The sequence below is a fragment of the Desulfosporosinus sp. BICA1-9 genome, assembly GCF_000802135.1.
The window spans coordinates 1-41,411 of the sequence record NZ_JUEE01000188.1 but is presented as its reverse complement, the minus strand read 5'-3'; the positions used below and the strand labels follow the sequence as shown (position 1 = coordinate 41,411).

The window sequence follows — 41,411 nt, the reverse complement described above, 5'->3', positions numbered from 1 at the left end:
CGTGGAGTCTACTCTGTTCCCCGCTTAGGGGGGACATTCAAAGGAGCCGCAGTGGGTACCTCGCCAGCTTATAGCTATTGTGCTCAGATTAGCGAGGTTCAAATCGACGAGGAAACGGGTGAAATCGATGTTCGAGAAGTGTGGGATGTCCATGATTGTGGGAAGGTGATCAACCCTATGCTTCTGCACGGGCAGGTACACGGAGCCCTGTATATGGGCATGGGAGAGTCGATCTGGGAACAGGTTTTGTTTGATGATCAGGGACGAATTCTTAACCCCAATCTCGGCGAATATAGATTACCTACCGCCCTCGACATGCCTCAGATTCATTCCGAATTAGTCGACAGCTATGAGCCGGCTGGACCATGGGGGGTAAAGGAAGTCGGTGAAGGAGCAACCAATCCGACCATGGGTTGTTTCTCGAACGCCATCTTTGATGCCATGGGTGTGAGAATCAATAGTTTGCCACTCACTTATGAAAAAGTCTGGCGCGCTATGAAAGAAAAGTTCACTGAATAAAATCGGAACGAAGAAATTGAACACCTCTCTGGCCATTATACAAGGGAGGTGTTCAATTTCTTCTTGTTTAAATTATATAAAACTATTTACCCATAATAGGTAAAAACAATTGTAAGCCTATGTCTAATATGGTAATTGATTCTAGTTAAAATTCGTGATAGATTAATTATAATATTCAAAATATTCAGTATACAAAGGAGTAGTTGTTCGAATGAAAATCGAATTGCTGGATATGCAGGATATCATAATGGATCCCAGTGAGGGAGAAATATCTTTTCGCGGCAATAGACTGCTTTTGTTTCACGCAGACGCATTGAGTCAACTTAAGGATGAGTTAATTAAAACACTAGGGTTAGATCTAGCAAGAGGAGTATTGGTCCGTTTAGGTTATCGGTGTGGATATAGCGATGCCCACGGTGTAAAACCCTTCTTTAATTCGGAAAATGACTCTGATTGGATGTTAGCCGGACCAAAAATCCATACTCGCGAAGGTTTGGTTCGTGTTACTAATAAGGTGTTGGAATATGATCGTGAGGCCAACCATTTTTATATGTGCGGAAAATGGGAGAATTCCTTTGAGGCCAAACAGTACATTAAAACCTACGGTCATTCAGCAGAGGCAGTTTGTTGGACACTGGTTGGTTATGCTAGTGGCTATAGCAGCAGATTTTTTGGGCAAGAGGCGGTGTGTGTAGAGACAAAATGTATAGCTAAAGGGGATCCGTACTGTCAATACGAAATTAGGGCCAAATCCGAGTGGGAAGGTAAAGCTGACCAAAATATCAGCGATTTGCAACCTAATACAGTGGTTAAAAGCCTGCAACTTATGTTGAGAGAGGGTAAAGAATGGGTTAGTCAATGGAAATTATTGAATGAGATTGCCCTTCAACTCTCCGATGGCTTGAATTTTAATGAAATGGCAAAGGATTTTTATAAGCAAGTTTGTCAATTTGTGTCGTGTGAAAAGGTGTATCTGATTATCAAGAAACCTAATTCCAAGGGTTGTAACGTTTTTGGTTATGTTTTGGGTTCGAATCAAGTTGTAGCCAAACAGGTTGAAAGATTTACTGGTGAGTTAGCCAATCTTTTAGCCAATGGAACCGAGATAATTGCCAATGGCAAAAATCTGCCGAAGGATTTAATGTTTGCTGGCAAAATCCAGGATTTTATAGGTGTTCCACTGATTTCAAACGGTCGTCAGTTAGGTTCTCTGTTGGTGGCAAATAAGTTAACCTCCCACGGCTTTAACGAATATGACAAAAACATTTTGGCATTATTGGGTATTCAATTGGCGATGGTTATAGAAAACACAAAATTATATCACTTAACTGATCAAGAATTGCAAATAACGAATTCCGAATTGAAGCGTGTTAATGAATTTTTACTAGTTCAACAACAATCCTTACAAAAATCCATCAATCTGCATAACCAGCTAGCGGGCTTAGTTCTTGAAAACTCCGGATTGCAAAAGATTATTAGCACCATCGGGCAGGCCATTGGTCTACCGGTTTCGATTGAAGATAAAGAATTTCGGGTTTTGGCCAAAACAAGAGTGACTGGCAAGAATCAGCAGATTTCATCACGGGAGCTGTTAGGGGAACACTCCAACAAAGGGCTAATGGAGAGTTTCTATAGTAGGAGAGAAACCGCTGTATATCAAACAGTTGGCAAAAATGGGCAACCTGTCAGACGTTGCCTGACGCCGATCATAGCGGGGAAAGAGATATTGGGTTTTTTAGCGGTTGACTTAAATCAAACATGTTTATCACAAGGGCAGGAGCTGATTTTACGTGATGCCAGTGTTGTAATCGCTTTAGTCCTCCTAAAACAAAAGGTTTCAGTGGATAACAAGAAACAACTTATGAAGCATCTTTTGGATGAATGGTTATTTAGCAACACGATGAATGAAGAACAAGTATTGGAATGGACTATAAAACTTGGCATAACGCTAGATTATCCATTAAGCCTGATAGTTCTTGAATTCGAGGGTGGTCGAATAGGGCCCATTAATAAATGTGTCAATGAGTTAAGAAACGCCATGCCACCGAATGGAGTTATCGGGTTACATGAGAACAAGCTGGTGATCATTCTGGGTAATGGGGAGGATGGTCAGGCGGAAAAGATGAAGAATTTACTCGTAACTCTGTTAGGGCAATCTCCCTCTTCGAAATGGTGGCTTACTTTGGGGGTTAAAAGTAATTCGATCATCGAAACAAGACAGAATTATAATAACGCTAGTGCAGCCAATCAAATAATGAAGCATCTAAATAAAGAGAATACATGCTTTGATTATGAGAACCTTGGAGCATACGGCATGCTGGGAATAGAACCCAAAAGATTTATCTGGTTCGCCAAAAAGGTACTGGGAGAAGTTATTGAATATGACAAAAAACATAAATCCGAACTTATTTCAACGTTAAAACTGTATTTTAAATGCAATCAGAATATCCAAGCGGCTTCAAGACAGGGTTTTGTTAATGATGGAACCTTAAAATATCGTTTGAAACGCATTCAGGAAATTGCGGAGCTCGACTTAACAAATCCTGAGGTTACTTTACAAGTTCAATTAGCTTTGAAGTTTCTATGAGGTAAGGGAGTTGTATTTTGAGAGGAGGCCGTTGTTATGAATAAAAAAGTGAAGATTGCAGTAGGGATTTCAGGGGCTTCAGGGGCAATTTACGGTGTGCGTTTATTAGAGAGTTTGGCGGCAAATGGAGTAGAATCTCACTTAGTAGTTTCTCCAGATGCTGAAAGAACTATCTTAATAGAAACAAAATACACGTTAAATCAATTAAGGTCCCTGGCAAGTAAAAATTATCATTATAATGATGTTGGCGGGGCGATCGCAAGCGGTTCGTTTCTAATTGATGGAATGGTTATCGCGCCTTGTTCTATCAAAACCTTATCAGCGGTGGCCAATTCCTTTAACGAAAATTTGTTGATTAGGGCAGCAGACGTTTGCCTAAAAGAAAAGAGAAAATTGATATTAGTCGTTCGAGAGACTCCATTACATTTGGGTCATTTGCGCTTGATGACTAATGTGGCAGAAATAGGTGCCACACTATTGCCGCCTTTACCGGCCTTCTACCATCTTCCCAAGACAATTGATGATATTGTTGATCAAACGGTGGGGAAAATACTTGATCAGTTCGGGGTAGAACATAATTTGTTTGAACGTTGGACGGGCGAATATGAAAATGGTCAATTATTGAACTTCCGAAATTGATCACCAGATAGGAGATTGTGAAGATGAATATAATTGATCGTATTTATCTGCTTGCCTTACCATATCTTGAAACAAGAAGCAATCAAATTCACATAGCGGTATCTAAAAGGTTTGGGGAGAGGTTGCTTTTAATGGAAAAAGGGGATCCGGAAGTTGTGATTCCAGCAATATTGCTTCACGATGTAGGGTGGAGTAAACTAACATTTGAAATGCAGAATAAAGCTTTTGGACCAGGCTGTGATCAATCCTTGAATCGAATTCATGAAGTTGAAGGGGTTAGAATTGCCGCGGGGATTTTGGCTGAAGTTAATTATAACAAAACTAAAGCAGAAGAAATTATTAATATTATTGATGGGCATGATTCAAGGCTCACAACTATCTCGGATAACGACATGATAGTCAAAGATTCGGATAAGTTATTTCGCTTTACTTCAGAAGGATTGATATTTTTTCTCAATATATTTAAGGTAACAATTGAGGAAAGGTTAAGTTGGTTGAATTCGAAGGTCGATAGCTGGTTTTTCACTCAAGCGGCTAAAATAATGGCTGAAGATGAATATAATAGCCGAAATAATTATTTAAAAAACTCGTAATATAACTCTAAGCTGCAAGGTCAAATACCCTTGCGCTTTATCCAATCATAAGACTCTTACTTCAATAAGTGGGAGTTTTGTCCAAAAGAATTAACTGTAGTAATTTAGTAGGACACAGAATGTTGAACTATAAAAAAGTGCGCAACTAGGGTAATTGTTGCGCACTTTTTTTACATCTATATTGGCCAATATAGACAATTTCTTAAGTTTTTTTTACTTAGAAGAGTAATAGTTTAGTAATTCTTTGCCTGTTATTATAGTCTCATAATTCAGAATAATTAAAAAATAATAAGGGGGTGAGAAACAGTTTGACTACAACAAAAACTAAAGACATTGCTAAAACAATCGTCATTCTATGCACATTAGATACAAAAGCCGTCGAAACAGCATATTTAAAGAATCAAATTGAAGCAAGGGATTGTAATACTTTAGTCTTCGATTTAGGTACGAGGGGAAACCCAGGTATGGTGTCTGATATCACCCGAGAAGAAATCTATAAGCTAGGTAATCCGGGCGAAACACTTATTACAACAGAAAATCGAGTTAAGTTAGGAGAAATAATGACAACTGGGGCAGCAACTAAGCTTAAGGCCCTCTACAAAGAGGGGAAAATTAAGGGCGTTATAGGGATTGGCGGCGCTACAAACAGTCTAATGGAAACAAATATTATGAGGACTTTACCCTTCGGAGTTCCAAAGTTGATGGTTTGTAGTGTTGCAGCATCCCAGGGCCTAGCTAGTCGGTATTTTGGGACATCCGACATAGCCATCCTCCATTCCGTGATTGATTTTACTGGGTCGAATGAGCTAATTAGAGACATCTTGGATCGAGCAGCTGGGTCAATTGTGGGTATGGTTGAAAAGTTAAATGGAATTGGTCCTGATAAGAATTTTGGGGCTGGAGGCTATGTCGCAATGACCCAACTTAGTATGTGTGAACGGACTGCAAATTTTGTTCGGACACGTCTTGAGGAGGAAGGTCATCAAATTATAGGTTTTTCAGCCACAGGGGTCGCTGATAAAGCAATGGAAGAGTTGATTATTGAAGAAGGCATGTTTAAGGCTGTCATTGACTTAGCGCCTGGTGGTGTAGGGGAAGAACTCTTTGGCGGTACTAGGGCCGCAGGAAAAGAGCGCTTAGAAGCTGCCGGTATAAAGGGCATTCCTCAAATAATTGCCCCTTGTGCTGTTAACCTTATGACACCGGCGCGTAGCAAATATAAACCGGATTATTATGAGCGAAAGAGGTATGATTTGGATTCTCTCCGCACCTTCTTAAGGCTAAACTCTCAGGAATTAGGGGTTGTAGCAAGGGTAATGGCCGAAAAACTAAATGCCTCGAAGGGACCGGTGAAGTTTCTGATGCCCATGAAAGGCTGGGCATCCTTTGATACCGAAGGAATGGCAATTTACGAACCGGAAGCAGATAAGATTTTTGTAGAGGAATTTAAGAGGTTGGCGGGTAAGCACATCGAGGTAATTGAGGTGAATGCTAATATTGACGAACCAGAGTTTGGAGAGGCTATAATCAAAGCTTTTAAGGAGTTAATAAATTCAGCGGAATCAGCGTTAGTAGGAGGAGGATGCGGATGATACCGGTAAAGTATAACCAACAAGATGCTGAAGATTATTTGGCTAAAGGTTATTGGACTGACCAAGTATTCTCAGATTTTTGGGAAAAAAACGCCAAGAATTATCCAGATAAGGAGGCTTTAATTGATTCAAATGGCTCTCGTCTAACTTGGCTTCAGGCTAAATTGCAAGCAGATCGTCTCGCCCTGAAATTTATTGAATTGGCTGTTCCAAAAGATGCAAGGGTAGTTGTTCACTTGCCAAATTGTGTGGAAGGCTTTATAGCCAGGGTAGCATGTGAAAAAGCGGGAATTATTTCAATGACTCTGATGCATACGTTACGTCATAAAGAACTGCAGGAAATCATCTCTCTAATTGAAGCAACAACTGTTATAATCCCCGGAAACTACCGAAACTTCGATTATTACGAAATGTATCAAGAATTAAAAGGTTCATTACCTTTACTCGAAAATATTATCGTGATTGGTTCGGATGTTCCGGAAGGTACCCTTTCCTTTAAAGAGATTGTTCAAGCCCCGTTGGAAGAAAAATATCCTCAAGATTATCTTGCCAACAGGCGTATGGATCCGACTCATGTAGGCTTTTTAACGACCACAACCGGTACTACAGGTATTCCTAAGGTTGTTGAGCAAAGTCTTGCAGCACGTCTATGGAGTACGAAAACCCACGTCAAGAATTGGAAATTAAGCCCTGATGATGTAGTCTGTGCTGTTGCACCAGCTGCTGGAGCTGCCGGTGGTACACCCACTTATTTTGCTGCTCCGCAAGTCGCTGCCAAAATCGCTCTCTTATATGATTATAGTGTCACCAATGCCCTGGAGTTTTTTGAGAAGGAAAAGGTCACTATCCCCTGTGTTGTACCGGCCCAACTAGCTATGATGATGCAAGAAAACGTCGAAGGATATGACTTGTCTTCAATACGTGCCATACGATGCTCAGGTGGTTACCTCTCACCGACACTTGCTGAGGAAGTGGAACGGCGCTTTCATGGACCAATCATTAGTACCTATGGTTCCCAAGATACAGGTTCGGTTTCGGGGATCTCGATTGAAGATTCGGCGGAAAAACGGCGTTCAACTGTTGGAAAACCCTTGCCCGGGAATCTAATCAAAATCATTGACGACCATGGGAATATTGTACCCCAAGGGGAAGTAGGACAATTATATTTCCGAGGTCCCCAAAATTCGTGTGGTTACTACCGTGACCCGATAAAAACGTTTTCAGAAGCCTTTGACAGTGAGGGGTGGGCCACTCCGGGCGACTTAGCTAAGATTGACGATTACGGCTATGTCATGATCGCTGGTCGGAAGAAAGATATCATCATTCGGGGCGGACAGAATATTTATCCTGGAGAAATTGAAAACGCTTTGATGGGGCATTCCAAGGTATCAAACGTCGCAATAGTAGCTATGCCTGACAGAATAATGGGAGAAAAGGCCTGTGCTTTCGTTATTCCTAACAAAGATGAGGGTGTGCTGATGTTTGAAGAAATGATAGGCTACCTAAATACCAAAAAACTGGCTAAGTATAAACTTCCCGAACGTTTGGAGATCGTCGATACTTTCCCGCTTGCTTCAGAGTCTAAGGTTAATAAAAATGGTTTGCGTGAAATCATCACTGCCAAGTTAAAGGAAGAAGGAACCCTGGTAAGTATTTGAGTAAATTTTAAGGAGGATGACATGTTGGCGAACGAAGATATGAGATTGGAAGATCATCAAGTCGAATGGGTACCCATGAAAATGTATCGGCAGGAAGATAGTGCTAGACTGTGGTTTCATGATAGCGTGCACAATAATCCTCCAAGTAGTCCAATGGGTGCGTCTGTTTACCATTGGCCCCGGGGGACAAGGTATGCCGCTGAGTGGTTTACCTTTCCGTATTCGGAGGGATTTGATTATGTACTCTATGATGGTCGGATTTTCCCCGGACCCATGCCGATAACTGACCCTGAGGTAATAAAAGCTAAAGAGCCAATCTTTCAGCAAAAGTTAATGGATATGTTAGAAAACTGGCCACAGCGTTACGCGGATATTGTGGAAGAGTGGACCGCTTCCTTGGATTACCTGAAAGGAATTAACAAAAAGACCCTTCCCTTAGACCGGTTGATTAATGTGCTGAAGGACGCTGTCAAAATCTCCAAACGCAGTTGGGAGTTGCATTTTGTGTGTATGTATCCAGCACACTTTGCCTATATGACCTTTGAAGCAATCTGTGCCAAATATAATATTGAAGAACGACAAATGCGCACCTTTCTGCAGGGGTTTGAAACTAAAATGTTTGAAATCGACCGTGCACTTTGGAAACTGGCTGACGTGGCTAATGAACTGGACTTAGCGGAGGAGTTTAATGAAATCAGCACTCAAGAAGAGCTTAATGAGCGCTTAATAAAGAGCACTAAGGGTAAGCTTTGGTTGGGTAAGTTTACGCAGTTTTTAGAGAAATACGGACGTAGATCTACAGCAGCCTTGTTTGATTGTGCATATAGAACCTGGATTGAGGATCCAATGCCAGCATTTACCACCATCCAGACCTATATCCTAAAAGGTAGTTTTGATTTTGAAAAACACACCAAGAAAATAATTGCGGAGCGGGATGAGTATATCGCTCGTACTGTAGCCGACATTCCTGAAGAAGATCGGGGAGAATTTCTGCAAGCTTTGAAATTGGCCCAATACTCTTACCCTTTCAACGAAGACCATAATTTTTACGTCGAGCAGTGGACTTATTCGGAATTGAGGTATGCCATCCAAGAGTGTGGACGGCGATTAGTCCATTGGGGATTTATTGATGAAATTGATGATGTATTTTTCATGACAATCGATGAACTCGAAGGAGTCTTAGAAGATATTTTAATCAATAAAAAGATTGGGATTGAAGAGCACCATACAAGGGTCCACAGTATGGTCTATCGGCGCAAGGATGTGTGGACGAAGTTGCACAAGGTCAAAGTAAATCCTTTCATTGGAACTGTTCCTGAAGGGAAAATTGATGATCCGGTGTTCATCAAGATCTGGGGCATGACGGATGAGGTGATTAGGGGACAGGCCAAACCGGAGATTGATGTTGAAAATCGTTGGGAGGGTTTTCCAGGGGCCCCGGGCGTTGTCGAAGGTATAGCACGCGTGATTTTTGATTATGAAGGATTTTCGGAGGTGCAACCTGATGAGATCTTGATCGCACCGTTTACAACGCCGGCTTGGACACCGTTGTTTTCAAAAATCAGAGGAGTAGCCACGGATAGTGGAGGTATGTTAGCCCATGCGGCCATTTGTGCCAGGGAATATGATATTCCTGCTGTGGTCGGTACGATTACCCGAGGTAAAAGAGTGACTGATGGGATCGTGACCGGTCAGAAGGTTCGGATAGACGGGACAAAAGGAGTTGTCGAACTCCTAGAGGAGTAGGGGGAGAGTTAGGGGGAATCTGGGATGATCATGTGGTTGGACCAAATAAGTAAGAAAGATGTACCATTAGTCGGTGGTAAAGGGGCTAGCCTAGGAGAATTAAGCCAAGCTGGGAAACAAGTTCCACCAGGATTTTCGATCACAGTCAATGCTTACCGCAGCTTTGCAACCTCTTCGGGAATTAGTGAAAGGCTCAATGAATTGATCGTCGGAGGAGTGGAAATCTCTGAAGAAATGATCAAGCATATCATTGGGCCGTACATTCAAAAATCCAGGTTGCCTTCAGTCGTCGAAAAAGCGGTGCGTGATGCCTATTTGTTGCTTTGTTCTCAAGTCGGTAACGAGGTATTAGTTGCGGTTCGTTCCAGTGCAACCATGGAGGACGGCGCTAGTACAAGTTTTGCCGGACAACATGAAACCTTTCTTAATGTCTCGGGTATAGAGGCTGTGTTGGCCAAAACCTTGTTATGCTGGGGTAGTATGTTTTCTCCGCATGCTCTTCATTACCGTAATGCCAATGATATCAGTCTTGAACAAGATGCCATGGCAGTTGTTGTACAAAAAATGGTTAACGCTAAGTCTGCAGGAGTAGCTTTTACGGTTGATCCGGTAACGGGTGAACGAGATAAAGTTGTGATTGACTCTGCCTGGGGACTTGGTGAAGGGGTAGTGGGAGGCTTTGTAACACCAGATCATTTTGTAGTTGACAAAAAAACGTTAGACATCAAAGAACGCTGGATATCTCCTAAAACAACCGAGTTCACTCGGGATTCTGTCACAGGGGAGACAGTACAAAGAGAAGTGCTGAAGGAAAAGCAAATGTCCCCGAGCCTTACGATCATGGAGGTCAAGGCTATCGCGCAAAATGCCATATCAATCGAACAGCATTATGGCCAACCCCAGGATATAGAGTGGGCATTTGACAGAGAGCTTTCGTTTCCTAAGAATCTGTTAATTTTACAGAGCAGACCAGTCACTGTATGGGGAAATCAAAAGTCCGGTTGCTAACAATAGTTGGTCTATGTTAAGGCTAAACAAAAAAAGGGGGATATGAAAAATGGCGATTAATGATTTAAGGGATTTTCTCAAGAACTTGGAGGAAAATGAGGAGCTAATGCGGATTAAAGCAGAAGTGGACTGGAATCTCGAATTATCTCATATTGCTAAAGTTAATGAAGAGAAGAACGGACCTGCTTTACTTTTTGAAAATGTAAAAGGTTACAAAAATCCGGTGTTTGTTAGTGCTCTATCGAGTACCCAGCGTTTAGCGATCGCTATGAATATGCCGGTCAAGACTACTATGACCCAAATGGCTAGAGAATGGGTAGATAGAACTAAAGAACTAATACCCCCTGTGTTTGTTGAAAGTGGACCGATTAAAGAAAATATCGATATAGGTGACGACATTAATTTGTTCAAATTCCCAGTTCCGAAATTTTACGAAATGGACGGCGGTCGATACATTGGAACCTTTGTTTGTGTTTTAACTAAAGATCCGGATAACGGGTGGATAAATATCGGTACCTACAGGATGCAAATTCTTGATGAAAAAACCTGTGGAATCATGCTGATCAAAGGAAAACATGGTGACTTGCACCGGATGAAATATGCTAAACTTAATAAACCAATGCAAGTAGCCGCAGTCATCGGATATGATCCGCTGATGTTCTTAGCTTCCAGTACGCTCATTGGTGCCGGGGAAGATGAGTACAACTACATTGGCTCTTTGCGTGGCCGTCCTGTGGAAGTGGTTAAAGGGGAATTCGTCGACTTACCTATTCCGGCAGCAGCAGAAATGGTGATTGAAGGGGAATTATGGCCCGAGGAATTACGTGCAGAAGGACCGTTTGGTGAATATACCGGTTACTATTCGGGAAAAGGCACTGTTCCCAGACACTATATTAATGTTAAGGCTGTTACTTATCGTAACGATATGGTTTTCCACGCCACGACTGTGGGAAGGCCGGTAACTGATACCCACATGATTCAGTCAATGAACCGAACTTCAACATTATGGTCTGATCTCGAAGCGATGAAAATTCCCGGCATTCAATCAGTTTATATTCCACCTGAGTCTTCGGGAAGATTTATGGCGATCGTCTCAGTAAAACAAATGTATCCCGGTCATTCCAACCATGTTGGAAATGCGGTAATTGCTACTTCTACGGGGTCGTATGGACTAAAAGTCGTAATTGTTGTCGATGATGATATACCGGCTGATGATATGGGCCGTGTTATTTGGGCCATGAGTACAAGAATGGCTCCAGAACGTGGAGTTCAGATCATATCACGCGGCCGTTCGACGCCTTTGGACCCATCTTTACCCATTGGAAACAGGGATATAACCTCCAGAATTATCATGGACTGCTGTATTCCCTATGAATGGGAGGAAAAACCTATTAATATCAAATTGAGTGATACCGTCTTAGATATGGTAAAGTCAAAATGGCTTGATTATGGCTTTAAGGAGTAACTATACCCCAAAAATAGAGTTCACTACTATTTTCCCTCAGAAGATACTTAATGTATAATATTAAAGAATGCTTACTTCAGAGGGGTATTTAAACCCTACCTTAAAATTAAGTTAAGTTATCCGGGAGCTAACCGCTACTTAAGAGGTGGGACTCTTAATGGCGGTTGGCCTCTAATAAGCTGGAGATTTAAACTTATAGTAATCGAGTGAATGATATATATATAGTATTTTGCGTGTTTGCTAACAGTATTATGGCCGTGGGGTTGTAAAGAGGTAGATAAAGATGGATAACGACGATAAAGAGAGTAAACTATCCAGGCAGGTTCGCAAAAAGGAACATATTGAATTTGCGATGAAGGCTGCTGTAGAATCAAATGGAAGCAACGGTTTTTCCGATGTTCATTTGCTTTATGAGGCCTTGCCAGAATTAAATCTTGAGGAGATTGACACTACCCTTTACTTTTTAGGCAAGAGGCTAAATGCTCCACTATTAATAAATGCTATAACGGGAGGGCATCCAGACGTTAAACACATCAACCGAAGTTTGGCAAAGGTGGCTGCTCGGACAGGAATCGCAATGGCTGTTGGCTCTCAGATGGCTGGGTTGGAAAATTCGGATGTTCAAGATACGTATAAAGTTGCCCGCGATGAAAACCCAGATGGAGTTTTATTGGCTAATGTAAGTGCACTCACTTCGTGGATAATGGTAAAAGAAGCTATCGAAATGATCAATGCGGACGGGGTTCAATTACATTTAAATGTGGCTCAGGAACTGGCTATGACTGAGGGAGACAGGAATTTCAGGGGTACATTAGCTAATATCGAAAGAATAGTAGCGTTATCAAATGTACCTGTTATTGTCAAAGAGGTTGGATTTGGTTTGTCCCGTGAGACGATTAAGAAAATCCATGATACTGGGGTGCGGTACATCGATACTGCCGGAAAAGGGGGAACGGATTTTATTCAGATTGAAACTATGCGTTCGGGTCAGGACTACCTAGGGCACTACCAGAATATCGGTATATCTACAGCTGCAAGCCTTATAGAAGCCCAAAGCTTAAATTTACCGCTTAGTATTTTGGCTTCCGGCGGTTTTAAAGGTGGGAGTGATGTAGCGGGAGCACTTGCTTTAGGGGCACAATTGGTAGGGTTTGCAGGGCATTTCTTGCAGGTTCTATTCGAAAGTACTGAGCAAGGTCTTAACGAACGAGTCGATAGAATCATAGATCAGTTAAGACGAACGATGTTAATGGTCGGGGCCTCTAATTTGAAAGAATTGGCTGGGAAACCCGTGGTTATTACGGGAAGTACTGCAGAATGGCTAACCTGGAGGGGTATAAAAAGATGAGCGAAAAGGCCCAAAGGTTGCTTAATTACCTAGAAAAACATAACACAATGATCCTTTCTACATATGGGGAAAACGGACCGTGGGCAACCCCCGTTTTTTTTATTAATCACGGATTTCGTATCTATTTCTTATCGGAACTTACGTCTATACACAGCACTAACTTGCGCGAGAAATCTCTATCTGCCGCGGTGATTACCGAAGACTATGAGGATTGGAAGAAAATACAAGGCATTCAATTGCAAGGGAATGCTTACTTAATTACTAACTTAAAGAAGGCGGCGCTGCTCTTAGCTTCATATTGTAAAAAATATCCTGCAGCTCTGCACATTTTTCAGACTCCAGGCGCCTTTAAGGGAGTTCCCAATGCTCGTTGGCACTGTCTAGTCCCTCATTATTTGAAATTCACGGATAACACAGAAAAGTTCGGTCATCGTTTAGAGTTAGAATTAAAAGTTATTAAGCGCGATAATGAGTTTGATTATGAAGAGGATAGTGCCATGGGAGGACTTGTATGATAAATATTATTTATGCTGTTCCGGAAAATCATGGCACAGTTGATCGAATTGTTAGAACTAAAGCAAACAAGGATGTTAAATTTGAATTAGTTAAGAAAGTGGATATTGAGGACTTGATTGATTCTTTCGTTTTGTCTACGAATAATCAAATAACCGTGCTGGAAGTCAAAGAAATATTTGATAGTCCGATCCAAACCATGACAGTAGAGTCTGATCAGGGAGACGAGATGGTCGAAAAGAAAAAAAGACTAACGCGCCAGGAGACCGCAGAAATGCTTGGTATAAGTCGCACCACCTTGTGGAGAAAGTCCAAACAAAACCAGTGATGGAGTGAAATAGCGCCACTGAAAAAACGTGTTAAGATCAGGGAAAAGCCTTAGCTATTCCCTGATCTTAACACGTTTTATTCTTAAATTCTTAAGTTTTACAAGCGGTTGGAAACGGAAACACCTACAAAATCTACAAAATTTCTGACGAAAGGAATTTTGTAGGAATCACTGTTGCAAATCATCCACGTATTACGCGTAAAGGGCGTATTATCTTTAGTGTACATACGTTGTTTATATAATCCAACAGTACTTTCAATGAATTCGGGTACAAGAAAAATACCGTAGCCCAGCCCATTAGCAATCATTGGCTTTTTTAGAACTGTGAAATTTGGTTCTGTTTAGAGCAGATTACCTTTCTGGAATAATACTGTATAATGCGTGGTTATGGTTTGTTCGCTACTAGCCCATGTGGTATATTATAGGAGTGTTTTTAGCCATGACAATATTATCAGTTGTGTTAGAAAACTGTTTAATTTTAAAAAGCACATAATTGTTTAAAGCATTAAGGAGTGTATCGTATGCCAGTATCTGTAAAAAATATTTTTTGTGTAGGTCGAAATTATGTTCAACACGCTCAAGAACTTAACAATGCGGTTCCACAATCCCCATTGTTGTTTACTAAGCCAACCCATTCTTTAGCTGAGGCTAATGGCCGTGAGATAATCTTTCCGGGAGATCGAGGCCAAATTCAATATGAAGTAGAACTCGTATTCCATATTGCAAGACAATATGAGCCTGGAATTAAGCTAGATGACCTAGTGGACCAAATGGCTATAGGTATCGACTTTACCTTGCGTGATGTTCAGATAGAGTTAAAAGGGAAAGGCTATCCCTGGGTACTAGCCAAAGGGTTTATCAACTCGGCCGTAATCACCCCTTGGCAGCCTTTTGCTGGACTTAAAGCTATGCTGGATGTAGTTTTTTCTTTAGACAAAAATGGACAAGAGGTTCAACGGGGTACTATGAAAAATATGATTTTTGACTTACCGACAGTCATTGAATATACTGCACTACACCTTGGACTTGGGCAAGGGGATATCATTTTTACGGGTACTCCAGCGGGAGTGGGGCCGGTACTTGACGGGGATCGTTTTGCTTGTAAATTGGCTGATCAAGAATTGGGGAACTGCATCATAAAGCTCTCGAAATAAGAATATGGACTTTAATCATTTAAACGATAGTATAGGGTTGTAACAAACTTCTGTTTTGAAGTAGGTTACAACCCTATTTTTGCAGCGCAATGCAACTAAGGCGATAGCCTTCGCTAAAGGCTAGGTTCCTTTTCCTTTTTACTTGACTGATTCTCTTAATTCCGGGACTAGATTTGGTGGTTCTTTTCCCATAAGCGCTCTGACGAGATTTTCGGCTGCTAGCATCGCCATATCAAAACGCGTTTGGGCCGTGGCCGATCCAATGTGAGGGATAGTTACAACATTTTGCATCCCTAAGAGTGGATTATGGGGTTCAATGGGTTCCTTACTATATACGTCAAGTCCAGCTCCAGAAATTTTTCCCTCCGCAAGTGCTTTTATGAGGGCATTTTCATTAACTGTCTCTCCACGTGAAGCATTAATAAAAATTGCTGACCGTTTCATGAGGTTAAATTCTCTATCGCTCATTATATTTACCGTTTTAGGGGTAAGGGGGGTCATAAGGACAACAAAATCCGACTCCTGAAGTAACTGTTCCATGGAACAGTGCTCAACACCCATTCTATTTTCGACATCAACTTTTCGCGTACGGTTACAATAGAGGATACGCATTTTAAAGCCGAATTTTGCCCTTTCTGCTATGCATTCTCCAATTCTACCCATACCTATGATCCCGATTGTCCTATGATGAACATCAGTGCCAAACAGTTCTTCTCCAACGACCCCTCGCCACTGACCTGCCTTTACAAATCGATCTAGTTCGGGAATCCGGCGGGCTGTTGCTATCATCAAGCCTAATACCAAATCTGCCACAGTGTCGTCAAGGACAGTGGGAGTATTTGTTCCAATTATCCCTCTAGACTTCATGGCTCCCAAATCAAAGTTGTTATATCCAACAGAGATATTACTTACAACTCTTAATCTTGGAGCAGAATCCAGTAATTCTTGATTTATGTATTCTCTGTTTGTCAAAAGTCCATCCGAGTTCCCAATAACTTTTAGGAGTTCATTACGAGGAATAAGTCCTGACCCATTCCATGTGTCGTAGTCACAATATTGATCGATATAGTCTTCCACTTCCTTAGGAACTTTCTTAGCAATAAAAACTTTTGGCCTCATCTTATTCTCCCTTACTTATAGTTTATATTATTATAAAGTAGAAACATACTGGGATACAAGGAGTTGATTTCTAAAAACAAAAGAGCTGCCTTCAGACTGAAGTAGCTCCTTTGTTTAGGACTAGCGGGTTTTAACCATGGTTAGTGACGATTGTGTACGGGTTAAAATTTCTTTAAGCTCTGCTCTTTCTACCTCTCCAATAGGGAGAAGAGGGGGGCGGGGATCTCCTCCATAATAGCCGAGCATATCTAAGGCGGCTTTAAGGCCGGCAATCCCAAAGCGAGCAGTCACCGCTGCATTGCTCGCGATCTGGACAATGTTTCCGCCGCTATCCTTGATACCCATGATGTTGGGATGCTGAGCCAATTCAGCAACGAGTTTGGCGGATAAATTGATTCCTGTATTACCCGGGAGACATAGTTTAGGCCTCATAATTACGATCACCTGACCTTTATAAATTTGACCCAAAAGCGAGAAGATAACTCTCTACCATAAATAATTATAATGACCATACCTATCCCATATTATAGGGTAACTATAACACATGGAGTCAATCAAAAACTATGGAATTGACTTTAGCTTTTCATGTATTCTTCTGTTGAAGATAATACAGTATTCTAGGGGGATTGGGTAAAAAAACACGTTGAAAAAACGAGTGAGAGGGTTTATAGTGAATGATGTTTATTGGCTAGGGGAATTCCCCTAGGCCATCTGGAAATAGAAGGGACGTTGAAACCCATGATCGTCATGGCGAAAATTCTAAGCACCTTGATCCTTGTTATTTGGCTTCTGCGGAGGCGCGTTCAAATCGGGTATGCTATGTTAGCAGGCTCGATTATCTTATTCTTAATTGCTTCGCCCACCTGGGAAAAAGCATCTGCTTCACTTCAAGCTACCTTACTGGAAATAAGAACCTGGGAAGTCATGCTAGCGATGTTTTTCGTCATGTGCCTTGAGCACCTTCTACGCACGAGTGGAACCATAGAAGGTTTTATGAAGTCTATGAAAACAATGCTGCGCAGTGATCGCGTCCTACTCGCTCTCATGCCTGCTTTCTTGGGCTTACTTCCCTCGTTGGGTGGAGCAATTTTCTCGGCACCCATGGTAGAGCACGCTAGCAAAAGGTACCATCTTACTCCGGAAAACAAGGTTACTATTAACTATTGGTTTCGCCATATCTGGGAATATTCGAATCCTATTGTTCCTGCCTTAATCCTCGGTAGTCAAATATCATCTATTCCCTTAGGCACCTTAGTAACTCACATGGTAGGATATACATTCTTGGCACTGATCCTGGGTTGGATATTCCTTCTAACAGGGGTAAAATTCCGCCCTCAAAAGCAACTGGAAAATCAAACCAAGCTTGAAGTTTCTGCTTCGCTAGAAGCCACTCTTGTTGAATCCACTTTGACTAAAACTTCTTGGCACTCTGTGCGGTATATACTCCTGGCACTTGGCCCAATTATCGTAAACATCATCCTCGTGGTCACCTTTCATTTGAGTGCAGCGGTTTCCATGGGATTAGTCGTCCTCGCAATGATTGTAATCTTGCGCTTACGATGGAAACAAGTGATCCGTATGATGATTAATTCATTTGAGAAAAAACTCCTTTTGGGAATTCTCAGTATCATGTTCTTTCAAAATGTCCTAACGGCCTCAGGGTTGGTGCAGGAACTTGTTGCGCTTTTACAAGGCACAAATCTTCCCATCGCAATCATGCTTGGACTCAGTGCTCTGATGGTCGGAATCCTCACTGGGTCCCCCCAAGCCGTTGTTGCGATCACTTTCCCGATTATTGCAGCTCTTGCACCAGGTAGTATTAATACAGCTACCACCGCGTACATCATGGGTATCGCCGGAGCGATGCTCTCGCCGGCGCATCTTTGCCTAATTGTAACGGGGGAATACTTCAAAGGAGACATCTTTAAGTCGCTACGCCCTGTACTGCTTCTCGAAGGCATCATCCTTATGATTGTTATGGTAACTTACTTTGTATAAAAGGGCATACTGATAGAAGAATGACAAAGGAAGCTGCGCTAATCATTAGATGATGCATCTCAAGCTCTTTTGGAACTTGACAATACTACGTTAATTCCATTCATGCTCATCGAAACGGATTATAAGAGAAATAGGAAATAGGTCTGAAATAAAGAGACAATGGTGCCATCTAGCATCATTTCCTTAGGATATCCTGTCGAAACTATACAAGCTACGGACCGATACGATGAAACCTGTATTCATCGAGAAATTTGGTGAAACTGCCATCCGAATGTGATTTAGGGTGTTCAAAAGCCCTCTTGGGCCGTAATAATTCACGGTACAGAGGGCTTTATCTTTATATTGCTATACTTTTGGGGCGAGCATTTGAAAAAAACGCTTAACACTAATACCGGTTACCACGTGGTAACCGGTATTAGTACATATTCAATCTCTAATATCTGCGTGCCCCGAGGTAACGGGAGGCGTAAAAGCTATCACTAAGGCTTGATACTTTTACATTACTATTAGGGTTACTGGCATGAACAAAACGTCCTCCTCCGGTATAAATGCCCACATGTGATGCACCCTTAGCATAGGTTGTAAAGAATACTAAATCACCGGGCACAAGACCATCTCTGCCCACTGCAGTTCCTGAAGCGAATTGGCTGAACGATGTACGAGGGAGGGATATCCCAGCACCTGCCAAGACATACTTGGTAAAACCTGAACAGTCAAAGCCACTGCGTGTTGTTCCGCCAAAAACATAGGGCGTCCCTTGCAAACTAAGGGCGAAATCTACGATGCTTGAAGAACCACCGCTTCCACGAGAAGCTGCGTAAGCGACAGTGACAGGCCGACTATTGGGGCCTTTAGCGATTACTTGATTGACAGGAGCTTGAATGACTTTTTCATCGACTACCTGCTTAGTAACGTCAATCCCATTCTTTTGCACATAAGAATATGTAACTAATTTTGAGCCATTACTACCTTGAGTAATGACTTTTGTTTTGCCGTATCCTAAACTGTTATCAGATTTTGTTACGACATCATAGGGGATTGTCTCTGGACCCGAATAGGTTCCCTGACTCACGACAGTAAGATAGGGTGTTGAATCCACAAGCTTAATAATTTGGCCGGGTTGCAACTTTGTATCTTTAGTTGCTCCTGGATTACCGGCTAATACTTCATCTGTCAACATATTATTTTTGCGCGCAATAAGCCACCAAGAATCGTTGGCTAGGACAGTATAATCCTTTGTCCTTATTTTACCATCAACTAACTTCTTAAAAGCTTGATCAACTTGGATCATTTGATCTGGTTGGACCTCTGTCTCTTCGACATGAACCTCTTCGGCAAAACTAACCGAAGTGACCTTATTTTCCTCACTGGGTTTAACATAATAGGATTCATAGTCTTTAAGAACTTTATCGGAATCTTCTTTGCTGGGTAAAACTGCAATTACAGAACCATCTGCTTCTAACTTATAACCATCAAGATAAAATCCCAATTTATCTTCCAATGTCTGTTCGCTTAAAGCAGAGTCATCATAGGCTGTTCGATTTACCCTAACCTTTTCATAGGTAATTTGGTCATGGGTTTTGGCAATCAGCCCGAAGGGCTTGCCATGTTCTTCTAGAATCGTTTCAACCAGATTATTACCCGTATTAACATCACGAACTAAGCCAATCTCTTGACCGTTAATCATTACGACAGCCGCAGAAGTCGTTGTCGAAAGATAATTGGTCAGTCCTCCAGTTAGGATAATTGTAATTGCTAGACCACCGATGACTTTCGGTGATTTCCATGATATTTTTTGGAGAGTGTTACGGAAAGATTGTTTGAAATCGAGTTGCATTGTTTTTCACCTTTCATAGCTTACGAGGTTAGTTGACGGATTCGGGCAAGAAGGTGTAAGCCCGACGCGTATAATGCGCGTTTCACCCCATAAAAATATCCCCCGCTCTAGATGAATCTAGATTCAGCCTTATTTTTCCTTTTTACGGCACATCATAAATTATTCGACGAAATATGCAAATGTCCTTTAAATAATTTTATGTAAAACTTGGTAAAATAGTTCATCTTACACTAAAAAAACCCCCACTTCTTGTAAGTGGGAGTTTCATTTGATGGGGTGAATGAGTTCACTGGGCGCCATTGACATTGATAAAAGGAACAGCGCCACCAGTAACATTTGGAAGTTTACCATCCCATTTTTCAATGGCTTTAATTTGAGCTTCAATTTCTCTTAGCTTAACAAGTTCCGGGGTGACTTCTTGTTTTTGGAGACGTAACGATTCAGCTTCAGCTTTAGCTTGCTCGATTTTCTGTTTAGCCTCAATTTCGATTCTCTGAAGATCAAGATTGGCTTTTAAAGCTCGCTGCTCAGCAATTTGTTTTTGCTCGATTGCGTTATTGAACTCCTCACTGAATTTGAATTCTGTAATGTTAATTTCATCAAGAATCATATAATAAGTGGATAATTTTGACGACAGTGTCTCTTTGATCTTGGAACTAACTTCTGAACGTTTTGAGATCAGCTCCTCAGCAGTGTATTGGGCAGTAACCGCTTTTACTGCTTCGCCGATGGCGGGATCTACAATTCGATCTCCATAGGATAAACCTACACTTTGATACAGCTTATTCGCTGCACTGGGCTCAAGGTGAAAGTTAACTGCGACAGTTGTGGTAACGATTTGTAGGTCTTTTGAAGCGGCCGTTTGATCGGATTGAGATTTTTGGACTCGTACATCAACATGGATCACGTCTTGAATGAAGGGGATCTTAAAATGAATCCCTTCAGTTAAAACGATCGGGCTCACTGCCCCTAATTGAAGAACGATGCCTCTTTGACCTGCATTCACGATGACAAAGGCATTTAGCCCCAAGAAAATAAGGACTAGAAGCACTAGGCCAGATGTGATAAGGCTTTTACTCATTTTAGGTTTTGGAATCATATTGACAACCTTTGAAGAATCCAGTTGGGTGCCCTCCTCTCATTTATATCGAGTAGATTATTTTCTGCTTTTCCCTGACCTTAGGTAAGATTCCCGTTTATCAAGAACGCGATATTTATTAGTACTCTTTTTTGCAATAAGTATGACGAATTTATTTGAAAGAGGAGGACATTCGATGCCGTCTAAGGTCAGCACGAGGTATAGATATAAAGCAACTAGATGTAGTAATATAGTAAATAATTGAAAAGTAGAAAATGGAGGAATTAGCTAAGGAAGTTACTAGCACAACATCTTTTCCACTCATCTGGAGATCCTGAGCAATTTTCCAGAAATGATTTCCCTGAACTGGCTCCAATAGAACCTCCATATTGCCCCCACAAACAGCGATTCCAGCAGTAATAGTCTCCTGATTAATTTCTAGGCGATGTATTTCAGTGCTTGCTTCACTTTCAGCAGTCGACAACGCCAGTGCCTGTTTTGTGATCAGTTTTTCTGCAGTTCCTCCTCCAATAGTTCCTATTGTTTGGCCAGTCTCCATGACCAACATTTGGGTACCCAGATCACGTGGTGTCGAACCCTCAGTGCGGATAATCGTCGCAAGTACAGCCTTTACTTGAGTATTTTGAGCATTTATAATAGCCTGTATTATTGTTTCATCCAAAAAAGCACCTCTCAATCTCAAGTTCCTTGGCTAAGATGAGTATTACTTTAATAAAACCATCCATTTCCAAAATTGTCAATGCCATTACTATGAATCAATCCTAAACAGGGTGGAGACCAGATAATTGTTCAAAGAAATAGCGAAAAGGAAAGGTAGGAAGAAAATGGGAGAATTAGAAAAACATGCACGATTATTTAACCTAATTGCTCCTGTCTACAATGTCTTTTTTGGAGGTCAAGTTAGGAATTATCGCGCTATTCTGGACAAATATGAAGAGTTGCTGAATATTCCAGTTGGAGGCAGAGTTTTGGATATAGGGTGTGGTACAGGAGCCTTTATATATTGTTTAGCGGAGCGAGGGTATCGGGCCGTGGGAGTAGATTTTTCCTCATCGATGCTCCGAGCAGCTAAAAAGTCCACTCCGGGGAGGTCGATTGAGTTAGTACAGGGGGATGTTACTAAGGGATTGGATTTTCCTGCTAAAAGTTTTGACTTGGTGCTCTCATCCTATGTTTTGCATGGGTTGAATTCTGAGTTGCGTCAAAGTATCTATGCTGAGGCCAGCAGACTTTCCCATGGTCGGGTCCTTTTCTATGATTATAACCAAAAGCGTCGATTTCTTACGGATCTTATCGAATGGGCAGAAGGTGGAGATTACTTCGGATTTGTACGCCATGGGGAAAAGGAAATGAGAACACATTTCCAAGCTGTGAATAGAATAGATGTTGGCCCCCAGACGGCGCTTTATCTATGCTCAAGTAAACTCTCGCTCGAGTTATAAAGCTGAAACAAGGGGACAGGTTCCTTGTTTCGTTGTATATGAGGAAAAAGTGGGAGGAGACAGAGGGAGAAACAGAGGAGAAAACAGTGTGCCTGTCCCCCTGTTTCACCCCCGTTGGGGGAAATGTCTTGAGAAGGATATTCCGAATGGAAAGTAGAAGTAATATATAAATAACGTTTAAACAATGTTTCCGAGAGAAGGTGAAGCGTTTGATCAACGCGCAAATGCAGAGCGCGAGAGATTTCCTTAGTCTTTTATCTACTGCCTCAGGGGTTTCGGGTTATGAAGCTTCTATCGCTTCTTTGGTCATGGAGCGATTTACTCCATTAGCTGATGAGGTACGGTGTGATACGTTTGGCAATGTTTATGCTTTGAAAAAAGGCAATAGTAAGCGTTCGAAAATTATGCTAGCTGCTCATATGGATGAAATCGGCCTTATCGTCAAGAAGATCGATCCCCGAGGTTTTCTGAGTTTTACTTCTATTGGTGGGGTAGACCAGCGAACCCTCTTGTCCCAAGAGGTACTTGTTCATGGACGAGAGACCATCCCCGGCATCATTGGCTCTTTGCCTCCACACCTATTACAGAATGAGGACTTGAATCAAGCGGTTAAGATGGAGGAAATGGCGATTGACGTTGGACTTTCCCCCGCTAAACTTAATGAGATTATCCAAGTCGGAGATATAATCACCCTAAAGCGAGAACTATATCCTTTGCTTAAGCATGTGATGGCGGGAAAATCCTTGGATGATCGTGCTGGGGTTGTGGTGATGATGGTTTGCCTAGAAGAACTCTCCCGCCTCCAGCATTTTCACGATGTGATTGCGGTGGCTACGACCCAGGAAGAAGTAGGACTCCGGGGAGCTCTTACCAGTGCTTATACGCTCAATCCGGATTTAGCAGTGGCCATTGATGTTACCCACGCCAGCACACCGGATACTAAGGGTCAAGTTACCATTGATTTAGGCAAAGGGCCGGCAGTGGCGCTTGGCCCCAATATTCATCCTGCCATTTACCGTCATTTCTCAGAATCCGCTCAAGAGCACCGTTTGCCGATTCAGATTGAACCGATCCCAGGACATTCTGGAACGGATGCTTGGGCTATTCAAGTAACCCAAGCAGGGATCCCTACCGGACTGATCTCTATTCCTTTGCGCTATATGCATACCTCTGTAGAAACTCTAGATATGCAAGACGTCCTTAATTCTGGAAAGCTACTGGCTCAGTTTATTGCCTCCTTACCAGACAATTTGGAGGGATTTTTATGTTATTAAAGAGTCTGAGCGAATTAAACGGCACCTCAGGGGCTGAAGGCCTGGTCCGTAATTTCTTGCGCCAACAGATTGAACCCTTTGTTGAGACGATCAACGTCGATAAAATCGGGAATTTGATCGCGACTAAAAACGGGCATCTTCCTGGTCCGAAAGTTATGCTTGCCGCTCATATGGACGAAGTAGCCTTGATGATCATCGAGATAACTAGTGACGGTTTTCTCAAATTCCGGCCGGTTGGTGGAATTGATGCTCGAATTCTGGTGTCTAAACCAGTACAAATTAATGAATCCCTCGTCGGGGTAATCGGAGCTAAAGCCATTCATTTACAAAAACGGTCTGAACGTCAAAAGGCTTTGTCCTTTGACCAACTCTATATTGATATCGGGGCTAAATCCAAAGAAGACGCTGCCAAGAAAGTTAAACTGGGCGATTATGCTTATTTTATGACGAAATGCGAGCCTTTCGGAGAAGGTCTATACAAAGGAAAGGCTTTTGATGATCGGATAGGGTGTGCCATCTTGGTTGAGTTGCTTAAGCAAGACTATAATTTCCCTCTAGTTGCTGCATTTACTGTGCAAGAGGAGGTAGGCCTTCGGGGTGCCAAGGTCGCAGCCTATCACGTCGCCCCAGATTTTGCGATAGTCATTGAGGGAACGGTAGCGGCTGATGTGTTTGATTGCGAAGAAGAGGGCTGGGTTACGGAGTTAGGCCAAGGCCCTGCTTGCTCGCTCATGGATAGAGCAACTTTTTTCAACCCCGAACTTATCCAGTGGGTGACGGACATAGCTCGTCATAAAGGAATTCCACTGCAGTTTCGGCGTGGAGGCAGTGGTGGAAACGACGCTGGTACTATTCATGTTAGTAAAGCTGGAATCCCGACAATTGCTTTAAGTGTACCCTGTCGTTATATTCATTCCTTTGCCTCGGTTATCTCAGAAAAGGATTATACAGCTTGTCTTAACCTAGTTCATGAATTATTAAAAGAACTTCCGCGTAAGCTTGAGATTAGCTCGATGGATAAGGAGGCTAAAGTGTGATGGATTTGGATTTTACAATACTTGAACAATTAACCCAAATATTTGGTCCTTCCGGTTCCGAAGAGCGAGTGGCGGAATTCATAGCGAATCAACTGCGCCCTTACTGTGACGAACTTAAGACGGACACCTTAGGAAATCTCATGGTCGTACGTCATGGAACTGGTAAGAAAATCATGGTTGCTGCTCATATGGATGAAATCGGCTTGATGATCACCCATCTTGATAAAGAAGGGTTCTTGCGTTTTACCCCCCTCGGTGGAGTGCGTATCCCCAACCTTGTTGGACAGAGAGTCAAGTTTAGCAAGGGCAGGATCGGAACCATCGGAGTTGAAAAATTAGATAAACCAAGCGATCTCAAGCTTGATAAGCTCTATATCGATATTGGTGTGTCTTCACGGGAAGAGGCTGAACAGATTGTCCACATAGGGGAAACGGCAGTTTTTATTGGGGATTTCGTAGAATCGGAATCGAAGATAATCTCGAAGGCCCTCGATGACCGAATTGGGTGTTTTGTAGCAATAGAAGCACTCAAACGAACCAAATCCACAAATGAGTTAGCGTTTGTCTTTACGGTGCAAGAAGAAATTGGGATTCGCGGTGCCCGAACGGCCTCCTATTCTCTCGAACCGGACTTGGCGATTGCTGTGGATGTCACGGCTACCGGAGATACCCCCAAAGCGCACCCAATGTCAGTAAAACTAGGAAGTGGAGTAGGGATTAAGGTGCTTGATCACTCTATGATTACCTCTCCTCGGATTAAGCGTTGGATGGCTGCTATAGCCACGGAAAGGAAGATTCCCTTCCAGTGGGAGGTTTTAGAGTATGGTGGAACGGATTCGGGTGCCATTCATTTGTCTAGGGGAGGGGTGCCCTCAGGAGTTCTTTCCATCCCCACTCGATATGTCCACAGCCCAGCTGAAATGCTTGACAAACGGGATGTTGAAGCAGCAGTGGATTTACTTGTAGCCCTCTTAGAACGGGCAACAGAATTATAGAAGAGACCACAAAGAAAGCGCTTTAAAGAACGGCTCTCGTCTTGTAAACAAGAGGGGGAAACAAGGAACCTGTCCCCTTGTTTTCCTCTTATTTAATCAATCATAAGATTACGGCTTCAATGGTTGAGCCAGAGGTTTTTTTGTTCAAGGCACTTGACAGAGTACCGGATTTACGTATAATAAAGGTATAAACACTCATTAATAAAGATTCAGATTTCTAAAAACTTATTGGTCGCGTGCTAGGTAAAGTTTCGATTCATCGAAGGTTTATGCATCGCAATTAGTTAAGTTCCGATGCTGAATTTCGAAGAATTGGAGCCACCTAAGAGGGTGGTTTTTGTTGTTAGAAAGAAAGTTTTCCCGCAAAGTTCCTCTCATTAGTAGAAGCAAGTCAGTTGGTAATAGTGGTTTAGTCAGTTGAGAAAGATTCATTTTTGCATGAACAGTCAGTCGTTTAGGTAGTTAGTTTAGTGGATAGTTAGTTTAGTGGATAGTTTAGTTTAGTGGATAGTTTGGTTTAGTGGATAGTTAGTTTAATGGTTAGTAGTTTAGTGGTCAGTGGTTAGTCATTAGCCCGTTTGTTGTTTATATTGAATTCGGTTAGCCTAATTAAGTTAGCCTTTGTTTCTCCAAAAAATTCCGGCCTGCGTTCCAAAAATCGAATTTTCCTTAATGACTGTTTTCAGATTGATCCCAGTTGGACCTAAAGTATTGAAGAAATAGTGGAGGATTTGTCCAGATTAGTTTAGTTACCTTTGAACTTTGTTTTTGACTGGTTTACGTTTAGTTAGGTTAAAGTCTTGATTCCCTTACTGGGTGGTAACAGAGCTGCGTTTTATCTGGTTTTGATTTCTAGTTGTAAGGTGCATTAGCTACAAACCTATATTCTCCGGTTAATAACGTTTGGTAATGTTTGGTTAAAGATTAATCTAGAGCCGTGTATCCATTAATTCTGGAGGAACTTTGCGGGATTCAATATTAGATGTTAAGGCTACTCAATGAGTGGCCTTTTTTCTTTTTTCATTTAATATAGCTCTAAATTGTTGCATAGCCCTTAGGGTGAACAACCTGCATCTTTGGCGACGGGTTCTCGATGTTCCAGGCGATTCCCGAAATTCCCTTGTATATGATAGTATAAAAACAGATACTGGCAGGGTTTAGTGAAAAAACGCAGAATTATGTCTTGTAGACTCGCTTTATTACAGTTAAATTACTTATTAAAGCATGTAAATGGACAGAATCGAAAAATCAAGAACAGAAAACACTACTAAAGCCATTGAGCTTAGGTAACCAAGCGAATAGGAAAAGAGGGAGTCTTAACAATGTACAGTTTTAAGAACGACTACAGTGAGGGTGCACATCCTAGAATATTGAACTCCTTGATGGAATCAAACTTTGAGCAGGTTGAAGGCTATGGAGAGGATGGCTATACACAACAAGCGGTTGAACTTTTAAAGCAAAGAATAGGGAGAAATGATATCGATATTCATCTACTCTCAGGTGGTACCCAAACGAATCTTACCGCTATTTCAGCTTTTTTGAGGCCTCATGAAGCAGTAATTTCAGCCAACACTGGTCATATATTGGTGCATGAGACAGGAGCGATAGAGGCCACAGGACATAAAGTTATATCCATAGAAGTAACTAATGGGAAATTAAACGATTCGCACATAAAGGCTGCTCTTGATTCACATACGGATGAGCATATGGTGAAGCCTAAGTTAGTTTATATTTCAAATCCGACAGAAATCGGCTCAATTTATAATAAGGCTGAACTGGAACAGATAAGTCGGTTCTGCAAGGAAAATAATCTCTATTTGTTCATGGATGGTGCTAGGCTGGGTTCGGCTTTGTGTTCAGAAGAGAGTAACCTAGATCTTTCTGATCTGGCAACACTTGTGGATGCTTTCTATATTGGAGGAACCAAGAATGGAGCACTGATGGGTGAAGCACTGGTAATTTGCCGAGATTCGCTTAAGGAAGATTTCCGATTTTATATGAAGCAAAAAGGAGCACTTCTCGCAAAAGGGAGACTGCTAGGCATACAGTTTCTTGAGCTTTTCAGAGATAACCTATATTTCGATCTGGCCAAGCATGCTAATAAGATGGCGGCTTTGCTCAGGGCTGAAATCGGCAAAGCAGGCTTTAAATTCTTGGTATACTCGCCATCAAATCAATTATTTCCAATCTTCCCCGATAGCTTGATCACTGAGCTTCATAAGAATTATTCATTCTATGTCTGGTCAAAGGTTGATGCTGATCACTCTGCAGTTCGCCTTGTCACCTCCTGGTCAACGAAAGAGGATCAAGTATTAGCCTTTATTGAGGATATGAAAAATGCACTTAAGCAACGTCATAAATGGTTGCATTAGCAGGCGAAGAAAGGCAAAGGAACTCTCGGAAGATCCATGGGATATAGTTGACACTCTTAGCACATTATTCTGCTCTTTCAGGGCACACTGAGTGCGATGGAGGGTCTATCTATATGGACAATTCTTGGGTTTCTCTCTTACCATTTCTCGTTGTTATTCCTATTGCGATCTTATCTAGGCAAGTTCTGCCGGGTTTATTTGCGGGTTTGCTTCTAGGCTGTTACCTTAAACAACCCGATCTCTTTGGAGGAATTCAAACTCTGATCTCCTATATCGCTGACAACCTGGTTAAACCCAATAATATTCGCATGATCATTTTCCTCTATGTTTTTGCAGGGCTGATCAGTTTAACTCAGATGACCGGGGGAATTAAAGGTTTTGTCGACCTTGTAGGGCGTAAAGTAAAAACCAAACGAGCAGCAATGCTGCTCATTTGGCTTTCAACGTTAGGAACCTTTAATAATCCTAACTTTCGGATTGTGACGATTGCCCCCATTATGAAGATCTTAAAAAAGAGACTGCCTATGTCTTCTCAGAAGATTGGCTTTGCCATTGATGTTACTTCAAATCCTGTCGTTGTGCTTGTGCCTATAGCGACAGCCTTTGTAGGTTATATGGTGTCCTTGACTGGGACAGCCCTACAAAAGGTTGGAATCAATGATAGTTCCTACAGTATTTATCTTAAGAGTATTCCATTTAACTTTTTTTCGCTAATCATTATAGCGATAGGGATTTACTATAGTTTTTTCAAAGACTTTGCTAATGATACAGAGGATCCTGATGGGAGAAACCTTAATGATCAGAAGGAAGAAGAATTGAAAAAGTGTCTGCAGGCCTATGAAAAGGATACCCCCAGTAAGCCTTGTAACCTCTTATTGCCCCTTAGTGTTGTACTGTTGATGACTCTCTTTTTAAGTTGGTGGGATGAGCATAGCCAAGCGAGTGGCTTTATTGACGCCTTTGTCAAAGCGGATCCCCTCAATGTTATGCTCGAGGCATTGTTTATCACATTGATGTTAGCTATATTTTTTTATCTCGTTCAACGCTTTAGCATTGCCAAATTAGTGACTCACTTTGTCAAAGGTGGCAACGAATTAGTCTCTGTCATCCTCATGTTGACCTTAGTCTGGGCTTTATCCGCAGTCTCTGAGGATCTAGGGTTTTCCAATTATATTGCAGCACATTTGATTGGCTGGATCCCGGCTGCCTTTATTGCTCCTGTCGTTTTTTTGTTAGGATGCGTGCTTTCATACTTTATCGGTTCCTCATGGGGAACTTGGGGTTTGTTAATGCCCCTCGCGGTAACGCTTGCTCATCAGACTGGGTCCGATATTACTCTGGTTATAGGGGCTGTATTTGCCAGCGGTACGTTTGGGGCTTTTGCCTCACCCTTAAGCGATAATACGGTGACCTTGTGTACGATTCTGGATGTTCCCTTGATGGAATATGCCCATTTCAAGTTGAGGCCGTCGTTCATTGCTGCGGGGATTAGTACGATTTTATTTGGGATAGCCTCCCTGTTTTTAGGATAGAAAATTCTGCATCATTCTAAAATAATCGCTGCAACTGGGCAGCTTTTTGCAGCTTCTTTAGTTGATGCTTCGGCGGCTTGAGGAACCGGATTTATGTAAGCTTCGGCAATTTCATAGCTATTCATCCTGAAAACTTGAGGACAAATCGCTTCACAGGCACCACACCCGATACAATCTGAAGTTACGGTTGCAAACATCGGTTTTGTGCTCCTTTCTTACTACAATAATCGATGAACTAAAGTTAGGATAACGTGAATACTGCTTCGTAGTCAATGCTAAAAATAGACAACATTACTGGGCATGTGAATATATGTTTTTGATAGGATATGTTAGAATTAGAAAGTAGGAGATTTCAAGAAATTGGTACTGAAGAAGGTTATTATTAATGACGTTCGGAATGTATTCTGAAAAGGGCAACGGTTCATTATTGAGATATTATTTATAGAAAATCTGGAAGTTTAAGGAGAGCGTAAGGATGCAAAAGTACGAATATATATGTGTTTTGATTCTTGGACTTGGAGAAAGAACTACTAGAATCCTCAATGAGTATGGGCAAGAGGGCTGGGAGTTGACTAGTGTTGTATGGGCTTGGCATTATTTCAAACGGCCGATAAGGTTGACAGGAGTATAAGGGAACTTTAGTTGGGAGCGGACAAATCAATGATCGAGTGCAGTATTAACAATATGACCAAATATTATGGTGCTAATAAAATATTTCAGAACATATCCTTTGATTTAAAAACTGGAGAAAGAATCGGTTTGATTGGACAAAATGGTGGTGGTAAAACGACCATTTTAAAAATGATCACGGGGGTTGAGGATTACCAAGAGGGTACTATAGCCATTCGGAAAGACGCGAGAGTCGGCTATCTCAATCAAATGCCTGTTTTTGCGGCTAGTGCAACCACAATTCAAGTTATAGAACTTGCTTTTAAACCTGTTTTTAAGCTTAAGCAAGAGATGAAGGCTCTAGAAGAAAGGCTCGAGCAACTTCAAGGAGATGCTTTAGAAAAAGTGATTCAAAGCTATGGGCTTTTAACGGAGCAATTTGAAACCCTTGGTGGGTATGACATAGAAACGAGAATTAGTAAAGTAACAGAAGGTCTTCAAATTACAGACCTTTTAAAAGCAATGCCCTTCGAGCAATTGAGTGGCGGAGAAAAAACAAGGGTTATGTTAGCTAAAATCCTTTTGGAAGAGCCAGATATTTTATTACTGGATGAACCCTCCAATCATTTGGATTTAGAAGCGATTGAATGGTTAGAAGGTTTTTTAAAGGAGTACAAGGGATCTGTGCTTGTGGTATCTCATGATCGGTATTTTCTAGACAGCGTTGTCCATAAGGTTGTGGAGCTGGAATTTAACCGGGCTGTACCTTACCTTGGCAATTACAGCTATTATGTTGTAGAAAAGGAACGTCGCTTCTTAATCGATTATAAGATGTATCAAAATCAACAAAAGAAGATCGAAAATATGGAGCGACAAATTGAGAGATACCGGATTTGGGGTGTCATGAGAGACAGCGATAAAATGTTCAGGCGTGCTAAAGAATTAGAAAAACGACTAGAAAAGATAGAAACATTGGATCGACCTATTTTTGAAAAGAGAAAGGTTCGACTCGATGCTCAGGCAAGCGGTCGAACAGGGAAAAAGGTCCTTGAAACAGAAGGACTTGCCAAACAATTCGGGGATAAAAGTTTGCTGCATGACGTTAAACTTACTGTTTTTTATCAAAACAGTGTCTGTATAGTAGGGAGTAATGGCAGTGGCAAAACAACCTTGTTGAAAATGATTCTTAATGAATTAGAACCAGATGCTGGTTCGATAAAACTAGGCTCACGAGTGAAAATCGGGTATCTACCTCAGAACGTGGTCTATGAAGATGAAGAGCTGACAGTTCTAGAGTATTTTACACAGTTACATGAGTTGACCTTAGGAGAAGCAAGATCTCAATTAGCAAAAGCTTTATTTATGAAGGAAGACGTTAATAAGAAGATAAAATCATTATCGGGTGGAGAAAAAAGCAGGTTGAAGCTTTGCTCGTTGACATTTGAAAAGGTGAATTTTATGATTTTGGATGAGCCAACCAATCATTTGGACATTGATTCTAGGGAAGTCTTAGAAGAAACCCTAATTCAATTTGATGGGACGATACTTTTTGTTTCTCATGATCGTTATTTTATTAATAAAGTGGCGGATAAGATGATGGCGATTCAGAATAAAGGGATCAAAGTCTATCACGGTGATTACAGCTATTATCTAGAAGAACATAAAAAAGAAATGGGAGAAATTAAGGTAGCAGCCTCAAGTTTGGCAACTAAGGAGATTAAGAAAAGGGTGGCATCCCAGCAACCTAAGAGGATTAATCTTAAAAAACTAGAGCTCCTTGAAGAAGAGATTGAACAATATGAAGGTAAGATTAAAATGATTGACAGGAAAATGATGGAGTTTGGTCTGGATGCCAATCGTTTAAACGAGCTATTTCAAGAAAAGGAAGCTCAGGAGAAAAAGCTGGAAAAGTGTTTTGAGCAATGGGAAGCATATCAAGAATAGCTACAATCCTGCTCGGAGAACCACAATAGATATATTTTTGAGCCTAGATTTTGGTATAATGAAAGATGCTTGTAAATGGGCTACTCTGTTTATTCCGATAGTAGTGGTTCTCCTAGAGAACGACTTTTCACGTTCCTACTAGTGATCGCGACCTACGTCATCTTAGGATTAATTTTTGGCTTGATAGAAAAAAGTAAACCAGGGCTGTCGTGGGTTAGTCTCAGTGCACCGGCAGTTATTATCTTAGTGCTATATTCCTTTAAGGAGCTAACTCTAATTGAGCTTACTATTTTATTTGCGTGTCTAACGGTAGGATCTTCTTGGTTAGGGTCCTTCTTGAGCGAACGATTAAGACCTAAAAAATTTAATTAAAAGCAAATTTAGGTTTGGTTTGTGTAGTGGAGAGTGGGAATTGTCCCCGGGCTAGTTTCCTTGGGCTAAGGGCATAAAATAATGAAGTTATAAGTCACCAAGGCTAGAGGGGTAGAAACTTTCTAGCCTTGGTGACTTATAACTGGATAATCATATGTTGATCATAAGTTCCATATCGACAAATAGGTAGGGTATTTAAATATTCTATTGGTGAGGATAAGTGGGCATCGCTGCATTAGAAGGGGCGGTCTTTTGTTAACTCCTTTAAAAAAAAAATTAACTTAAATCAAAGGAGAAACCCTTATGAAATAGAATATAATCACAGAGGAAGAAAATATTGTAAAGAGGCTGGAACTATGGATAGTGAGCGGTTTTTAAGTATTGAAGAACTATATCTTTTTAACAGCGGGGAGCTGTATAAGAGTTATACGAAGTTTGGTGCTCATAGCATTGCAGACGGCGATTTGCTAGGAACGTTCTTTGCAGTTTGGGTTCCAGATGCCGAGGCTGTGTCTGTCGTAGGGGATTTTAATCACTGGTCTGCTAAGCAAAATCCAATGACTAAAGTCGGTAATACGGGTGTGTGGACACTCTTCATTGCGGAGATTCTTCTGGGACAATTATATAAATACTCAATTCAGGTAAAGGGTGGAGAAGTACTCTTGAAGTCTGATCCCTTCGCCTTCTACTCTGAGCTACGGCCTTTAACAGCTTCTAAGGTCTATTCTCTAGAAGGCTATAATTGGCTAGATCAGGAATGGATTTCTCAAAGAGAAACAAGTTATCGGCAAGAGAAGCCGATCTTAATTTACGAGGTCCATTTGGGTTCCTGGCGTAGGAAAGAGGATGGGGGCTTTTACAACTGGCAGGACTTCGCTGAGGAATTGTTAAATTATGTTTTGGATATGGGTTACACCCATATCGAGCTGATGCCGATTATGGAGCACCCTTATGATGGTTCTTGGGGATATCAAGTGACAGGGTATTATTCCTGCACCAGCCGATATGGAACACCTCAGGAGTTTATGTATTTTGTTGATCGTTGTCATCAAGCAGGCATCGGAGTGATTTTGGATTGGGTACCAGGGCATTTTGTTAAAGATGCCCATGGCTTGGGACGATTCAATGGGACGCCAGTCTTTGAAAAGGACGAACATGGACAATGGGGAACCTATAATTTTAATTTTGCTAAAACAGAAGTATGGAGTTTTCTGATTTCCAATGCCCTTTTCTGGCTGGAAGCCTATCATCTTGACGGACTCCGAGTGGATGGAGTCAGTAGCATGCTCTATCTAGATTATGAACAAGGAAAGCCTTGGGAACGCAATATCTATGGAGGACGGGAAAACTTGCAGGCCATGGCTTTTATGCAACGACTCAATGAGGTTGTGTTTCGAGCCTATCCAGGAGTCCTCATGATTGCGGAAGAAGCGACCGATTGGCCACTCGTTACTTCCCCTACCTATCTCAAAGGACTGGGTTATAACTATAAGTGGAATATGGGTTGGATGAATGACACATTACGCTATATGCAACTTGAGTTTTCACGTCGGAAAGACCATCATAGTCTATTAACCTTCTCCTTGACCTATGCTTTTTCGGAAAATTTTGTCTTGCCACTTTCACATGATGAAGTTGTTCACGGTAAGCTGTCACTGTTAGATAAAATGCCCGGTGATTATTGGCAGAAATTTGCAGGATTAAGGGCACTATTGGGGTACTTTATGGGTCATCCAGGCAAGAAGTTGATGTTTATGGGAGGAGAGTTTGCTCAGTTCATAGAGTGGCGTTATGACGCAGAACTCGATTGGCTCCTTTTGGATTATGAGATGCATAAACACTATCAAGACTATGTGAGGAACCTCAATAAACTCTATCAACGAGAAAGGGCATTGTGGGAAAACGACCATGATTGGTCGGGGTTTGAATGGATGGACGCCGATAACCAGGAGCAAAGTATTCTCGTTTTCTGCCGTCGGGCAAAGAATCCTGATGATTTTCTGATTGTGCTGATTAATCTACAGCCTAGTTGTTATGAGAACTTTCGAATAGGGGTTCCTAAACAGGGAGTTTATCAGGAGATTTTTAATTCTGACCAGGAGATCTATGGCGGTTCAAACCAGCTAAATTCTTCAGCGCTCGTTGCCGAGAAGGTTGCTTGGCGTGGACAAGCCTTTTCTTTAAGAATTACTGTCCCGCCCTTAGCAATCGTCATATTTAGTCCAAGTAAAAATATAAATTAGACAGGGGCCGTGGCATTGTTCGCAGATAAAGAGAGTTTTAAACAAGCTTACCTCACCAAAATTAGGGAAACAGAAGGGATTACCCTGGATGAAGGTACGCTACGGACTAAATATAAAACCTTGGTCCTGCTGCTTAAAGAAGAAATGAGTTTTAACCGGGCTCCAATGAAGAGCTCAGTAACCCCAACAAAACAAGTCTATTATTTTTCCATGGAGTTTCTGATCGGTAAACTTCTCCATTATTATTTGGTTAATCTGGACATTGAGCAAATGGTACGGGAAGGCTTAGAGGATCTGATGATTAACTTGGATGATTTATTAATGCAAGAAGTGGATCCGGGTTTAGGAAACGGCGGTTTAGGTAGATTGGCGGCCTGTTTTTTAGACTCTATAGCTTTTTTGGGAATAGCAGGGCACGGTAACGGAATCCGCTATAAGTATGGCTTGTTTGAGCAAAAGATTCGAGAGGGTGCCCAGATTGAGGTTGCGGATAATTGGTTAAAAAATGGTTACCCCTGGGAAATACCTAGACCTGATAAGAGCGTGATTGTTAAATTTAAGGGCAATGTTAGAACGGAATGTGTTCAAGGGAAATTAATGTTTTATCATGAAAACTATGAGCCTGTCTTAGCGGTTCCCTATGATATTCCGGTCATGAGCTATGATAATCTAGCCAATATCAATAATCTGAGATTATGGAGCGCGGAACCGTTATGTCATGAGTTGGATTTTGCTTGTTTCAACCGCGGTGAGTTTGAACAGGCCGTTAGTCTAAAGTCAGAGGTCGAAGCCATTTCCTATATTCTTTATCCTGATGACAACAGTCGCTCAGGTAAGGAACTTAGACTAAAGCAGGAGTATTTTTTTGTAGCCGCTGGATTAGGGTCGATCATGCGAAGCTATAAAAAGCGCAATCAAACACTAGCTGATTTTTCACGGTGGGTGGCCGTTCATATCAATGACACTCATCCGGTGCTTTGTATTCCCGAATTAATGCGCATCCTGATTGATGAAGAAGGCCTAGGCTGGGACCAAGCTTGGAACATAACCGTCAACACCATGTCCTTTACCAATCATACCATTATGCCGGAAGCTATGGAAAAGTGGCCGATTGAGTTATTTAAAGGACTTTTGCCGAGAATTTACATGATAATTGAAGAGATCGATCGAGAATTTAAAGCGCGCTTGGCGAAGAGGTTCTTAGACGACTGGAGATTCATCCAGACTACGCAGATTATCAAAGATGGACAAGTTTACATGGCAAATTTAGCAGTAATCGGTAGCTCTTCAGTCAACGGAGTTGCGGCTTTGCATACAGAAATTTTAAAGCAGCAAGTCTTTAAAGACTATTACCGTATTTTTGGCTATAAGTTCAGTAATAAGACCAATGGTGTCAACCATCGAAGGTTTCTCTTGGCTTCTAACCCAGGCTTGTCTGAGCTAATTACGGAGGCAATAGGCCCAGATTGGAAAAAGAAAGCTGAGGAACTTAATCAATTACAGGTTTTTAAAGATGATGCTAGTTTCTTGGCAAAGCTCGCTAAGGTAAAGTATCTCAATAAATGCCAATTGGCTAAGAGAGTTATGGAGACACAAGGCTTGGAACTTGACCCATTATCAGTCTTCGATGTTCAGGTCAAGAGAATCCATGCCTATAAACGACAACTTCTCAACATTTTAAAAATTATGTACTTGTATAACCAAGCCATCAATGACCCGAATTCAGTGGTTAGTTCGCAGACCTTTATTTTTGGTGGCAAAGCAGCACCTGGTTATCATTATGCTAAGACTATTATTAAACTCATCAACACACTAGCTAACAAAATCAATCGGGATCCAAGTGTCAATCAAAAGCTCAAGGTTGCCTTCCTAGAGAATTTCAATGTATCCCTTGGCGAATTGATTTATCCGGCGGCTGACATTAGCGAGCAAATCTCCACGGCCAGTAAAGAAGCCTCTGGTACAGGAAATATGAAATTCATGATGAATGGTGCCATTACAATTGGTACCCTAGATGGTGCTAATCTAGAAATCAAAGAAGCCGTAGGAGAGGATAATATCTCTATCTTTGGACTTACGGTAGCTGAAGTCTTGAACTACTCTAGCGAAGGGGGCTATAAGTCCTGGGATCACTATTACTCCAACCCCGACCTAAAACTTTGTGTTGATCAACTGGTCAATGGATTTTTTGAAACGGCGGGTGATGAATTTAGAGTTATATTTGATTCGCTTTTGATTTACAATGACGAGTTTTTTGTGCTTCAGGATTTTAATGCTTATATAGAAACCTATCAAAAACTTCAGCAGTTCTATGCCAGAAAAGACAACTGGTATAGCACATCATTAATCAATATTGCTAAAGCAGGGGTTTTTTCCAGCGATCGAACCATCAAAGAATATGCGGACCAAATCTGGAAGGTTAATACTCGGACCTTATAGAAAAAGATCTAGAGAGTGGGTTTTCATAATTACTGTGGACAGGAGCAGAGGAGAGAAGGGGGAAAAGTATGCAAAAGCAGGAGTGTATAGCGATGCTTTTGGCAGGAGGACAGGGAAGTAGGCTAGGCGGTCTGACTCACAATATTGCGAAGCCTGCGGTTTCCTTTTGTGGTAAGTATCGAATTATCGACTTTAGTTTGAGTAATTGTGCCAATTCAAATATTAACACAGTCGGAGTCCTCACTCAGTATAAGCCGTATTTACTGAACTCCTATATCGGGTTGGGTTCTGCTTGGAATTTAGATAATCCCTTCGGTGGCGTGCATATTCTCCCACCCTATGTTGGAGATAATGAAGGGAGTTGGTATCAAGGAACCGCCAACGCGATTTACCAAAACCTTGATTTTATTAATTTCTACGATCCCAAATATGTCCTCATCATCTCTGGCGACCATATTTATAAGATGAATTATCTCTCAATGTTAAAGGATCACAAGGAGAACGGGTCAGACATTACTGTCTCTACGATCGAAGTTCCCTGGGAGGAAGTTTCTCGGTTTGGAATAGTGACTATTGATCAAGAGGGCAAAGTAATCAAGTTTATGGAAAAATTGCCAGATCCGGAGAGCAATTTAGCCTCGATGGGCATCTATATTTTTAACTGGTCAATCCTTAGACAGGCCTTAATAGATGATGCCCTGGATCCTCTATCTGAAAACGATTTTGGAAAAAATATCATACCCAAACAGATAGAATTAGGGAAGAAGGTATTTGCTTATAACTTCCAGGGGTATTGGAGAGATGTCGGTACGATAGAAAGTTACTATAATGCTAATATGGAGTCCTTAGACGGGGAAGACTCGATAGACCTATTTGATCCTGGGCAAAGGGTCTTTTCCAATGAAGATATTTTACCTCCTCAATATATTGGTCCGACAGCCAAAATCCAAAATAGCCTGATCAGTAATGGCTGCGTGGTACTGGGACAGGTGAGTCACTCAATTTTAGCGCCGGGGACTTATGTTGGAGAAGGGTCTATTGTTGAGGATTCAATCTTACTCCCCCATGCTAAGGTTCATCGTGAAACGACGATTAATAAAACAATTATTGGCGAAGGTGCGAAAATTATGAGTCACTGCTCATTAGGGAGGGAACCAGGCCCTATTCCGCAACAGTCTGGAATTACAGTCCTAGAGGACCATTATGTGCTAGAGAAAGGCTCTGTCATCCAAGCGGGCAGCAATCTAAATGCATGTTAAGATAAACTAAGGGGGAAAGAAGATGCATAATGCCATTGGTATCCTGTTTGGAAATAACAGTTCTGATATTTTGCAGGGGTTAGCGTTCCAACGATCAATAGCGGCGGTTCCCTTTGGAGGACGCTACCGTTTATTGGATTTTGCTCTCTCCAGCATGGTTAACTCTGGAATCAGGACGATTGGATTAGTGACCCCGCGCCATTATAGGTCGTTGCTTGATCACTTGGGGGCCGGAAAAGAATGGTTTCTGGATCGGAAATCTGGCGGATTATTTATCTTACCTGGAGCAATTCAAGGGTTATCAGGACAAAGTGGAAAGTTTAGATTAAAAGACTTACAGCTTAATATTGAGTATCTGCAGAAAGAATTCTGTGAAAACATCATTATCAGCGGATGTAATCACGTTTTTAATATCAATTATCAAGCAGCTTTAGAGATACATGAGAGTAAGCGGGCGGATATCACTCTAATCTATAAAGAAAGCACAGATTCTGTGGCGATGGCGGGAAAAGAACACCTGATTATCGGAGATAACCAAGAAGTCCTTGATATTCTGGGAAATGATACTGCAGAGACTAGTGGACAAACTCAGGCCTATTTTGTGGACATGTTAATTATCCGGCGCAAGCTGCTTTTAGAACTTATTGAAGGTTATAGATCGATTGAAACCGTGAACCTAATGGACGCTATTTATGAAAATATTCGTTCGCTTAAACTATTTGGGGTTCCTTTTAAGGGCTATTTTGGAACCGTAAATTCCGTCAAAGATTATTTCGACAGGAGTATGGAATTACTCAATCCAGAGATTCGCAAAGAAGTCTTAACAGGTCAGGATCAGATTCATACCAAAATTGTGGACAATCCTCCGACTAAGCACGGTGCTCAGGCGAAGGTGTCAAACTCTTTAATTTCAAGTGGGTGTACTATCGAAGGAGAGGTCCATAATTCAATTTTAGCTCGAGGTGTGATCGTAGAATCGGGAGCCGTAATTAGAAACTGTATTATTATGCAAAAGTGTAAAATTGAAGCCGAGGCTAGTTTGAATTATGTTATTCTCGATAAGTTTGTTAAAGTTCATGCAGGCAATGTGTTGAAGGGAAACAAGAATACTCCCTTGGTCGTACTTAAAGGCTCATTAGTCTAAGATTGAGAGAAGAGGGATTATATGAAGATTGTATTTGCAATTGCGGAGGCAGATCCCTTTGTCAAAACTGGTGGTCTGGGTGAGGTTGGCGGTTCCCTTCCAAGTGCCTTGCAAAGACAAGGTGCTGACGTACGTGTTATTATGCCCAAGTATAGTGTTATCCCCGAACATTTCCGCAAAGAACTTAAACAGATTAATCGTTTTTCTGTCCCTTTGGCTTGGCGTCGACAATATTGCGGACTGGAAGAATTAACCTGTAAAGGTGTTCGTTATTACTTCATTGACAATGAGTATTATTTTAAGCGTGCCAATCTCTATGGAGAGTTTGACGAGGCAGAACGATTTGCTTTTTTTTCTCGGGCTGTGTTAGAAAGCCTCGTTCACATCCCGGAATTCAATCCGGACATTATTCATTGTCATGATTGGCATACGGCTCTGATTCCTCTGATGCTCAAAGAGTTTTATACTAAGAGTCCCCTCTATTATTCGATTAACACCGTGTTCACCATTCATAATCTGAAGTATCAAGGGATTTTCCCTAAAGAGGTTCTGACAGACGTGATCGGATTGGACGAAACCTTTTTTACAGAGGAGACTCTAGAATTTCACGGTGCAGTTAACTTCATGAAAGCGGGTCTTCTCTATGCAGACTCGATTACAACGGTGAGTCCAACCTATGCTCAGGAAATACAAAATTCGTTTTACGGAGAGAAGCTGGAAGGGATTTTACAAAAACGCCAGGATTCTTTGGTTGGAATTCTCAATGGCATTGATTATGAGGTCTATAACCCTGATACGGATCCTTATCTTGTTGCCTCACGAGCTAAAGACGACAATAAAAAGGATTTACAAGCTATTTTAGGGCTTCCTGTCCGAGGGGATCTACCCATCCTAGGGATGGTCAGCCGCTTGGTCGATCAGAAAGGACTGGATCTGCTCAGTTTCGTTATGGAAGAAATTCTGATGTTGGATGTCCAAATGGTGATCCTTGGGACAGGAGAACAATCTTATGAGCAGAAATTGCAAGGGTTTGCTGACAAATATCCTGAAAAAGTTGCATTCAGAAGAGAATTTAATGATCAATTAGCGCATAAAATTTATGCCGGGCTTGATAGTTTACTAATGCCTTCACGCTTTGAACCCTGTGGTATATCCCAAATGATTGCTATGCGTTATGGAACGATCCCGATCGTACGGGAAACGGGAGGGTTAAAAGACACGGTGATTCCTTATCAGGAATTGACAGGTGAAGGTAATGGCTTTAGTTTTGCAAACTATAATGCTCACGAATTATTGTTTGCTGTACAGCGGGCGGTTAGGCTCTATTACTCCGACCAATCAGCCTGGACTAAGTTGAGAGAAAGTGCCATGAAACGGGATTCAAGTTGGGCCCCATCTGCCTATGCATATACTAAAATTTATGAGTCACTGTTATAAAGGGCGGCCGCCTGCGCTTCTCGCCATCCATGGCTACAGGGACACTCGGCCATCACGGCGCCTTGCCAATCCACACTGCAGGAGTATGCGTAATGAGTTGCAGTGTGGC

33 protein-coding genes and 1 riboswitch are annotated in these 41,411 nt (G+C 41.6%); of the genes, 27 read left to right on the top strand and 6 right to left on the bottom strand.

Features of this window, described 5'->3' with window-relative positions:
- The 13 genes from JL57_RS23480 to JL57_RS23420 all read left to right on the top strand — a co-directional run.
- Positions 1-519: molybdopterin cofactor-binding domain-containing protein (locus tag JL57_RS23480; protein WP_291300475.1), on the top strand; the 519-nt coding region annotated here is incomplete at its 5' end.
- Positions 520-730: 211 nt separating this feature from the next.
- Entirely contained in the window at positions 731-3,106 is a 2,376-nt protein-coding gene (locus JL57_RS35340) for a XylR N-terminal domain-containing protein (protein ID WP_291300474.1), read from the top strand.
- Positions 3,107-3,142: 36 nt separating this feature from the next.
- Entirely contained in the window at positions 3,143-3,745 is a 603-nt protein-coding gene (locus JL57_RS23470; RefSeq protein WP_045691729.1) for a UbiX family flavin prenyltransferase, read from the top strand.
- A gap of 23 nt (positions 3,746-3,768) precedes the next feature.
- Positions 3,769-4,338: an HD domain-containing protein gene (locus JL57_RS23465; protein WP_291300473.1), complete on the top strand. Its 570-nt coding sequence runs from the start codon at positions 3,769-3,771 to the stop codon at positions 4,336-4,338.
- A gap of 308 nt (positions 4,339-4,646) precedes the next feature.
- On the top strand, positions 4,647-5,930 hold the full coding sequence (locus JL57_RS23460; RefSeq protein ID WP_291300472.1) for a Tm-1-like ATP-binding domain-containing protein: 1,284 nt from the start codon (positions 4,647-4,649) through the stop codon (positions 5,928-5,930).
- A complete protein-coding gene (locus tag JL57_RS23455) occupies positions 5,927-7,588 on the top strand; it encodes an AMP-binding protein (protein WP_034144347.1) in 1,662 nt (553 codons plus the stop codon). The genes JL57_RS23460 and JL57_RS23455 overlap by 4 nt, the downstream gene beginning before the upstream one ends.
- Positions 7,589-7,609: 21 nt before the next feature.
- A complete protein-coding gene (locus tag JL57_RS23450) occupies positions 7,610-9,334 on the top strand; it encodes a PEP-utilizing enzyme (RefSeq protein ID WP_034144346.1) in 1,725 nt (574 codons plus the stop codon).
- A gap of 24 nt (positions 9,335-9,358) precedes the next feature.
- Positions 9,359-10,342, top strand: coding sequence for a PEP/pyruvate-binding domain-containing protein (locus JL57_RS23445; protein ID WP_291300471.1), 984 nt, complete (start codon positions 9,359-9,361; stop codon positions 10,340-10,342).
- Between the two features lie 49 nt (positions 10,343-10,391).
- A complete protein-coding gene (ppcB, locus tag JL57_RS23440; protein WP_034144345.1) occupies positions 10,392-11,807 on the top strand; it encodes a phenylphosphate carboxylase subunit beta in 1,416 nt (471 codons plus the stop codon).
- Between the two features lie 283 nt (positions 11,808-12,090).
- Positions 12,091-13,155 carry a type 2 isopentenyl-diphosphate Delta-isomerase gene (gene fni, locus JL57_RS23435; protein WP_045691268.1) on the top strand — a complete coding sequence of 355 codons (1,065 nt, stop codon included), beginning with the start codon at positions 12,091-12,093 and terminating at the stop codon, positions 13,153-13,155.
- A complete protein-coding gene (locus tag JL57_RS23430; protein WP_034144344.1) occupies positions 13,152-13,670 on the top strand; it encodes a pyridoxamine 5'-phosphate oxidase family protein in 519 nt (172 codons plus the stop codon). The genes fni and JL57_RS23430 overlap by 4 nt, the downstream gene beginning before the upstream one ends.
- Positions 13,667-13,996 carry a helix-turn-helix domain-containing protein gene (locus JL57_RS23425; RefSeq protein WP_034144343.1) on the top strand — a complete coding sequence of 110 codons (330 nt, stop codon included), beginning with the start codon at positions 13,667-13,669 and terminating at the stop codon, positions 13,994-13,996. Before JL57_RS23430 ends, JL57_RS23425 begins: the two co-directional genes overlap by 4 nt.
- A gap of 521 nt (positions 13,997-14,517) precedes the next feature.
- The gene (locus JL57_RS23420; RefSeq protein WP_034144342.1) at positions 14,518-15,150 is read left to right on the top strand and encodes a fumarylacetoacetate hydrolase family protein; all 633 of its coding nucleotides are present in this window, start codon (positions 14,518-14,520) and stop codon (positions 15,148-15,150) included.
- A 138-nt stretch (positions 15,151-15,288) separates the two neighbouring features.
- Here the strand turns inward: JL57_RS23420 and JL57_RS23415 are convergent, their stop codons facing one another.
- Together JL57_RS23415 and JL57_RS23410 are read right to left on the bottom strand one after the other, a co-directional pair.
- A complete protein-coding gene (locus tag JL57_RS23415) occupies positions 15,289-16,269 on the bottom strand; it encodes a D-glycerate dehydrogenase (RefSeq protein ID WP_034144341.1) in 981 nt (326 codons plus the stop codon).
- Positions 16,270-16,389: 120 nt separating this feature from the next.
- The gene (locus tag JL57_RS23410) at positions 16,390-16,701 is read right to left on the bottom strand and encodes a dihydrodipicolinate synthase family protein (RefSeq protein ID WP_034144340.1); all 312 of its coding nucleotides are present in this window, start codon (positions 16,699-16,701) and stop codon (positions 16,390-16,392) included.
- A gap of 252 nt (positions 16,702-16,953) precedes the next feature.
- On the opposite strand from JL57_RS23410, the gene JL57_RS23405 reads away from it, so the two are divergent.
- Positions 16,954-18,267: a DUF401 family protein gene (locus tag JL57_RS23405; RefSeq protein ID WP_291300470.1), complete on the top strand. Its 1,314-nt coding sequence runs from the start codon at positions 16,954-16,956 to the stop codon at positions 18,265-18,267.
- A 433-nt stretch (positions 18,268-18,700) separates the two neighbouring features.
- Here JL57_RS23405 and JL57_RS23400 read toward each other — a convergent pair whose 3' ends face one another.
- The 3 genes from JL57_RS23400 to JL57_RS23390 all read right to left on the bottom strand — a co-directional run bounded on the left by JL57_RS23400 (position 18,701) and on the right by JL57_RS23390 (position 21,864).
- Positions 18,701-20,104, bottom strand: coding sequence for an NlpC/P60 family protein (locus JL57_RS23400; protein ID WP_034144339.1), 1,404 nt, complete (start codon positions 20,102-20,104; stop codon positions 18,701-18,703).
- Positions 20,105-20,106: 2 nt separating this feature from the next.
- Positions 20,107-20,243, bottom strand: a riboswitch (cyclic di-AMP (ydaO/yuaA leader).
- Positions 20,244-20,390: 147 nt separating this feature from the next.
- Positions 20,391-21,227 carry a prohibitin family protein gene (locus tag JL57_RS23395; RefSeq protein WP_034144338.1) on the bottom strand — a complete coding sequence of 279 codons (837 nt, stop codon included), beginning with the start codon at positions 21,225-21,227 and terminating at the stop codon, positions 20,391-20,393.
- Between the two features lie 127 nt (positions 21,228-21,354).
- On the bottom strand, positions 21,355-21,864 hold the full coding sequence (locus JL57_RS23390; RefSeq protein ID WP_034144337.1) for an XdhC family protein: 510 nt from the start codon (positions 21,862-21,864) through the stop codon (positions 21,355-21,357).
- Between the two features lie 163 nt (positions 21,865-22,027).
- On the opposite strand from JL57_RS23390, the gene JL57_RS23385 reads away from it, so the two are divergent.
- From JL57_RS23385 to JL57_RS23360, 6 genes are all read left to right on the top strand, one after another.
- On the top strand, positions 22,028-22,645 hold the full coding sequence (locus JL57_RS23385) for a class I SAM-dependent methyltransferase (RefSeq protein WP_034144350.1): 618 nt from the start codon (positions 22,028-22,030) through the stop codon (positions 22,643-22,645).
- Positions 22,646-22,854: 209 nt separating this feature from the next.
- Positions 22,855-23,919 (top strand): M42 family metallopeptidase, encoded by a 1,065-nt coding sequence (locus JL57_RS23380; RefSeq protein ID WP_034144336.1) that lies wholly within the window; start codon positions 22,855-22,857, stop codon positions 23,917-23,919.
- Positions 23,910-24,956: a M42 family metallopeptidase gene (locus JL57_RS23375; RefSeq protein WP_034144335.1), complete on the top strand. Its 1,047-nt coding sequence runs from the start codon at positions 23,910-23,912 to the stop codon at positions 24,954-24,956. Before JL57_RS23380 ends, JL57_RS23375 begins: the two co-directional genes overlap by 10 nt.
- Positions 24,956-25,951, top strand: a complete 996-nt coding sequence (locus JL57_RS23370; protein WP_034144334.1) for a M42 family metallopeptidase — start codon at positions 24,956-24,958, stop codon at positions 25,949-25,951. Before JL57_RS23375 ends, JL57_RS23370 begins: the two co-directional genes overlap by 1 nt.
- Positions 25,952-27,273: 1,322 nt before the next feature.
- Positions 27,274-28,323 carry a low specificity L-threonine aldolase gene (locus JL57_RS23365; RefSeq protein ID WP_034144333.1) on the top strand — a complete coding sequence of 350 codons (1,050 nt, stop codon included), beginning with the start codon at positions 27,274-27,276 and terminating at the stop codon, positions 28,321-28,323.
- Between the two features lie 113 nt (positions 28,324-28,436).
- Complete coding sequence (locus JL57_RS23360; protein WP_034144332.1) at positions 28,437-29,855, top strand: Na+/H+ antiporter NhaC family protein; 1,419 nt, start codon at positions 28,437-28,439, stop codon at positions 29,853-29,855.
- A gap of 11 nt (positions 29,856-29,866) precedes the next feature.
- Here the strand turns inward: JL57_RS23360 and JL57_RS23355 are convergent, their stop codons facing one another.
- Complete coding sequence (locus tag JL57_RS23355) at positions 29,867-30,052, bottom strand: ferredoxin (protein ID WP_034144331.1); 186 nt, start codon at positions 30,050-30,052, stop codon at positions 29,867-29,869.
- 278 nt (positions 30,053-30,330) lie between these two features.
- On the opposite strand from JL57_RS23355, the gene JL57_RS35335 reads away from it, so the two are divergent.
- The 7 genes from JL57_RS35335 to glgA all read left to right on the top strand — a co-directional run bounded on the left by JL57_RS35335 (position 30,331) and on the right by glgA (position 41,302).
- On the top strand, positions 30,331-30,486 hold the full coding sequence (locus JL57_RS35335; RefSeq protein ID WP_291300469.1) for a hypothetical protein: 156 nt from the start codon (positions 30,331-30,333) through the stop codon (positions 30,484-30,486).
- A gap of 29 nt (positions 30,487-30,515) precedes the next feature.
- On the top strand, positions 30,516-32,408 hold the full coding sequence (abc-f, locus tag JL57_RS23350; protein WP_034144349.1) for a ribosomal protection-like ABC-F family protein: 1,893 nt from the start codon (positions 30,516-30,518) through the stop codon (positions 32,406-32,408).
- Between the two features lie 728 nt (positions 32,409-33,136).
- Positions 33,137-35,023, top strand: a complete 1,887-nt coding sequence (glgB, locus tag JL57_RS23345) for a 1,4-alpha-glucan branching protein GlgB (protein WP_034144330.1) — start codon at positions 33,137-33,139, stop codon at positions 35,021-35,023.
- A gap of 15 nt (positions 35,024-35,038) precedes the next feature.
- Positions 35,039-37,462 carry a glycogen/starch/alpha-glucan phosphorylase gene (locus JL57_RS23340; protein ID WP_034144329.1) on the top strand — a complete coding sequence of 808 codons (2,424 nt, stop codon included), beginning with the start codon at positions 35,039-35,041 and terminating at the stop codon, positions 37,460-37,462.
- A 68-nt stretch (positions 37,463-37,530) separates the two neighbouring features.
- Positions 37,531-38,721 (top strand): glucose-1-phosphate adenylyltransferase, encoded by a 1,191-nt coding sequence (locus tag JL57_RS23335; protein ID WP_034144328.1) that lies wholly within the window; start codon positions 37,531-37,533, stop codon positions 38,719-38,721.
- 22 nt (positions 38,722-38,743) lie between these two features.
- On the top strand, positions 38,744-39,865 hold the full coding sequence (glgD, locus tag JL57_RS23330) for a glucose-1-phosphate adenylyltransferase subunit GlgD (protein WP_034144327.1): 1,122 nt from the start codon (positions 38,744-38,746) through the stop codon (positions 39,863-39,865).
- Between the two features lie 21 nt (positions 39,866-39,886).
- Positions 39,887-41,302, top strand: coding sequence for a glycogen synthase GlgA (gene glgA, locus JL57_RS23325; RefSeq protein ID WP_034144326.1), 1,416 nt, complete (start codon positions 39,887-39,889; stop codon positions 41,300-41,302).
- Positions 41,303-41,411: the final 109 nt, after the last annotated feature.

Excerpts from the sequence above, each read along its gene's own strand:
- JL57_RS23375 (WP_034144335.1), top strand. The coding sequence starts at position 23,910 with ATGTTATTAAAGAGTCTGAGCGAATTAAACGGCACCTCAGGGGCTGAA.
- JL57_RS23355 (WP_034144331.1), bottom strand. The coding sequence starts at position 30,052 with ATGTTTGCAACCGTAACTTCAGATTGTATCGGGTGTGGTGCCTGTGAA.
- JL57_RS23385 (WP_034144350.1), top strand. The coding sequence starts at position 22,028 with ATGGGAGAATTAGAAAAACATGCACGATTATTTAACCTAATTGCTCCT.
- JL57_RS23370 (WP_034144334.1), top strand. The coding sequence starts at position 24,956 with ATGGATTTGGATTTTACAATACTTGAACAATTAACCCAAATATTTGGT.
- JL57_RS23450 (WP_034144346.1), top strand. The coding sequence starts at position 7,610 with ATGTTGGCGAACGAAGATATGAGATTGGAAGATCATCAAGTCGAATGG.
- JL57_RS23365 (WP_034144333.1), top strand. The coding sequence starts at position 27,274 with ATGTACAGTTTTAAGAACGACTACAGTGAGGGTGCACATCCTAGAATA.
- JL57_RS23470 (WP_045691729.1), top strand. The coding sequence starts at position 3,143 with ATGAATAAAAAAGTGAAGATTGCAGTAGGGATTTCAGGGGCTTCAGGG.
- ppcB (WP_034144345.1), top strand. The coding sequence starts at position 10,392 with ATGGCGATTAATGATTTAAGGGATTTTCTCAAGAACTTGGAGGAAAAT.
- JL57_RS23415 (WP_034144341.1), bottom strand. The coding sequence starts at position 16,269 with ATGAGGCCAAAAGTTTTTATTGCTAAGAAAGTTCCTAAGGAAGTGGAA.
- JL57_RS35340 (WP_291300474.1), top strand. The coding sequence starts at position 731 with ATGAAAATCGAATTGCTGGATATGCAGGATATCATAATGGATCCCAGT.
- JL57_RS23410 (WP_034144340.1), bottom strand. The coding sequence starts at position 16,701 with ATGAGGCCTAAACTATGTCTCCCGGGTAATACAGGAATCAATTTATCC.
- JL57_RS23420 (WP_034144342.1), top strand. The coding sequence starts at position 14,518 with ATGCCAGTATCTGTAAAAAATATTTTTTGTGTAGGTCGAAATTATGTT.
- JL57_RS23335 (WP_034144328.1), top strand. The coding sequence starts at position 37,531 with ATGCAAAAGCAGGAGTGTATAGCGATGCTTTTGGCAGGAGGACAGGGA.
- JL57_RS23400 (WP_034144339.1), bottom strand. The coding sequence starts at position 20,104 with ATGCAACTCGATTTCAAACAATCTTTCCGTAACACTCTCCAAAAAATA.
- JL57_RS23425 (WP_034144343.1), top strand. The coding sequence starts at position 13,667 with ATGATAAATATTATTTATGCTGTTCCGGAAAATCATGGCACAGTTGAT.
- glgD (WP_034144327.1), top strand. The coding sequence starts at position 38,744 with ATGCATAATGCCATTGGTATCCTGTTTGGAAATAACAGTTCTGATATT.
- JL57_RS23430 (WP_034144344.1), top strand. The coding sequence starts at position 13,152 with ATGAGCGAAAAGGCCCAAAGGTTGCTTAATTACCTAGAAAAACATAAC.
- glgA (WP_034144326.1), top strand. The coding sequence starts at position 39,887 with ATGAAGATTGTATTTGCAATTGCGGAGGCAGATCCCTTTGTCAAAACT.
- JL57_RS23445 (WP_291300471.1), top strand. The coding sequence starts at position 9,359 with ATGATCATGTGGTTGGACCAAATAAGTAAGAAAGATGTACCATTAGTC.
- JL57_RS23360 (WP_034144332.1), top strand. The coding sequence starts at position 28,437 with ATGGACAATTCTTGGGTTTCTCTCTTACCATTTCTCGTTGTTATTCCT.
- glgB (WP_034144330.1), top strand. The coding sequence starts at position 33,137 with ATGGATAGTGAGCGGTTTTTAAGTATTGAAGAACTATATCTTTTTAAC.
- JL57_RS35335 (WP_291300469.1), top strand. The coding sequence starts at position 30,331 with ATGCAAAAGTACGAATATATATGTGTTTTGATTCTTGGACTTGGAGAA.
- JL57_RS23455 (WP_034144347.1), top strand. The coding sequence starts at position 5,927 with ATGATACCGGTAAAGTATAACCAACAAGATGCTGAAGATTATTTGGCT.
- JL57_RS23465 (WP_291300473.1), top strand. The coding sequence starts at position 3,769 with ATGAATATAATTGATCGTATTTATCTGCTTGCCTTACCATATCTTGAA.
- abc-f (WP_034144349.1), top strand. The coding sequence starts at position 30,516 with ATGATCGAGTGCAGTATTAACAATATGACCAAATATTATGGTGCTAAT.
- fni (WP_045691268.1), top strand. The coding sequence starts at position 12,091 with ATGGATAACGACGATAAAGAGAGTAAACTATCCAGGCAGGTTCGCAAA.